Origin of the sequence: Paenibacillus chibensis (assembly GCF_004001045.1) — a bacterium.
GTDB classification, from domain to species: Bacteria; Bacillota; Bacilli; order Paenibacillales; family Paenibacillaceae; genus Paenibacillus_AQ; species Paenibacillus_AQ chibensis.
This window is the reverse complement of sequence record NZ_BIMK01000016.1, coordinates 1-57,671: the sequence shown is the minus strand read 5'-3', so window position 1 is coordinate 57,671 and position 57,671 is coordinate 1. Positions and strand designations below refer to the sequence as shown.

At 51.2% G+C, this 57,671-nt stretch carries 55 protein-coding genes (1 of these 55 running past the window's edge); 43 read left to right on the top strand and 12 right to left on the bottom strand.

Features of this window, described 5'->3' with window-relative positions:
* On the top strand, window positions 1–349 hold the end of the coding sequence (locus PCH05_RS13965; RefSeq protein ID WP_127603015.1) for a hypothetical protein. Its footprint begins 572 nt before the window's first position; 349 of the gene's 921 nt are visible here — the last part of the coding sequence; its start codon lies off the left edge, out of view; it ends in the stop codon at window positions 347–349.
* A gap of 50 nt (window positions 350–399) precedes the next feature.
* On the opposite strand, the gene PCH05_RS13960 is transcribed toward PCH05_RS13965, so the two are convergent.
* A complete protein-coding gene (locus tag PCH05_RS13960; RefSeq protein WP_127603014.1) occupies window positions 400–792 on the bottom strand; it encodes a YhjD family protein in 393 nt (130 codons plus the stop codon).
* Window positions 793–972: 180 nt separating this feature from the next.
* On the opposite strand from PCH05_RS13960, the gene PCH05_RS13955 reads away from it, so the two are divergent.
* The 6 genes from PCH05_RS13955 to PCH05_RS13930 all read left to right on the top strand — a co-directional run bounded on the left by PCH05_RS13955 (window position 973) and on the right by PCH05_RS13930 (window position 4,490).
* Window positions 973–1,470 carry a Crp/Fnr family transcriptional regulator gene (locus tag PCH05_RS13955; RefSeq protein WP_127603013.1) on the top strand — a complete coding sequence of 166 codons (498 nt, stop codon included), beginning with the start codon at window positions 973–975 and terminating at the stop codon, window positions 1,468–1,470.
* 2 nt (window positions 1,471–1,472) lie between these two features.
* Window positions 1,473–1,859, top strand: a complete 387-nt coding sequence (locus tag PCH05_RS13950) for a VOC family protein (protein WP_127603012.1) — start codon at window positions 1,473–1,475, stop codon at window positions 1,857–1,859.
* A 346-nt stretch (window positions 1,860–2,205) separates the two neighbouring features.
* Window positions 2,206–2,838 carry a 3-hexulose-6-phosphate synthase gene (hxlA, locus tag PCH05_RS13945; RefSeq protein ID WP_127603011.1) on the top strand — a complete coding sequence of 211 codons (633 nt, stop codon included), beginning with the start codon at window positions 2,206–2,208 and terminating at the stop codon, window positions 2,836–2,838.
* 7 nt (window positions 2,839–2,845) lie between these two features.
* On the top strand, window positions 2,846–3,403 hold the full coding sequence (gene hxlB, locus PCH05_RS13940; protein ID WP_127603010.1) for a 6-phospho-3-hexuloisomerase: 558 nt from the start codon (window positions 2,846–2,848) through the stop codon (window positions 3,401–3,403).
* Between the two features lie 100 nt (window positions 3,404–3,503).
* Window positions 3,504–3,890: a winged helix-turn-helix transcriptional regulator gene (locus PCH05_RS13935; RefSeq protein ID WP_127603009.1), complete on the top strand. Its 387-nt coding sequence runs from the start codon at window positions 3,504–3,506 to the stop codon at window positions 3,888–3,890.
* Between the two features lie 195 nt (window positions 3,891–4,085).
* Complete coding sequence (locus PCH05_RS13930) at window positions 4,086–4,490, top strand: YuzC family spore coat inner layer protein (RefSeq protein ID WP_127603008.1); 405 nt, start codon at window positions 4,086–4,088, stop codon at window positions 4,488–4,490.
* Window positions 4,491–4,573: 83 nt separating this feature from the next.
* On the opposite strand, the gene hmpA is transcribed toward PCH05_RS13930, so the two are convergent.
* Window positions 4,574–5,773, bottom strand: coding sequence for an NO-inducible flavohemoprotein (gene hmpA / locus PCH05_RS13925; protein ID WP_127603007.1), 1,200 nt, complete (start codon window positions 5,771–5,773; stop codon window positions 4,574–4,576).
* A 523-nt stretch (window positions 5,774–6,296) separates the two neighbouring features.
* On the opposite strand from hmpA, the gene PCH05_RS13920 reads away from it, so the two are divergent.
* On the top strand, window positions 6,297–6,989 hold the full coding sequence (locus PCH05_RS13920; protein WP_246049559.1) for a YitT family protein: 693 nt from the start codon (window positions 6,297–6,299) through the stop codon (window positions 6,987–6,989).
* Between the two features lie 63 nt (window positions 6,990–7,052).
* On the opposite strand, the gene PCH05_RS13915 is transcribed toward PCH05_RS13920, so the two are convergent.
* Window positions 7,053–7,529: a DUF2188 domain-containing protein gene (locus tag PCH05_RS13915; RefSeq protein WP_127603006.1), complete on the bottom strand. Its 477-nt coding sequence runs from the start codon at window positions 7,527–7,529 to the stop codon at window positions 7,053–7,055.
* Window positions 7,530–7,657: 128 nt separating this feature from the next.
* On the opposite strand from PCH05_RS13915, the gene PCH05_RS13910 reads away from it, so the two are divergent.
* The 3 genes from PCH05_RS13910 (at window position 7,658) to PCH05_RS13900 (ending at window position 10,721) form a co-directional block, all read left to right on the top strand.
* Complete coding sequence (locus PCH05_RS13910; RefSeq protein ID WP_127603005.1) at window positions 7,658–8,446, top strand: lipid II flippase Amj family protein; 789 nt, start codon at window positions 7,658–7,660, stop codon at window positions 8,444–8,446.
* Between the two features lie 125 nt (window positions 8,447–8,571).
* The gene (locus PCH05_RS13905) at window positions 8,572–8,994 is read left to right on the top strand and encodes a MarR family winged helix-turn-helix transcriptional regulator (RefSeq protein WP_164766647.1); all 423 of its coding nucleotides are present in this window, start codon (window positions 8,572–8,574) and stop codon (window positions 8,992–8,994) included.
* 104 nt (window positions 8,995–9,098) lie between these two features.
* Window positions 9,099–10,721, top strand: coding sequence for an MDR family MFS transporter (locus PCH05_RS13900; RefSeq protein WP_127603003.1), 1,623 nt, complete (start codon window positions 9,099–9,101; stop codon window positions 10,719–10,721).
* Window positions 10,722–10,795: 74 nt separating this feature from the next.
* Here the strand turns inward: PCH05_RS13900 and msrA are convergent, their stop codons facing one another.
* Both msrA and PCH05_RS13890 read right to left on the bottom strand, forming a co-directional pair.
* Window positions 10,796–11,764: a peptide-methionine (S)-S-oxide reductase MsrA gene (gene msrA / locus PCH05_RS13895; RefSeq protein WP_127603002.1), complete on the bottom strand. Its 969-nt coding sequence runs from the start codon at window positions 11,762–11,764 to the stop codon at window positions 10,796–10,798.
* Window positions 11,765–11,781: 17 nt separating this feature from the next.
* Entirely contained in the window at window positions 11,782–12,447 is a 666-nt protein-coding gene (locus PCH05_RS13890; RefSeq protein ID WP_127603001.1) for a TVP38/TMEM64 family protein, read from the bottom strand.
* Between the two features lie 372 nt (window positions 12,448–12,819).
* Between PCH05_RS13890 and PCH05_RS13885 the strand changes: the two genes are divergently transcribed.
* The 3 genes from PCH05_RS13885 (at window position 12,820) to yxiS (ending at window position 14,861) form a co-directional block, all read left to right on the top strand.
* Window positions 12,820–13,512: a TerC family protein gene (locus tag PCH05_RS13885; protein ID WP_127603000.1), complete on the top strand. Its 693-nt coding sequence runs from the start codon at window positions 12,820–12,822 to the stop codon at window positions 13,510–13,512.
* Between the two features lie 81 nt (window positions 13,513–13,593).
* Window positions 13,594–14,535 (top strand): Gfo/Idh/MocA family protein, encoded by a 942-nt coding sequence (locus tag PCH05_RS13880; RefSeq protein WP_127602999.1) that lies wholly within the window; start codon window positions 13,594–13,596, stop codon window positions 14,533–14,535.
* A gap of 14 nt (window positions 14,536–14,549) precedes the next feature.
* A complete protein-coding gene (gene yxiS / locus PCH05_RS13875) occupies window positions 14,550–14,861 on the top strand; it encodes a protein YxiS (protein ID WP_127602998.1) in 312 nt (103 codons plus the stop codon).
* Window positions 14,862–15,006: 145 nt separating this feature from the next.
* On the opposite strand, the gene PCH05_RS13870 is transcribed toward yxiS, so the two are convergent.
* The gene (locus PCH05_RS13870) at window positions 15,007–15,825 is read right to left on the bottom strand and encodes an AraC family transcriptional regulator (RefSeq protein ID WP_127602997.1); all 819 of its coding nucleotides are present in this window, start codon (window positions 15,823–15,825) and stop codon (window positions 15,007–15,009) included.
* 168 nt (window positions 15,826–15,993) lie between these two features.
* Here PCH05_RS13870 and PCH05_RS13865 point away from each other — a divergent pair, with 168 nt between their 5' ends.
* The 12 genes from PCH05_RS13865 to PCH05_RS13810 all read left to right on the top strand — a co-directional run bounded on the left by PCH05_RS13865 (window position 15,994) and on the right by PCH05_RS13810 (window position 28,382).
* The gene (locus tag PCH05_RS13865; protein WP_127602996.1) at window positions 15,994–17,088 is read left to right on the top strand and encodes a Gfo/Idh/MocA family protein; all 1,095 of its coding nucleotides are present in this window, start codon (window positions 15,994–15,996) and stop codon (window positions 17,086–17,088) included.
* A gap of 95 nt (window positions 17,089–17,183) precedes the next feature.
* Complete coding sequence (locus PCH05_RS13860; protein WP_127602995.1) at window positions 17,184–17,951, top strand: sugar phosphate isomerase/epimerase family protein; 768 nt, start codon at window positions 17,184–17,186, stop codon at window positions 17,949–17,951.
* Complete coding sequence (locus PCH05_RS13855) at window positions 17,944–19,035, top strand: Gfo/Idh/MocA family protein (protein ID WP_127602994.1); 1,092 nt, start codon at window positions 17,944–17,946, stop codon at window positions 19,033–19,035. The genes PCH05_RS13860 and PCH05_RS13855 overlap by 8 nt, the downstream gene beginning before the upstream one ends.
* Window positions 19,036–19,184: 149 nt before the next feature.
* Window positions 19,185–20,153: a sugar phosphate isomerase/epimerase family protein gene (locus tag PCH05_RS13850; RefSeq protein ID WP_127602993.1), complete on the top strand. Its 969-nt coding sequence runs from the start codon at window positions 19,185–19,187 to the stop codon at window positions 20,151–20,153.
* A gap of 12 nt (window positions 20,154–20,165) precedes the next feature.
* Entirely contained in the window at window positions 20,166–20,897 is a 732-nt protein-coding gene (locus tag PCH05_RS13845; RefSeq protein ID WP_127602992.1) for a ThuA domain-containing protein, read from the top strand.
* Between the two features lie 182 nt (window positions 20,898–21,079).
* Window positions 21,080–21,403 (top strand): winged helix-turn-helix transcriptional regulator, encoded by a 324-nt coding sequence (locus tag PCH05_RS13840; RefSeq protein WP_127602991.1) that lies wholly within the window; start codon window positions 21,080–21,082, stop codon window positions 21,401–21,403.
* 143 nt (window positions 21,404–21,546) lie between these two features.
* Window positions 21,547–22,428 carry a hypothetical protein gene (locus PCH05_RS13835; RefSeq protein WP_127602990.1) on the top strand — a complete coding sequence of 294 codons (882 nt, stop codon included), beginning with the start codon at window positions 21,547–21,549 and terminating at the stop codon, window positions 22,426–22,428.
* Between the two features lie 249 nt (window positions 22,429–22,677).
* On the top strand, window positions 22,678–23,385 hold the full coding sequence (locus PCH05_RS13830; protein WP_127602989.1) for a hypothetical protein: 708 nt from the start codon (window positions 22,678–22,680) through the stop codon (window positions 23,383–23,385).
* Window positions 23,386–23,608: 223 nt separating this feature from the next.
* Window positions 23,609–26,032 carry a nitrite reductase large subunit NirB gene (gene nirB, locus PCH05_RS13825; RefSeq protein WP_127602988.1) on the top strand — a complete coding sequence of 808 codons (2,424 nt, stop codon included), beginning with the start codon at window positions 23,609–23,611 and terminating at the stop codon, window positions 26,030–26,032.
* Window positions 26,033–26,098: 66 nt separating this feature from the next.
* A complete protein-coding gene (gene nirD / locus PCH05_RS13820; protein ID WP_127602987.1) occupies window positions 26,099–26,452 on the top strand; it encodes a nitrite reductase small subunit NirD in 354 nt (117 codons plus the stop codon).
* 297 nt (window positions 26,453–26,749) lie between these two features.
* The gene (gene infC, locus PCH05_RS13815; protein WP_127602986.1) at window positions 26,750–27,226 is read left to right on the top strand and encodes a translation initiation factor IF-3; all 477 of its coding nucleotides are present in this window, start codon (window positions 26,750–26,752) and stop codon (window positions 27,224–27,226) included.
* 124 nt (window positions 27,227–27,350) lie between these two features.
* Complete coding sequence (locus tag PCH05_RS13810; RefSeq protein WP_246049575.1) at window positions 27,351–28,382, top strand: SepM family pheromone-processing serine protease; 1,032 nt, start codon at window positions 27,351–27,353, stop codon at window positions 28,380–28,382.
* A gap of 56 nt (window positions 28,383–28,438) precedes the next feature.
* Here the strand turns inward: PCH05_RS13810 and PCH05_RS13805 are convergent, their stop codons facing one another.
* Window positions 28,439–29,323, bottom strand: a complete 885-nt coding sequence (locus PCH05_RS13805; protein WP_127602984.1) for a hypothetical protein — start codon at window positions 29,321–29,323, stop codon at window positions 28,439–28,441.
* A 465-nt stretch (window positions 29,324–29,788) separates the two neighbouring features.
* Window positions 29,789–30,505, bottom strand: coding sequence for a Crp/Fnr family transcriptional regulator (locus PCH05_RS13800; protein WP_127602983.1), 717 nt, complete (start codon window positions 30,503–30,505; stop codon window positions 29,789–29,791).
* 326 nt (window positions 30,506–30,831) lie between these two features.
* Here PCH05_RS13800 and adhE point away from each other — a divergent pair, with 326 nt between their 5' ends.
* From adhE to PCH05_RS13760, 8 genes are all read left to right on the top strand, one after another.
* Complete coding sequence (gene adhE / locus PCH05_RS13795) at window positions 30,832–33,450, top strand: bifunctional acetaldehyde-CoA/alcohol dehydrogenase (protein WP_127602982.1); 2,619 nt, start codon at window positions 30,832–30,834, stop codon at window positions 33,448–33,450.
* Between the two features lie 278 nt (window positions 33,451–33,728).
* Window positions 33,729–35,990 (top strand): formate C-acetyltransferase, encoded by a 2,262-nt coding sequence (gene pflB / locus PCH05_RS13790; RefSeq protein WP_127602981.1) that lies wholly within the window; start codon window positions 33,729–33,731, stop codon window positions 35,988–35,990.
* Between the two features lie 87 nt (window positions 35,991–36,077).
* Window positions 36,078–36,815 (top strand): pyruvate formate-lyase-activating protein, encoded by a 738-nt coding sequence (gene pflA / locus PCH05_RS13785; protein ID WP_127602980.1) that lies wholly within the window; start codon window positions 36,078–36,080, stop codon window positions 36,813–36,815.
* A gap of 217 nt (window positions 36,816–37,032) precedes the next feature.
* Window positions 37,033–38,424 carry an ABC transporter substrate-binding protein gene (locus PCH05_RS13780; protein ID WP_174806267.1) on the top strand — a complete coding sequence of 464 codons (1,392 nt, stop codon included), beginning with the start codon at window positions 37,033–37,035 and terminating at the stop codon, window positions 38,422–38,424.
* A gap of 66 nt (window positions 38,425–38,490) precedes the next feature.
* The gene (locus PCH05_RS13775; RefSeq protein WP_127602978.1) at window positions 38,491–40,320 is read left to right on the top strand and encodes a cache domain-containing sensor histidine kinase; all 1,830 of its coding nucleotides are present in this window, start codon (window positions 38,491–38,493) and stop codon (window positions 40,318–40,320) included.
* A complete protein-coding gene (locus tag PCH05_RS13770; RefSeq protein ID WP_307719539.1) occupies window positions 40,317–41,105 on the top strand; it encodes a response regulator transcription factor in 789 nt (262 codons plus the stop codon). Before PCH05_RS13775 ends, PCH05_RS13770 begins: the two co-directional genes overlap by 4 nt.
* Before the next feature lie 148 nt (window positions 41,106–41,253).
* Complete coding sequence (locus PCH05_RS13765; protein ID WP_127602977.1) at window positions 41,254–42,873, top strand: glycoside hydrolase family 3 protein; 1,620 nt, start codon at window positions 41,254–41,256, stop codon at window positions 42,871–42,873.
* A gap of 185 nt (window positions 42,874–43,058) precedes the next feature.
* The gene (locus PCH05_RS13760; protein ID WP_127602976.1) at window positions 43,059–45,395 is read left to right on the top strand and encodes a stalk domain-containing protein; all 2,337 of its coding nucleotides are present in this window, start codon (window positions 43,059–43,061) and stop codon (window positions 45,393–45,395) included.
* A 397-nt stretch (window positions 45,396–45,792) separates the two neighbouring features.
* Here PCH05_RS13760 and PCH05_RS13755 read toward each other — a convergent pair whose 3' ends face one another.
* Both PCH05_RS13755 and PCH05_RS13750 read right to left on the bottom strand, forming a co-directional pair.
* The gene (locus tag PCH05_RS13755; RefSeq protein ID WP_246049557.1) at window positions 45,793–46,758 is read right to left on the bottom strand and encodes a FecCD family ABC transporter permease; all 966 of its coding nucleotides are present in this window, start codon (window positions 46,756–46,758) and stop codon (window positions 45,793–45,795) included.
* Window positions 46,759–46,844: 86 nt separating this feature from the next.
* Window positions 46,845–47,858, bottom strand: coding sequence for a FecCD family ABC transporter permease (locus PCH05_RS13750; RefSeq protein WP_246049555.1), 1,014 nt, complete (start codon window positions 47,856–47,858; stop codon window positions 46,845–46,847).
* A gap of 237 nt (window positions 47,859–48,095) precedes the next feature.
* Between PCH05_RS13750 and PCH05_RS13745 the strand changes: the two genes are divergently transcribed.
* The 3 genes from PCH05_RS13745 to yidD all read left to right on the top strand — a co-directional run bounded on the left by PCH05_RS13745 (window position 48,096) and on the right by yidD (window position 49,985).
* Entirely contained in the window at window positions 48,096–49,070 is a 975-nt protein-coding gene (locus PCH05_RS13745) for an ABC transporter substrate-binding protein (protein WP_127602973.1), read from the top strand.
* A 179-nt stretch (window positions 49,071–49,249) separates the two neighbouring features.
* Entirely contained in the window at window positions 49,250–49,711 is a 462-nt protein-coding gene (locus tag PCH05_RS13740) for a Fur family transcriptional regulator (protein WP_127602972.1), read from the top strand.
* Between the two features lies 1 nt (window position 49,712).
* Window positions 49,713–49,985: a membrane protein insertion efficiency factor YidD gene (gene yidD / locus PCH05_RS13735; RefSeq protein WP_127602971.1), complete on the top strand. Its 273-nt coding sequence runs from the start codon at window positions 49,713–49,715 to the stop codon at window positions 49,983–49,985.
* 110 nt (window positions 49,986–50,095) lie between these two features.
* On the opposite strand, the gene PCH05_RS27285 is transcribed toward yidD, so the two are convergent.
* Window positions 50,096–50,275, bottom strand: coding sequence for a hypothetical protein (locus tag PCH05_RS27285; protein WP_164766646.1), 180 nt, complete (start codon window positions 50,273–50,275; stop codon window positions 50,096–50,098).
* 59 nt (window positions 50,276–50,334) lie between these two features.
* Here PCH05_RS27285 and metG point away from each other — a divergent pair, with 59 nt between their 5' ends.
* The 5 genes from metG to PCH05_RS13710 all read left to right on the top strand — a co-directional run bounded on the left by metG (window position 50,335) and on the right by PCH05_RS13710 (window position 55,886).
* The gene (gene metG, locus PCH05_RS13730) at window positions 50,335–52,338 is read left to right on the top strand and encodes a methionine--tRNA ligase (protein ID WP_281278767.1); all 2,004 of its coding nucleotides are present in this window, start codon (window positions 50,335–50,337) and stop codon (window positions 52,336–52,338) included.
* A 261-nt stretch (window positions 52,339–52,599) separates the two neighbouring features.
* A complete protein-coding gene (locus tag PCH05_RS13725) occupies window positions 52,600–53,511 on the top strand; it encodes a metal ABC transporter substrate-binding protein (protein ID WP_127603085.1) in 912 nt (303 codons plus the stop codon).
* 47 nt (window positions 53,512–53,558) lie between these two features.
* Window positions 53,559–54,311, top strand: a complete 753-nt coding sequence (locus PCH05_RS13720; protein WP_127602969.1) for a metal ABC transporter ATP-binding protein — start codon at window positions 53,559–53,561, stop codon at window positions 54,309–54,311.
* A gap of 48 nt (window positions 54,312–54,359) precedes the next feature.
* Window positions 54,360–55,154 carry a metal ABC transporter permease gene (locus tag PCH05_RS13715; RefSeq protein ID WP_371860545.1) on the top strand — a complete coding sequence of 265 codons (795 nt, stop codon included), beginning with the start codon at window positions 54,360–54,362 and terminating at the stop codon, window positions 55,152–55,154.
* An 18-nt stretch (window positions 55,155–55,172) separates the two neighbouring features.
* On the top strand, window positions 55,173–55,886 hold the full coding sequence (locus tag PCH05_RS13710; protein ID WP_127602968.1) for a cytochrome c biogenesis CcdA family protein: 714 nt from the start codon (window positions 55,173–55,175) through the stop codon (window positions 55,884–55,886).
* Here PCH05_RS13710 and splB read toward each other — a convergent pair.
* Window positions 55,883–56,953, bottom strand: a complete 1,071-nt coding sequence (splB, locus tag PCH05_RS13705; protein ID WP_127602967.1) for a spore photoproduct lyase — start codon at window positions 56,951–56,953, stop codon at window positions 55,883–55,885. The genes PCH05_RS13710 and splB overlap by 4 nt on opposite strands.
* A gap of 170 nt (window positions 56,954–57,123) precedes the next feature.
* On the opposite strand from splB, the gene mntR reads away from it, so the two are divergent.
* On the top strand, window positions 57,124–57,549 hold the full coding sequence (mntR, locus tag PCH05_RS13700; protein WP_127602966.1) for a transcriptional regulator MntR: 426 nt from the start codon (window positions 57,124–57,126) through the stop codon (window positions 57,547–57,549).
* Window positions 57,550–57,671 lie beyond the last annotated feature (122 nt).

Sequence of the window (57,671 nt, the reverse complement as noted above, 5' to 3'; positions counted from 1 at the left end):
CGGCAATTTAAGCCGCTGGATGCTCGGACAATTCGATGCCTTGGCCGTCATGTCCTATCGTGACAGCGGCCTGAAGATGGTCGACTTATCCAAGGAAATGCTGGCTGAAGCCGATCGGCAGGGAAAGTCGGTTTGGATCGGCATGGAGCTGGGGCACACCGAGGAAGGCGATCATCTCAGCTTTTTCGGCAAACCGCTAACCGTCATGAATGAAGAAATGAAGAAGGTGTACCGGCTTAGCGATGCTTACTCTTCCTTTGCCGGGCTGGCTGTCCATCATTACGAAGCATGGCAGGAAAAAATCGCTTCGGATGATCCGAAGCGCGAGCAAAGCAGCATGAGTAACTGACATCAGGACAATCAAAGGCGCATTCCCTAACTTTCAGGGAGTGCGCCTTTTTATTTGCCATCCTTCAGGATCAGGCTGATGCCCAGGTAGCCGCTGAGCTCGATAGCCGTCTCGGCCTTTACATAAGACCACAGCATGAAAAAGCGCCGCTGATATCCCCGGCACAGGTAGAGGGCTTCAATACCTTTGCCGCTGCGATTCTCCTCATAAACCCGGATGCCGCGCGTCCGCATATCCTTGCGAATGGAGGTCAGCCTGCCGATCGCTTTATGCTGGACTTCGGAAAGTCCGCGGATATACACGTCGGGCAGCTTAAGGTCAAGCGTACCCATCGTGCGGATATCCCGCTCGAGGACATCCAGCAGAATGACGTGCAGCACATAGGTTTTGACCAGAAGGGTATCTTCTTCGGCCGGGGCAGGGGGAAGGGATGATGCTTTCATGGGAGCACTTCCTTGAAAACAGATATAGGAACAAACGTTCTTATTATTTTATATACATGTTACGTTAAAAGTATGCCCTGTGGCAAGATCAAATCACTGGAAAAGATGCCCGTTCTTTTTGATATAATAAAAAGCATGGGCAGGCACGAGCCGCAATCCTTATAAAGGGGAAGATTGTTTATGATTTTGCATAAAGGGGAAATTTTATTCCACCAGGGTGACAGCGGGGAGTATTTATACCATATCAAGAGTGGACTGTTTAAAGTGACGCGTCTTCATGAAAACGGCAATATGGTACTGTTTAATATATTGTATGCCGGAGAAACGGTACCGCATCATTCGCTGATTACGCCGAAGGATGCTCATGGGACGGCCATTGCCTTGATGCGCAGCGAAGTAGAAAGAATACCGGCTGAGGAGTGGTACCGCGAGGTGCGCGAAAATCCGGGAAAAGCGCTTGAAATCGCGCTGCTGCTTCAGGAGAAGGTCCGCTTCATGCAGAAGCGGCTGGACCATCTGACGGTGGGCACGCCGGCCGAGCGGCTCGCGCTGCTGTCTGAGTGGCTGGACGATTATTCGCATGGCGTCCATTTCACCGAGCTGTTGACGCAGGAAGAAATCGGACAGCTGATCGGCGTACGCCGCGAAACGATCAATCGGTTGCTGAGGGGGCATTGAGGATGCTGCATCATGTGGAAATCAACGTATCGGATGTGAAGCGTAGCAGGGAGTTTTGGGAATGGTTTTTGACCGGGCTCGGGTATGCGCTTTACCAGGAATGGGAGCAGGGATTCAGCTTCAAGCAGGGAGGGACGTACATCGTTTTCGTGCAGACCGAAGATCGGTTCATGGACATGCCCTATCACCGGAAAGCCGCGGGGCTGAACCATCTGGCATTCCATGCCGATTCTCCCGCACACGTCGATGAAATGACCGCTTTGCTCCGGCAAAAAGGGATTCGGGTGTTATATGCGGACAAGCACCCTTATGCGGGCGGCCCGAACCATTACGCGGTGTTTTTCGAGGATCCCGACCGTATCAAGGTCGAGCTCGCCTGCGGCGTTTAGGATCCTAAGGCTTTTGAGCCGTGAACGCTGCGAATCGAACGAAGTTATGCAAATAGAAAAAAGGAATGCGAGGCTCCCGAAAGGGAGCTTTTTTCATATATCCGGAAAGTAGAGCTTTCGTAGCATGGACATCCTGAACCGAAAGAAACAGCCTTTGAAAAATTGCATGCTCCTTTGAAAATACGTCGGACGGCGTTCCCGCCGGCCCAAGGCGCGGCCTATTAGTATCCTCGGGGTAACTTTCTTACGAAATAGTGCCTACTTACGAAAAAAACCGTTTGTATTTAAAATGATGCTGTGGTCAAGGCCACGCCAATAAACGATGCAAAAGGAGAGAGATTACGATATGGAACTTCAATTGGCGCTAGATTTGGTGGATATTCCGGGAGCGAAGGAAATCGTAGGCGAAGTCGCCGAATATATAGATATCGTTGAAATAGGTACGCCGGTCGTCATTAACGAGGGACTCAGAGCTGTCAAAGAGCTGAAGGAAGCATTTCCATCCCTGCGTGTACTGGCGGATTTGAAGATTATGGATGCCGGTGGGTATGAAGTCATGAAAGCTTCGGAAGCCGGAGCCAGCATTATTACCGTACTCGGCGTCTCGGACGATACCACGATCCTGGGCGCGGTGGAGGAAGCCAAAAAACAAAACACGCAGGTCATGGTCGATATGATCAACGTGAAAAACATCGAGGAAAGAGCACAGGAAATCGACCGCATGGGCGTGGACTATATTTGCGTGCATTCCGGTTACGACCATCAGGCGGCAGGGATCAGCTCCTTCGAGGATCTGCTCGTTTTGAAGCGGGTAGTGAAGCAGGCCAAAACGGCCATTGCCGGCGGCATTAAGCTTGACACGCTGCGTCAAGTGATCGAAGCCGGCCCCGATCTGGTGATCGTTGGCGGGGGAATCACCGGCCAGGCGGACAAACGGGCCACTGCGTCGGAAATGAAGCAGCTGGTCAGCCGGGCGTAAGGTGCCGATGAATACGGTACAATACGCGGCCGAGATCGTAAAGGAGCTGCAGCGTTCCGTCGCCCTAATTTCGGAAGAGAAAGCCCAAGAGTTTGCGGATCGGATCCGGAATGCGCGCAAGGTGTTCGTGGCCGGCGCCGGGCGATCGGGTTTGATGGGCAAGGCGTTTGCCATGCGCCTGATGCACATGGGCATCGACGCCTATGTCATCGGTGAAACGATCACGCCCGGGATTGGTCCTGACGATCTGTTGATCGTCGGTTCCGGGTCCGGCGAAACGCAAAGCCTGGTGGCTATGGCCCGCAAAGCGAAGCAGCTTGGAGCGCTCGTCGGTGCGGTGTTCATCCGCCCGGAATCTTCGCTGGCAGGCTTGTCTGATTTTGGGGTTGAAGTGCCCGCAGCGACCAAGGATCAGACGCAGGACCAAGCTGTAACGATCCAGCCTATGGGGTCCTTGTTTGAGCAGACGCTCCTCATTTTATACGATGCCGTCATCCTGAAGCTGATGGAGCAGACGGATCAGGACTCGGGGCAAATGTTCGGCAACCATGCAAACCTGGAATAATCAGCCGTACACCGTTCGTTGCATATCCCTCACTCGCTAAGAGTGGGGGATATTGCATTGGATTTCAGGGGAATGTAGTATGGATGAGGGAGGTGGCATCATGGCGACAGAAATTAAAGACCGCATCAACCTAAAGGAAATCAATTGCGAGAAGGAACTGACGCTTGCCGTCATCGGCGGTAAATGGAAGCTGATCATATTGTGGCATCTTGGCTTGGACGGCACGAAACGATTCGGAGAGCTGAAAAAGCTGATTCCGCACATTACCCAGAAAATGCTGACCAATCAGCTGCGGGAACTGGAAGAAGACCAGCTGATCTCCAGGAAAGTGTATCCCGAAGTTCCGCCGAGAGTGGAATACACGCTGACGGAATACGGCCAGTCCCTGATGCCGGTGCTCCGGGCGATGTACGACTGGGGCAAGGCTTACGGAGAAAACGTCATTTGGAAGGAACAGCGGGCAGGCGAGCCTGTTGCTATAGAATAACGATGCGCGGCCTCCGGGCTATGTTTGCGCAAACGCAAAACGAATATCAGGACATGCAGGGCGGTGGTCTTCAGACGAAGGCAAGCCGCCTTTTGCGTTTCAATGGAAACAGGCAGGGGCGTCTGGGTATTTCACCATACCCTATGGGCATACATACAATGAGATATCCGTACTTCAAGAAAGGAGATAACTCGAATGAGTTACCCCCCATACTATGGATGGCATCCCTCTGCGAGTCCTTACCCTTATTATTACTACGAAGCTCCCCCATGGATCCGCGAATATCCCCAGGTCAAAACCGACATCTTAAACCAATCGATACAAAACTATTACAAGTTAATGGAAGAGGGCTATCGGGTTCTCGGCAAGTTATCGGAGCATTCGTTTGCCGTTCAGGTCATGACAGCGGCGCAGGCAGGCAATAAGCAGGAGGTTGACCGGTTAATGAAGTCGATCAGCAGCGATTCGGTGATCCGTTCCGAATATTCCCCCGACGGCATCGGGATCTCGATCGACCCGAAGGTCGAGGGGAATGAAACGGCCTGCTGCAAGCTTGCGATATTTTTGCGGTGGGGGAAGCCAGGGACGACTGGACGATAGGATTGAACAGCAAAAAAGGGATATCTGTCCATTAACTGGACGGATATCCCTTAGACGCGTTTGAGGCTCTCGACCGCTAGGACTTACAAGCTGTCCGCAGGTCCGAAAAACTCATAGTGGATTCGTTCGGCAGGTACGCCCCAGGTCTGAAGCGCCTGATTCACCGCACGCATGAACGGTACGGGGCCGCAGAAGTAAAAGTCCGACTCCTTATCGGTGATTTCCTGAAGCCAAGGAAGGTCGATGTACCCGATTTTATGACAGGCACCGGAATGAAGCGGTTTTTCGTAGCAGAGGTACGATTTCATCTGACTGTTCGCCGTATCCAACTCGCTCACGTGCTCGCGCATCGCATGGAAGTCTTCGTTAATCGCAGCATGGACAAAGGTGACGCTGCGCTGAGGCTGCTCCTTCAGTACGGTTTCCAGCATGCTGACCATTGGTGTCAGACCGACGCCGCCGCTGATCAGTACAAGCGGAATATCTTTAGTCATATCCAGGGTAAAGGAACCGGCCGGCGCGCTGATCTCAAGGACGTCTCCTTCCATGATGCGGTCATGAAGGTACGTGGATACGGTGCCCGCCGGCTTGCCGTCCGCGGCATCCTCGCGTTTGACAGAGATCCGGTAGCTGTCCTGGCCGGGAGCAGCGGACAAGCTGTAATGACGGATATGGGTATACTCCTCGTTTTCCGGCTTTACTTTAACCGTAATATATTGACCCGGCAAATAGCCGGAAATGGAGCCTCCATCCTGCGGCTTCAAATAGAAGGAAGTAATGACGCTGCTTTCGCGTACTTTGCGCTCCACTACGAACGGACGGAAGCCGCGCCAGCCGCCCGGAGCGTTCTCCGCTTCGCGGTACATCTCGGCTTCGACGCCGATAAAGGCATCCGCGATGACGCCGTAAGCCTTGCCCCAGGCTTCGATAATTTCCGGCGTAGCTGCATCGCCAAGGACCTGCTTGATCGCGGCGAGCAGATTTTCCCCGACGATCGGATAATGCTCGGGCAGGATGTTGAGCGCGCGGTGCTTTTGTCCGATCTGCTTGACGACCGGAATAATATCCTCCAAATGGTCGATATGAGCAGCGGCGGCATATACGGCGTTCGCGAGCGCCTGCGGCTGTTTGCCTTCGCGCTGGTTGGCGTGGTTGAATATGTTCAGCAGTTCGGGATGGTTCTCGAACAGCATGTGGTAAAACGCGGTTGTAATTTCTTTTCCGTGAACTTCAAGGACAGGAACTGTCGATTTAATGATGTCAATGGTTTCTTGTGTAAGCATACGATTTCCTCTTTCCCTTGGTATGATTCGTTGTTTTCTATTTCAGTATAGAAAATGAGCAAAGGAGTAATTGTGATTCCCGTCACATTAAAGTTAGACAATATGTGAACGCAAAACAAGGATGCAATGACGGGATTCACAACATACATGATGTTTTGCAGCCATTTCATGAGTTTTTTCCGGAAAATCATCGTATGCACCGTTATTTCCTGTAAGCCAGCTGTTTAGCACCTGCCGGGAATGTGTTATAATATAAGAAGAAACTATTCAAAAAAAGAAAGGATCAGGATACCATGTGTCCCCGAAGGAACAATCCCCAAAGGACGATTTGGAAACGTTATGATCTCTCTTACACTTAGCTCCCTTTCGTAGAGTACAGTCACCTAGACACTTAAAGGACGATAGACAAACTCTGCGAAAGAAGGAAGCTCAAGATGCGAAGGACACGGTCCTGCAGGTTTCTGCCTTTTCGCGGTGGTTTGTCACATCCTTGACTAACCTACTTCGATGAGAGGGAACCTGTATGAGGAAGAAAGACCATTTAATTTCTAAGCTTGCACCGATCGTAATTATGCTGTTTGGAACTTTTTTGCTGGCATTTGCGTATTATCACATCAATTTTCAAAATCATTTATCGGAGGGCGGGTTCGTAGGCCTGTCGCTGCTCGGCAAGTACGTGCTGGGCGTGAATCCTGCGCTGAGTATGCTCGTACTGGACATACCGGTCATCCTGATCGCCATGTTTTTGAAAGGCCGTACATTCGTGATGAACACACTGCTTGCAACGTTTTCGTTTTCTATCTTTTACGAATTGCTTGAACGCTACTCCGTGCTGGTCATCGACCTGCACAACAATCTGCTGCTGGCTGCGCTGTTGTCCGGACTGGTCACAGGGTTTGCCACAGGACTGGTTCTCCGATTTGGGGGAGCCACCGGCGGAGATGATATTATGTCGCTGCTCATTAGCCGCTGGAGCGGACTGAAGGTAGGCACCGTGTTTATTTTGATGGATGCCGTCGTACTGCTGCTGTCCCTGTTCTATTTGCCGCTGAAGGAAACCTTGTTTACGATTTTGGCGGTTGGCATCGCCGGGCAGACCATTACCTTTACATTGACATTCCGGAAGGGAAAAGCGAATGTTACTGCGATCCCCGAACCGGCTACATCACAGAAAGCCGCCTCCAAACCCGTTCATGCGGTGCGGAGTGCTCATTAACGGATAACCGCCTGATTCTTATTGGAATCAGGCGGTTTTTTGTCGTCCTAAGCGCGTGCGGGCTTAAGAGCTCATATTGGTCTGAATCCGTCCGTCCTCACCATGAATAATCGTGTTGACGCCGGATTTGGATGCTTGCTTCTTGGCTTCCGCGACCGCTTCCTTCTTGGTGTCGAACGTGGACAATGGCTTGTCCCGGCCTTCCTTCTTGAGCGCCCATCCATCCTCTGCGGCAACCACATGCATATTGGCATGGCTGGATCCGGCGGAGGATTCGGAGTCGCGATTCTTGGATGGATGGCTATGGGAGCGAGAATGCTCCGGTTGATGCGAATCGCTTTTGGCATGCGAATGATCCGCGTGCTTGTCTTGCGGATGATCTTGATCCCACTTTTCTGCCTGGGCGGTGGCGATCGCGATTGCTCGGCCTTCCTCATAGCCTTCGTCCAACAGCGCATTGGCGATGTCGACTGCCTTATTCCGGACTCTGGCACTCAGATTTTTCATGGAAACAGGGTAATCATTTTTATTCCAAGGCATATTGTATCCCTCCCGTTAGACTTTCGTTAACCGTATATTACCCTAGGCAGGAGGAATCAAACGGTAGAAATTTGTATGGTATGGTTTATAATGGAAAAATACTCAATGAATAAAGGAGTCTTTGACGGATGATTCAACTACTCATGATTCTGATGTTTACGATTGTGATTCATACGGTGGACAGCCTTTCGTATGCGCTGCGTTTAGGGGGACTGCGCAGCCGCAGAATTACGCTCGCACTGTCGCTTTCAGGCTTATTGGTACTCGTTTCGCGGACATCGAACCTAGCCCAAAGCCCAATGGTTGGCAATATGGTCGACAAAGCGCTGCAATCGGCAGCTTTTCATTTGGAGCCGAAGCTGCACGGCATTATCGCGGCGGCCACGGTCGGAACGCTTCTGGGCATGCTGCTGTTTCCCAGCGTTGTCAGATTATGCTCCAGAATGGTGGTTCATTTGGAGGCGGCCGGGTCGATACCAAAAATGGCGAAAAGCCTGATGTCGCTATCCAAATGGAAGAATGGGGCGACATATGTCAAGAAGCCCAGCTTCCGGATGCTTCGTGCATTATTCGACGGACCTTTGCCGAAAAGGCTAATGGCACTAAACATGGCGGTAACGGCAATCTACACGGTCGGCGTCCTTTCCTCTCTTTATGCCGCTTATTTATGGCCGGCGTTCCGTTTGACGGCCACCGCCTCTTCCGGCCTGATCAATGGACTGGCGACCATCCTGCTGACGATGCTCATCGATCCACGGATTGCCCTGCTTTCGGATAAAGCATTGCGTGGAGAGGCGAGCCTGACGGGGATGAACCGCGTATTCGGACTCATGATGGTCTCCCGGATGGCGGGAACCTTGCTGGCCCAGCTGCTGCTCATGCCTTGCGCGTATTGGATCGGCTGGATCATCGGATAAATCATTAACATGTAAAGAAAAAATTTACATATAACAGGGTTGACATAAGCCCTTAAAGATTTTAATATTTAAACCATTGAAATAATAGTATACCTTAGTAATTTGGACAGGAAAGGGGGATGGGAATGGATGTGCTTGCCAACCGGTTGTATGCTGCCGTGAAATCATTCTGGCGGAGTCTGGAAACGGAAATCTGCAAGGAAATGCAGGATTATTTGACGGGACCGCAGCTGTTTATGCTGCATTACATCCATGCAGAGCAAAAATGCAATCTGACGCAGGTCGCAGAAAGGCTTGAAGTGAAACCGAGCGCCGTTACGGTGATGGTCGATCGCCTGGAAAAGGCCGGTTATGTTGCGCGTTCCAATGATCCTGCAGACCGAAGAGTGATTTTGGTGGAGGTTACACCACAAGGTGAGCGGGTTCTGGCCCAAGCCATCCGGAAGAGGGATGAGTGCCTAAGGGAACATCTATCTCGTCTTGAACCTGACGAGGTGCGAATCGTCACCGAGCTGTGCGAAAAAATGGTTAGACTTAAGCAGGACTAAAAGTATCGCTTGCTGCTGCCGAAGCAGCGGGCATTCAGCTTAGAGAATACATAAAGCCATCCAGAAAAGGCAGACCATTCAGGTATACAAGGAGTGGAGTACATTTGGAGGATTTATCCCAAAAGAGAAAAGTGACGATTATGATTGCCATTATCGCGGCCATGTTTTTTTCGGCCATCAATCAGACGATCGTCAGTACGGCCATGCCGCGAATCATCGCGATTCTGGGCGGTATGGATTACTACACGTGGGTCATTACGATTTACATGCTGACGTCCACGATTGCAACGGTTCTCGTTGGTAAGCTGTCGGATATATACGGACGCAAGCCATTCATTTTGGCGGGTATCGTATTTTTTATCATCGGTGCATTTTTAAGCGGTTTTTCCAAAGATATTTTTCAGCTGATTACGTACCGGGGGATTCAGGGGATCGGTGCGGGGATTATTATGGCGTCTGCTTTTACCGCTGTCGGCGACCTGTTCTCCCCGCGTGAAAGAGGGAAGTGGACCGGCATCATGATGGCCGTCTTCGGTTTCTCCAGCGTACTCGGGCCGACGCTGGGCGGCTGGCTGGTCGATAACCTGCAGTGGAAATGGCTGTTCTGGATTTTCCTCCCGCTCGGCGTGGTTGCATTCGTGATGATTATGATGCTGTTTCCAAAAGTTCCTCGCAAAAAGTCGGAGAAAATCGACTATTTCGGCTCGTTATTCCTAACGCTGACGATTGTGCCTCTTTTGCTTGGATTCTCTTGGGCCGGCACCAAATATGACTGGGGATCATGGCAAATTCTAGGCCTGTTCGGCGTGGCGATCGTCTTCTTGATCATGTTCATTCTCGTAGAAAGAGTGGTCAAGAGTCCCGTACTTCCATTGTCGCTGTTCCGCAACGATATCGTCACCATTTCGAACGTGATCGGCTTTATTATGAACGCGGGAATGATGGGAGCTCTTATCTATCTGCCGTTCTTCGTGCAGGGCGTTGAAGGGATTTCACCGACATACTCCGGTTATGTCACGATGCCAATGTCCATTTCCATGGTCATCGTAAGTACCATTATCGGCAGAATGATTACCAAAACGGGAAAATATAAGCGATTCGCGCTTGCGGGCATCCCGATTATGATCGCCGGCATGCTGATTATGGCATTCATGAACAGCGTATGGTTGGCCGTTGTGGCTATGATCGTATTCGGCCTGGGTCTTGGTATCGGCATGCCGGTATTCTCGCTCACCGTGCAAAATGCGGTCAAACCGGATCAGCTTGGCGTTGCCACGGCTTCCTCGCAGCTATTCCGGAACTTAGGTGGTACGATCGGTATTGCGGTCATGGGTACCATTATGACGTCAAGCCTCACCAGCCACATGAAGGACGCGATGACTTCGGGGAAAGGCGTGAATCTCCAGAAGCTTGATCCCGAGCTTGCCAAGCAGCTGGCACCGTTCCAGAATCCGGAAATGCTGCTGGATCAGCCGAAGCTTCATAAGCTGCAGGAAACGATGCCTCAGGATGTGCAATCCGTGCTTACGCAAATGATCGACATGCTGAAGGATGCGCTCCGTTCCTCTTTAACGACCGTGTTTTTGTCGGGAGCGGCTCTCGTTGTGGTTGCACTGGTGCTGACCTTCTTCCTGCGGGAGATCCCGCTGCGGACCTCGAATAAAATGCCGGATGCCCAAAAGCAGGGCCAGCCTGATAAGGCGGCACCCGCTTCAAGCTCCGTATAAGTACAAAAAAAGCCTGGGGGATATCCCCGGGCTTTTTTTGCTTGATTATCGTACCATTTCCGTCCAATTGTTTTTTATTGAAAAAGCACTTTATATTCGCCGTAGCCCTGCTGATCGAGTTCTTCCTTCGGAACGAAGCGGAGAGCGGCGGAATTGATGCAGTAGCGCAGACCTTCCGGGCCGGGACCGTCATCAAACACATGGCCCAAATGCGAATCGGAGCCCTTACTGCGGACCTCGGTGCGAACCATCATATGGCTGAGGTCCATTTTTTCCTTGATGCTGTAATCGCGGATGGGACGCGTAAAGCTTGGCCAGCCGCAGCCGGAGTCATATTTGTCCCGCGAGCTGAAGAGAGGCTCTCCGGAAACGATATCCACGTAAATGCCCTCGCCGTGATGATCCCAGAATTCGTTCTGGAAAGGCGGCTCGGTGGCATTGTTTTGGGTCACTTCGTATTGGATCGGGCTCAAACGCTGCTTAAGCTCGGATTTGTCTTTTGCGGGAGCCCAGGTTTTTTCCAAAAAGTCATCCCGGCCGGAGCCTTTGCGGTAGCGCTTATAATGCCCCGGATTTTTCTTGTGGTAATCCTGGTGATATTCCTCGGCGGCATAGAAAGGCTTCGCCGGCAGGATTGGCGTTACGATCGGCTTATCGAAGCGTCCGCTATTTGCAAGCTCGGCTTTGGAAGCCTCGGCCAGCGCCCGCTGCTGCTCTGTATGATAAAAAACAGCGGTCTGATACGAATGGCCGCGGTCATAGAATTGTCCGCCTTCATCCGTAGGATCGATTTGCTGCCAGAAAAGCTCCAGCAGCTTTTCATAAGGAAAGATTTCCGGGTTGAATGTAATTTGCACGGCTTCGACATGTCCTGTCGTATCGGAGCAGACTTCCTCATAGGTAGGGTTCTCGGTATGTCCGCCCGTATAGCCGGATTCCACTTTGATGATGCCGGGCAGCTCTTCAAACGGGGCTACCATGCACCAAAAGCATCCTCCTGCAAAAGTCGCTTTTTCCTGATGAACTGCTTGTAAATCGCTCATGATATCACTCCGTTTCATTATTTCTCATCCTTATTATAATCGAAACGCATGCCAGAACCAAGAAAACGGCTTTGACGTCGAGTCCGTCCGTGCTTCCGGTAAATAAGCAGCATGGCACCCAGCATCAGCACGTACCCCGCCGTAATCAAGATGGATGCAACCGGATGGCGCCCGCCCTGCCCGCCAAGAAAAGCATAAAGAAAAATGCCGGGGAGCTTGCCGATGCCGGAAGCGGCTGTATACGTCCAAAAGGGGATGGAGGCAACGCCTGCAAATACATTCACGGCCATTTGCGGAATCACGGGAATCAATCGTCCGGCGGCAATGCTGAGAAACGGACTGGATTCTACCCATGAGATGAACGTCTGCATCACCTTGAATTTCGCGAGATAACGGCGTCCTTGCTCCCGGAAAACCGTTCTTACAAGCGCGTAGATCAGCGTTGCCGCAATCATTGTGCCGAGCCAGCTGATCGCGGCCGCCCACACGGTTCCGAAGGAATAACCGAGTGCAGCGATCACGAGCTTGTAGGGAACGATCGGAAAAAGCGCGACCAGGGTCGCAATCCCGACCAGAACCGGAAAGGAGCCGTGCTGATGCATATAATCGACGATCTCATTCCGGTAAATGAAAGCCATTATTAACATAGCCGCGTATAAAGCGGCGAGCAGCCATTTATTCATGTTGTTTCCTCGCTTTTACCAGTCGCTCTTTCTGATGCCATCATACCAGAGATGGAACCTAAAAATAAAACCATGGAAATTACCGAAAGGGTTTGCTATAATGATTCCATTAAGTGAATAGTTCCCAAAGGGGAGTAGCTCATGCAATAAAGTCGTCATTACGGGACCGTCGTCCCCGGCTTTATTGGCAACGTAAACGTTGTTTTGCGAGACCTTTGCCTGATTTTCATTAGGTAAAGGTCTTTTTTGGTGGGATAAAAGCGCCATTACCTAATGAAGGTAAGGGGCGCTTTTTTTCATGCGGCGGACTAATCATAGCACACATCTTAATCCGGGATAAACCTCCCAAACAGAAGAAAGGTGGAATGAAAAATGGAATTGTTAACCATGGCATTTTGGACAGCCTTGCTGTCCATCGTCGTCATCGACCTGGTATTGGCAGGAGACAATGCCATCGTCATCGGTCTCGCCGCACGCAACGTCAGAAAAGAGGATCAGAAGAAGGTTATTATTTGGGGGACTGTCGGAGCCGTCGTCATCCGCGTCATTGCGACACTGCTTGTCGTGAAGCTGCTGATGATTCCGGGGCTGCGCTTGATTGGAGGAATCGCCCTCGTCTGGATCGCTTACAAGCTGTTGATAGACGAGAAAAAGCATGATATTTCCGCCGGCAATCAAATTTGGGCAGCGATCCGCACCATCATTATCGCAGATGCCATGATGGGTCTCGATAACGTGCTTGCTGTAGCAGGTGCGGCGCATGGCGATTTTCTGCTCGTGGTCATCGGTCTCGCGATTTCGGTACCGATCATGGTTTGGGGAAGTACGATGATCGTCAAATTGACCGAGCGGTTCCCGGCTATCATCACGTTCGGTTCGGCCGTGCTTGCCTGGACCGCTTCCAAAATGCTGGTGGAAGAGCCCATGATTCACGGAATGTTCGCCAATGTATTCGTGAAATACGCGTTTGAGCTGGTGGTCGTGGCGGCGGTTGTGCTGATTGGCCTTCGCTCGAAGAAAAAGAAAGCCGAGGCTGCCAAAGGCCAAGCGGTAGGGATGCACTAGATAAGTCTGTATTCCGACGATTAAAGAAGGTATAATGTGTATCGATCCTTGCGTACGACGGTGAAAGGTGGATTGTGCACGATGAATAACAGCAGCAAACGGAAGGTTGCCATGGTCGGTATCGGGGATATTGCGCAAAAGGTATACCTGCCGCTGCTGGCTCATCATGAGCACGCCGAGGTTACCGGCGTGATGAGCCGGTCGGAGGAAACGGTGCAGCGTACGGCGGACCGCTTCCGTTTGGAACATGGAACGACAGATTTAAATGAATTATTGTCCTGGAATGTGGATGCCGTATTTGTCCATAGTCCGACTTCCTCCCATTACGGCATCGTCAAAGCCTGCTTGCAGCAGGGTCTGCCGGTGTACGTGGATAAACCGCTTAGCGGGGATTTGACCGAATGCAGGGAGCTTGCTTCGCTCGCTGAATCCAAAGGCATTCTTCTTGGCGTGGGCTTTAACCGGAGATTCGCTCCGCTCTATCTGGAGGCCAAGGCATGGATGGAGGCATCGGGCGGCTTCGATCAGGCGACAGCGCTGAAGCATCGCACCCGGAAGCAGTCCGGCAGTGCCGAAGAGACAGTGTTTGACGATTTGATTCATATGCTTGATCTCCTGTTGTGGCTTGGCGGAGACGACTTCAAGATCGATTCGCGGCAGCTTGCGCTTGATTCGGAAGGCCGGATGCATCATGCGTCGGGCGTACTGAACTTTGACCGTGCGCGCTTTGGCAGTTACAGCATGATCCGGCAGGCAGGTATGGATGTGGAGAAGCTGGAGATGCATGGCGGTGGCCGATCCGTTGAAGTGATAAACCTCGAGCAGGCTCAACTGTATGAAAAAGGGGAGCTCCCCGCCACGAAAACCTTTGGCAGCTGGGAACCGATTCTGGAGCGCAGAGGCTTCGCCGGAGCGGTCAATCATTTTCTGGAATGCATCGACCATCCTGAACGCTGCAGCATCCGGGCCGATCGGGTCTTAAAAAGCCATGAGCTGGCCGCAAGGATCGCGGACAACCGTTAAAGGGGGGAATGGACATGGATGAATACCGCAAATCCGTGGAAGAAGGCATCGTAGAGAGCTACCGCCAGGACGAGGATATGATGATTCTCGTATTCGCCCAGTGGTGCGTCAATGAAGGACTGAGCCCGGAAGAATTGTACATGCAGGCCTATCCGCAGCAGCAGAGCAATGAACGTCTGCAGCGCGTACTGGAGCTGACGGTGCCGAAAGAAGAAGCGGGGCCGATTCCGGATGATACGGTGCTTGGCGTATTATCAATGTTCGGCAACGAGGATCTGGCTTTTGTCGTATCCGATGCGATTGCGAACAGACCCGGCAAGAAGTAAGCCATCATTTGTAAACGATCAAACGGCAGGCGCTTTCGTGAGCGCCTGCCGTTTTTTAATTTATGCGATTATTTGAGGGCAAGGGGCAGGACTCGTCTGAGTCCTGCCTCTTTTCTTATGAAACATCCCGTAGAGCCTTAGATCGTTAGATCTGCTCCCTGTTCGCAATCCGGAATTCCTTAGGGGACTTCCCGAAGCGGGAACGAAAGACGCGGTGAAAATACGTATAGTTCGCAAAGCCCGAGGTTTCGGCGATGTTCTCCAGAGACATCGGACTGAATATAATGCGCTCGCGCGCCATCTCGAGCCGGACCTCAAGCGTGTATTGCATGATGCTAGTGCCGAAGGCTTCTTTAAACAGATGAACCGCCCGTGATACGCTGATTCCGACATGGGCGGCCACATCCTCCAGCTTAAAGGATACGGACGCATGCTCCTCAATGTAATGCTTGATCTGGTAGGCCAGGTAGGTTTTCGGCGTGGTGGACGGATGCTCGCGCAGCAGACGGTCGGTTTCCAGGCATAAAATCCGCATGTAATATCCGGAGATCTCCGGAAACGGGTTGGACATTTTACGCTGCTCCAGCACGATTTGCCTGAACAGGCTCAGGATCGTTTCATTCAAGGGCACCTTGATGCGGGTCGGGCGTTTCTGCCTGGACCACCATTCATCAATCCACTCTCCCCCGAAGAAGATATGGTAGTCGCCGCTTTCGACCATAAGCTCGTCCTGGGCGTTAGGCTCTTCCTCGATTCTCAGCTCATAAGGCTCGTCCGGCGAGAATATGAGCAAATCTCCGGCTTCGATGCGCACCATTTCCCCGTTGACTCGCGCCTTGCAGCGGCCATCGGTCTGCAGCCGCATGAGATAGTTGTTGACTCCGTTCATTTCCGTCATGTAAAAGGGTTTATGATGAAATGAAAATCCTGCTGTATAAATGTGTACGGTTTCTTGCGTGGTCATGAAAGGGCTCCTTCTAGCATGTTGAATGCAGTAAAAAACGGATCATCAAAAAATAATGACCAGATTGTTCATGTTTTAATCATATTCTTCATTTTAATATAAATAAATTCGGAATACCATGGGTACTAGATTGTTGAATTCACCTTCAACAACGCGGGGAGTGACTGCATGAACAACAAAATGAAGGCTGGAATAATCGGCTGCGGAAATATCAGTGCGATTTATCTGGAAAACTTACGAAAAAGCAATGCCGTTGAAGTGGTGGCTTGTGCGGATCTCGTACAGGAACGTGCCGCGGCGAGGGCGAAGGAATTTGGGATTGCAAACGCATTCAGCGTGGACGAACTGCTGGCATGTCCGGAGATTGAGCTGGTCATCAACCTGACCATACCCGGCAGCCATGCAGCCATTGATATAGCGGCGCTTGAAGCCGGAAAACATGTGTATGCCGAGAAGCCGCTGGCCATTTCAGCTGCGGACGGAAAACGTATTCTGGAGACGGCAGCCCGCAAAGGGCTTCGTGTGGGCAGCGCGCCGGATACGTTCCTGGGTTCAGGAATCCAAACGGCGAAGGCCGCCATCGAAGCCGGATTGATCGGCAAGCCGGTTGCAGCAACCGCATTTATGATGGGTGGCGGACCGGAGGGCTGGCATCCCGATCCGGAATTTTTCTATGCGCCGGGCGGCGGGCCGATGTTCGACATGGGTCCGTATTATTTGACCGCGCTGGTAGAGCTGCTTGGCCCGATCGAACGGATCAGCGCCTCGGCCGGTGTTCAGATTCCGGGGCGGTTCATCGGATCCGGACCTAAAGCGGGCCAGCAGATTCCAGTGCAGACGCCGACGCATCTGGCCGGGACGCTCGATTTTGCACAGGGAGCCATTGCGACCATGATTATGAGCTTTGACATTAAGGCTGGCGCAGGTCTGCCGTGGATCGAAATTTACGGCACAGCGGGCACGCTGATCCTGCCTGATCCGAATTTTTTCAACGGAGACGTCAAGCTCCGGCGAAGCGGGTCAGATGAGATCGAATGGCTCACGCCCGTGTTCGAATGCGGGCAGAATGAACGGGGAATCGGCGTGAACGACATGGCCGAATCCATCCGGGCCGGACACGCACACAGGGCCGATGGGGCTTTGGCTTACCACGTGCTGGAAGCCATGCATGCCTTTCACATCTCCTCCCTGGAGGGAAAACATGTGGTTTTGGAGAGTAAATACGAATATGACAAGCAAATGACGTCAGGAAAGCTCGTATAACACTCCATCCTATATAAGGATTTGTTTCAAATCCGAGGCTTGACCAAAACACATAACAGATCTTCATCAATCCAAAAAACAGGAGTGAGGCAAACATGTTGAAGTTGGGTTTGCAATTGTACACCGTTCGCGACCAGATGGAGCAGGATTTTGAAGGTACATTGAAGAAAGTAGCAGAACTTGGATATCAGGGCGTAGAATTTCATACATTTTTTGGACGTCCTGCCTCTGAGGTGAAAGCATTGCTCGATCAGTACGGTCTTGTCGCCCTCGGCACGCATACATCATATGACCGTTTGCTCAGCGCGCTCGATGAGGAAATTGCTTACAATAAAGAAATCGGCAATACGAATCTGATCGTTCCTTATTTGGGTGAAGAACAGCGCCAATGGGAAGAAGTGTTCGCGAATCTCAGGGCGCTGGGCGAACGCTGCAAAGCGCAGAACGCAACGCTGCTGTACCACAACCATGATTTTGAATTCACCGAAAAAATCGGCGGCAAAACGGTATTTGACGCCATGTATGATACCGTTCCTGCAGACCTGCTTCAGGTAGAGCTGGACACTTGCTGGGCGCATTTTGCAGGCTACAGTCCAGCCGAGTACATTGAGGCATATGCCGGACGCCTACCGATCGTACACTGGAAAGATGTGCGCAGGCAGGAGGACGGCTCGCCGCTGACGGTGGAGCTCGGTCAGGGTGAGGTGGATTTGAAGGCCGTTGCTGAGGCAGCGGACAAAGCAGGCGTGGAGTGGATTGTGGTCGAACAGGATTTCTGCCAGAATCCGCCGCTGGAGAGCATTGCAAAAAGCATGGAATGGATTAAAAATTACGCCCAAAACGGAGGACCTGTATATGTCTAATACGAACCAAACCTTGAGAATCGGAATCATCGGCTGTGGCGGCATCGCAAACGGCAAGCATATGCCAAGCCTGGCCAAGCAGCCTCAAGCCCAAATGGTGGCTTTCTGCGACATCGTGAAGGAGCGCGCGGAAAAAGCGGCTGCCGATTTCGGCGTGGAAGGCGCTAAAGTATATACGGATTTCCGCGAGCTGCTGCAAGACGAGAGCATTGACGTGATCCATGTATGTACCCCTAACGATTCCCACTCGGAAATTTCCGTGGCTTCACTTGAAGCAGGCAAGCATGTCATGTGCGAGAAGCCGATGGCCAAAACCACGGCTCAAGCCAAAGAAATGGTGGAAGCTGCCAAACGTACGGGCAAAAAACTGACGATCGGCTATCAAAACCGCTACCGTAATGACAGCTTATACCTGAAAGAGCTTTGCGAAGCCGGAGAGCTTGGCGATATCTATCTGGGCAAAGCTTTGGCGATTCGCCGCCGCGCGGTTCCGACATGGGGCGTATTCCTGGATGAAGAAAAACAAGGCGGAGGCCCGCTGATCGATATCGGTACGCATGCACTCGATTTGACGCTGTGGCTGATGGACAACTATAAGCCGAAGAGCGTGCTCGGCTCTACCTTCCATAAGCTTGGACACCGCGAAAATGCGGCCAATGCATTCGGCCCGTGGGATCCGGAGCAATTCAAGGTGGAAGACTCCGCATTCGGATTCATTACGATGGAAAACGGCGCCACGATTATCCTGGAATCCAGCTGGGCGCTGAACGTTGTGGAAACCGGCGAAGCTAAAACGATTCTTGCGGGAACGGAAGGCGGCGCCGACATGAAGGACGGGCTGCGCATCAACGGCGAGAAGCTGAGCCGCTTGTATGACACCAAAGTCGACCTGAACGCCGGCGGCGTGGCATTCTATTCCGGCGAGGCGGAGAACGATGCGGACCGCGAGCAAAGATTGTGGCTGGAAGCGATCCTTGAAGACAAGGAGCTTGTCGTTAAACCGGAGCAGGCATTCGTGGTTACACAAATCCTTGAGGCGATTTACGAATCGGCCAAGACAGGTAAAGCTGTATACTTTGATTAATCTTTCCGAATAAAAGATATAGGGATTACAATCCATTATTCCCCATGCAGCGCTGCTGTATGGGGATTCGGATTTGGTGGCACTCTGTGGATTTAATGAATCAATGTTTGGAATCCATGAACAATGATGAAAGCTAAGGGGGAATTTTCGTGAAACTCGGCGTATTTATGGTATTGTTTGGTAACCGCAAGCTGGAAGAGGCACTGGACTATGTGGCTTCCAAGGGGCTTAAGGCAGTGGAAATCGGAACCGGCGGCAATCCCGGCAAAGCCCACTGCAATCCTGCAGAACTGCTGGAGAACGAAACAAAACTGAAAGAATTCAAGCACGCGGTAGAGTCGCGCGGATTAATGATCAGCGCTCTCAGCTGCCACGGCAACCCGCTGCATCCGCAGAAGCATCTGGCGCAGGCCGATCATGAGGATTTCGTGAACTCCGTGAAGCTGGCGGAGAAGCTGGGCGTCGAAGTGGTCAATACGTTCTCCGGCTGCCCTGGCGATCATGAAAACGCGAAATACCCTAACTGGCCGGTTGCTCCATGGCCGAACGATTACCAGGAGATTCTGGCGTGGCAGTGGGAGAACAAAGTGATTCCTTACTGGACGGAGCAGGCTAAGTTTGCCAGTGATCATCATGTGAAAATCGGCCTTGAGCTGCACGGCGGCTTCTCGGTGCATACGCCGGCAACGCTGCTGCGTCTGCGCGAAGCGGCGGGCGAAACGATCGGAGCCAACCTGGATCCGAGCCATATGTGGTGGCAGGGCATCGATCCGGTGCAGGCGATTCACATCCTGGGCCGTGCCGGCGCGATTCATCATTTCCATGCCAAGGATACCGTGATCGATCCGATCAACGTGAACCGTCACGGTCTGACGGATATGCAGCCTTACACGAACATGCTGGACCGTGCATGGCAGTTCCGCAGCGTAGGCTACGGACATGACGTGAAGACTTGGGCCGATATTATCAGCGCGCTGCGCCTGGTAGGTTATGATTATGTTGTCAGCATCGAGCATGAAGACGGTTTGATGTCCATTGAAGAAGGCTTCTCGAAAGCCGTATCCAACTTACAGCAGGTACTCATCGAAGAGTCGCTTGGCGACATGTGGTGGGTCTAGGGGGAAACCATAGTGATTAACGTAACGATCTGGAATGAATTTGTCCATGAAAACATCCATGATGAAGTGAAAGCCGTATATCCCGAAGGCATTCATACCGCCTTGGCCGAGGGTCTTCAAGACCCCGAATTTGCCGTGACGACCGCAACGCTTGAACAGCCGGAGCATGGCCTGACCGAGGATGTGCTGAATTCGACGGATGTCCTGATCTGGTGGGGACACATGGCTCATGACCGCGTGAGTGACGAAATTACGGCACGGGTCGTGAAACGCGTTCAGGCAGGGATGGGCCTCATCGTCCTTCACTCCGGACATTTTTCCAAGCCCTTCAAAGCATTGATGGGGACGTCATGCGATTTGAAGTGGCGCGAGGCCGGAGAGCAGGAAATTTTGTGGAACGTCAATCCTTCGCATCCGATTGCGGAAGGAGTCGACGTGAAAATCATTCTGGAGCATGAAGAGATGTACGGCGAATATTTCGATATTCCGACGCCGGATGAGCTGGTATTCATCAGCAATTTCGAAGGCGGAGAGGTATTCAGAAGCGGCTGCACCTTCCGCCGCGGCCGGGGGAAAATTTTCTATTTCCGCCCAGGACATGAGACGTATCCGACGTATTATCAGCCTGAGATTCTCAAGGTTATCGCCAATAGCATCAAATGGGCGAAGCCGGCAGAAGGAAGCGCGCTTCAATTTGGCAATATGCAGCCGGTCAGAGCACTGGGTAAGGTTGAAACGGTATAGCATTTGCAAGTCAAACCAGCAAGGCGGAGGCAGTCATGCTTCCGCTTTTTTCCTTTCTCTCTGATTTGCCGCCATTTTGTTTTCTTTTGAATAAAATTGTGGTAAAATGAAACAAACTAACTTAATGTAAGCTTTCATGAGACGTAACTGTTTACATGGATCCTGTAAAGAGGTGAAAGATCATGAACAGTCAGGATTTCAGTATGTGCCCGCGGTTTGAAACTGCTTTTTCCGTTCTAGGCAAACGTTGGAACGGTTTGATTATTTACTCGTTGATGAACGGACCGAAACGGTTCAAGGACATTTCCCATATCATACCTTCGATGAGCGACAAAATGCTGTCCGAGCGTATGAAGGATTTGGAGAACGAAGGCATTTTAGTGCGCCATGTTTATCCTGAAACACCGGTCCGGATTGAATACGAATTGACGGAAAAAGGCAAAGCGCTGCAGCCCGTCATGGACCAGGTTCAAAACTGGGCGGAGCATTGGTGTGATATTGAGTAATCAACTGAAAAACCAGCTGTAGAACAGACCTTCCTTGTGTTTGCAAGGAGGGTTTTTGTTTAATATATAGAAAGATTAAAATTCGGAGTAAGCTAATCTGATCTCGCAAGACAAAGAATATCGCGGTCTGCCTTCGAAAGTACGTGATCAATGTTCTGCTACTTTATCAAATCATTCCTATCGCCTGCAAAAGGATGTATGGACTTGTAGTTTTTGCTAATTTTAGGCAAAGACTTGCACCTTACCGCAGGTTGTGTAGTATAATTGGTAAAAAACTGCCTTTTCGGCGCTTAAGGAGGCGGATGACGATGAGAAAAAGAGTACTTTCCCAAGAAATCAGATATGGCAAAAAAGATGTTACTGAACTTGAAAGCGCTTCTATTAAAGTACGCAATATCTATGACAAAGCGATAGAAATGCTGATGCGTAATGTGCCGGAGTCGATGTGGAAGCCTTGGGCGATTCAAAAGCCCGCTCAGGAGTCGCCTTCTGCAGCGGGTGAGAACAGCAGTCCTGTTTTTCAAAAATGGATTCAAAGCCCGTCAGGCTGGAAATGCATCGGTTGCGAGCGTCACTTTGTTGAGAGCCTTACACCCGCAGGTGAAAAGGAAGAGCCCGACAAGCGGGAATATATATTCCACAGCGGCCGATTTCAAAGCATGCTTCTGCAGGTCTTGATCTGGTCGCAGTATGAAGAAATTTCGCTATTCCACCCCTTTCTGGGCGACACCCCCTTTTATGATGAAGAAGAGATGGAAGTCATCTCTACCTACTTCGTTCCTACCTATGTCAGCGCACACCCTTTTCAGCAGTCAGGCAAACCCTTCAAGAAGCATGAAATGCGCATTCCCGTTTATCAGGAATTTATATCCGCTCCGCCGCTTCTCGTCCATCTGGATGGCGAGGTTCTCGAAGGCACCTGGATGACAGGGGTGTATGTGGATCAAGGCAATTTTTTGGGGCTGGGACCTTACCTTAAAAACACCGACGGCAGCCGGAATTTCATGCAGGCGTTAATTAATTGATATTTTTCGCCATATAGCGTCCGATTCTGTCGAAATACTTGGTTTGCATATGGTAAAATAGAGTTCTCAGGACGAGAGCTCTTATTTTTTTAGTATGAGAAGCTAACCATGTGCACAGGGCCAGAGATGGTCTTTTCAATGACGGAAAACTTCAGCTAAAGTCGGTCTGTCCGCAATCAGGCGGATGCCGCAAGGCATTTTCTTTGCCGGGCAGAATGCATGCAATGAATAACTGAAGGTGGTGTTAGGGTGGGGAAAGGATTACAAAAAGCATTTGCTTTGTTTATAGCTGTTTCGTTCCTGCTCGCAGGCTGCAACGGCAGCAAGTCCCAGGAGGCTTCGGCGCAGGTGTTTGCAGGCGATGTTCCTTCCATTTGGATATCTGAAAAGGATGATTTCTTCTCTCCCGATATTATCCGCGATCTGGAGAAATACCTGCAGCAGGGCGAAACGATCCGGGAAGGCCTGAAAAAAAGCGGCATTGTGTCTTTTGCCGATGACGGCTCCATCCATTCGATCAGCCAGGTATCGCTCTCGCCCGCATTCGTGTGGGGGCTGGAGCTCAATAAGAAGAAGCTTGGAAAGGACAAGCTTGATACGGTGCTCAAGGATAACGACGAAATCGGAATTTCAATTGAGCCGACCCACGCGAAAAAACAGGATAACAACCTGCAATATACGGTACTGAAGCTGAACGGGGGCACCATCCAACCGGGGCTTTCGCATACGTATATTCTTCCCTTCAACGAAAATGAAAGCGTGCGGGATATTTTGGTGAGCACAGATTTCATCGAATTGACTCTGAACAAACGGTTTATCGCGCTGGTCAAAGGTTATAGTCCGAAGTCGATTGAAAAATGGGTTCTGAAGGTGAACGGCAAAGAGCTGGTCGAGAATGGGCTCGATATGAAGCTTGCACCTCAGGATGAAGTGGAGATCAGGCTGGAGAGATCCTAGCGCATTAAATAACCAAGTTGGCGGCCGTTAAAAAATAGCTGTTAGGAGATTACATATATTTTCAACAATTTAAGTGAATAAATTCACATTTAATGTGAATCAAATCACATTTCAAATTTTAAACATTCGCTATAATGGAGCCATCCAATCAGCAGCAGGCGGGCAAATAAAACGTTGGATGACGTTCGTTTTGCCGCCAAACCTTGGAAGGAGGCTTTCTGCGATGAAAGCGGATCGAGAGAAATTGGTCGTCATCGGGAACGGGATGGCTGGTATCAGTACGGTGGAACAGATTTTAAAGCTTAGCGGCTCTTATGATATTACGGTGTTTGGCAGTGAACCCCATCCCAACTACAACCGGATCATGCTTTCTTATGTGCTGGATGGCAGCAAAACGATAGAGGACATTATTTTGAATGACCTGACCTGGTACGAAGAGCATGGAATCAAGCTTTACACCGATACCACGGTGGCGCGGATTGATAGCATGGCCAAGCAGGTCATTACAGAGGACGGGGCTTCGGTTCCATACGATAAGGTCATTATTGCAACCGGTTCTAATCCGCTGATGCTGCCTGTTCCAGGCTGCGACAAGCAGGGCGTCGTGGGGTTTCGGAAAATTGAAGACTGCAGCAACATGATGGAGGCGGCGAAAAGATACGGCAAGGCAGCCGTCATCGGCGGCGGACTGCTCGGGCTGGAAGCCGCCAAAGGTCTGGTGAGTCTTGGTATGGATGTCACGGTGGTTCACTTAATGGAGGATTTGATGGAGCGGCAGCTGGATCATCAAGCGGCTTCGATGCTGAAGGCCGAGCTGGAACGTCAGGGAATCCGTTTTGCCATGGGCAAACAAACAGAGGAGCTGCTGGGACAAGAGCGCGTGGAAGGGCTGCGCTTCACGGACGGTACGGAGCTGAGCTGCGACTTTGTCGTGATGGCCGCGGGGATCAAGCCGAATATTGGCGTCGCAAAAGCCAGCGGAATTGCCGTGCATAAAGGAATCATCGTGGATGACTATATGAGGACCTCGATGCATCATGTGTACGCCGTAGGGGAATGTACGGAACATCGCGGCGTATGCTATGGCCTGGTTGCCCCTTTGTTCGAACAGGGGAATGTTCTGGCTAAGCATGTATGCGGCGTGCATACGCAGCCTTATGAAGGCTCGGTCGTTTCGACGAAGCTGAAAATTTCCGGGGTGGATGTGTTTTCGGCTGGTGAGTTCATCGAGGGCCCAGCGCATACCGTGATCGCATCTCAGAACGACTGGAAACGGACCTATAAGAAAATACTGCTCCGGGACGGTAAAATAACGGGGGCGGTCTTATTCGGCGATGTGAGCGAAGCCGCTCCGCTGCAAAAGATGGTCAAAGAGCATACCGAAATGACGGATGAAATATACGGGGAAGTGATGGGCGGTGGTCACTGCGGAAGCGGCGGCGCAGCCCGGAAAGTCCTTTCCGTTGAATCGATGGCTGGCGAGGAAATCGTATGCGGCTGCAATGGGGTAACCAAGCAGATGATTGTAGATGCCATCACGGAGCAGGGGCTGAAGACCGTGGATGAAATCAAAGCCAGCACGGGGGCAACCCGTTCCTGCGGAGGCTGCAAGCCCGTCGTTGAGCAGATCCTCCAGTATGTTCTCGGTGATGAATTTCAGACAGCGGCCAAGCAAGGAATCTGCGGCTGCACTTCACTGAGCCGCGACGAAATTGTTGCCGAGATTCGCGCAAAAGGCTTGAAAACAACCCGGGAGGTCATGCATGTCCTGGGGTGGAGTCAGCCTGAAGGGTGTTCGAAATGCCGTCCCGCACTGAATTATTATCTAGGCATGATTGATCCCGCAGAGCATGAAGATGAAAAAGCGTCTCGTTTCGTGAACGAGCGGCTCCATGCCAACATTCAAAAGGACGGAACCTATACCGTGGTTCCCCGGATGTACGGAGGCGTTACGACGCCCGAGGATTTGAAGCGGATTGCCGACGTGTCGCTGAAATACGATGTGAAGGTCGTCAAGGTCACGGGCGGACAGCGGCTGGATTTGATCGGTGTCAAAAAAGAAGATCTCCCTAAAATATGGGAGGAGCTGGATATGCCCTCGGGCTACGCTTACGCCAAGTCGCTCCGCACGGTCAAAACCTGCGTCGGCTCGCAATTTTGCCGGTTTGGAACGCAGGATTCGATGGCGATGGGAGCGCTGCTGGAACGGAAGTTCGAGCGGCTGGATTTTCCGGCCAAATTCAAAATGGCGGTCAACGGCTGTCCCCGCAACTGCGCGGAGTCGTGCACGAAAGATATCGGGATCGTGGGCAATGACGGGGGCTGGGAAATATTCATCGGAGGAAATGGAGGCATCAAACCGCGGATAGCGGACTCGTTCTGTAAGATCAAGACGGACCTGGAGCTGATCGACATCTGCAGTGCGCTGATCCAGTTCTACCGTGAAACCGGCAAGTATCTGGAAAGAACGTCGGAGTGGGTCGAGCGGATGGGGCTTGAAACCATTCGGTCCGCTGTACTGGACAACGAGACGCAGCGTAAGGAGCTGATCGAACGCGTCGAATTTGCGCTTTTACAGGTGGAAGATCCGTGGAAAAAGGTGCTGGAACAACCTGGAACGCGCCGCATGCTGTATGAGCAGGTGTAGGGCGGCAGCCTCGCGGTGCTACGTTTCCAACGAATCGTTATTTCATGGTAGGAGGAATAAGGGATCATGGAGAATGTATTAAGCTATTATCCGGCGGGCACTCTTGAAGATTACGGTGCACAGATGGGGCGCGTCGTCCATATCGGAGAACTGGAGCTCGCGGTATTTCACACCAGTACAGGAGAAATGTACGCGTTGGATAACAGGAGTCCGCATCCGAAAGGCGGGCCGCTCGCTGAGGGCATCATATCCGGACATTTCGTTTACGATCCGTTGTATGACTGGAAAATTGATCTGAAGGAAGGCCAGGTGCAGTCGCCGGATCATGGGCAAGTCCGGACGTATCCGGTGCTTGTGGAAGACGGAACGGTAAAGATCGGCATCCCGAGTGAATCCGTACACACAGGCGGCAGCCGCTGACCATGCGCGACTCGTAAAAATAAAAGAATGGCGGTATGGGATTCGTTTCCTATACCGTCATTCTTTTATTTCGTTCGTCCAGTCCGAAGCCAAGCAACCGAAGAGCCTGGGATTCATGAGCTGCCAATTTGATTTCTTTTAGTCCAATGGAAATTATAAATCGGAAATAAGTGAGTGCGTTTTTATTGTCCGGAATCCGTGTGCCTGTCTAAAGGCTGCGGTATGTAGTACGGGGAATCAGCTATGTTCATTTCCTCCCTATCCGTGTAAAATATGGATGGACAGGAGTGTATGGAAATGATCATGAATGAGAAAATCAAAGCAAAAGAAATTGAGCTGACCGGACTGAATGGCGAGGATTTGGGCATAATGCCGACGTCCGAGGCGCTTGCCATGGCGAAGAAGCTGAAGGTGGATTTGGTGTGTACTTCCCTCATGAGCAGCCCGCCGCCATGCAGGCTGATCGGGGCGGCTGACGCGAAGCGGGAGCAGCAGCAAGCCAAGGCTTCCGAACGTCCCATGAAAGTGAAAGAAATCCGGCTGACGCCGCACATCGAGGATCATGACTACGAAACCAAGCTGCGGCAAGCTGAAAAGCTCTTGGAGTCCGGTGATGCCGTTCTGCTCGTGGTGCGTATCAAGGGCAAGGAAGGAGCGCTGGCCAAAGAGCTTCTGGAGCGCCTGATCAAGGATTTGAGCCATGTGGGCAGCAAAACGACAGGGATCCAGCTGAGCGGCAAGCAGGCTGCGGTGCAGCTAAATAAATTGAACTAAAGAAGATGGGCAGCTGCTAGTCCAGCAAGATCATGCATCAAGGAGCGGTAGAATGGTCCGCCGATCTGGGAGACGGCAGCTTATTGGGTATCCTTATCATAGTCCAGGAAGGATTCGTTTGAACGTGAGCGTAACCAAGAAAACGAAAAGATTAACGTGGACGACGGGAATCATCCTGGCATTGCTGGTGGTTTTGATGATCCCGGCTCCCTACTATTTGTATCAGCCGGGAGATGTTGAGCCGCTAGCCCCGGTCATTACCGTGGAAAACGGTCATAAGTCCGAGAAGGGGAATTTTTATCTGACGACGGTATCCACGATCAAAACCTCGCATCTCTACTATCTGATTTACGGATGGTTCGCGCCGAATACGCAAATCCGCAAGGAAAAAAGCGTAAGCGGGAATCTGACGGAAGACGAATATGATTTTCTGCTCAAGCATATGATGACGACCTCTCAGCAGAATGCGGTCACGGCGGGCCTACGGATGGCGGGTGAAGTGGTTCCCGTCCAGAATAAGGGCATTTTCGTCACCAATGTGCTGCCCGCTTCCACAGCGAAAGGCAAAATTGCCGTGGGGGATATCATCACGGAAATCGACGGCAAACCGATGAAAAAATCGGAGGAGGTCATCGCCTATTTAAGCGCCAAGAGGGCGGGGGATCAGGTAGACATCGTCTTTTTCCATGAGGGGAACCGGAAGCAGATGACCTTCGGGCTGTCGGTGATCAATGATCAAGGAAAAGTAGGCCTGGGTATACAGCCGGAGGATGAATACGTGATTTATCCGCCGCGTCAGGTGAAAATCGATACGAGGGAAATTGGCGGACCATCGGCTGGGCTGATGTTTTCACTGGAAATATTGAATCAGATGGTACCGGAGGATTTGACCAAGGGTTACCAGATTGCGGGCACGGGAACGATCGACCAGGACGGGAATGTCGGCCAAATTGGAGGCATTCGGGATAAAATCGTGGCGGCACACGAAGGGAAGGTGGACATTTTCTTCTGTCCTGCCGACGTGCAGCCAAACGATGACAATACGAAGGATATTATGGACGAAGCGAAAAAGCGAAACTACAAGATTAAAATCGTTCCCGTCCGCAACATGAAGGATGCATTGGATTATTTGAACACGCTTCCTCCGAAAACGTAACAAAAAGGGGAGTCCTTTGGTCGCAAGACCGACAGGGCTCCCCTTTTTAAAATCGTTTACTTCAAACTCTTCCAGCCGTCAAAATCGTGGATTGCAATGCCTGTGTATGACGGATTCACTTTCGCCAGTTCATGCAGCAAGACGAGCTGTTCATTCATATAATCAGCGCCTTCTTCGTAAAACGTAAGGAAATCGCCTTCGTTGCTCGGCTTCGTTTCCACCGCGGCAAACGCCTTCTTGCCGAGAGCGGTAGCGTCTTCGAGCTCCTTCTTGGCGATGCTGTAGATAGCCGCTGCGGTATCGCGGTAAGACATGATCGTCACGGAATCATATTGGCCGATCATGAACCGGCTTAATGTGGCTTTACCGTCTGCCGTATAGTAATTGCCCAGCCAGAAGGGAATGTCGGCAGAAAGCGAAAGATTGAGCTTAGCGGCCTCTTGTCCCAGATAAATGACATTGCTTTGCCACTGACGAATGACGCCGGTTTGGTCGGTCTTCCATTGGGGCAGGACATGCGGCTCAATATCTACATGAAGACCGCTGAATTTTTCTGCGGCGGCGGCTCCGTTCTGATACGCTTGTACCCAGCTTAAAAAGTTAGTGATGCGGTAGCGTTCAGTTTCGAGTCCCCATTGCGGCGCGCCATCGAGCGCTTCAACGTGTATGCCGCGTGCGCCGGACTCCTTGATGAAGCTTCGGTAGTAGGAAACCGGAATATCGATGTTCACCTGCAAATAGACGAGATTAACCTGGTTCTGGGTCAGGAAGGACAATACATCCTGCGGATTGCTCCGGATCCGTTCCGTATTCCACAGCCAGGTTGCCTTTTGATAATAACCTTGTGCTTTTGCTTCATTGGGCGAATGAACAGCCACTCCTGAAAAAACGATGCAAAAAACGATGATCAAGCATAAACGATTTATCCACTTTGTTGCCATAGGGTTCCACTCCTTAATTGATCTCTGCAATGATGATTCCTCGTACCCTTTTTCAAGGGGATAAACAGACTTCAGACCTTGGATGTCGGTAGCATATTGAATGTGATGTAGTTCTCTTCGGGCAGAAGCCTAACCTCCTCGTTCATGGGCAGTTTCCAGCTGCGAAATATATAAATTAGGAATAACTGCGCAAATTAATGAGTCTTTGGAATTGGTACTAACAATTGTTTCGGTTCTTTTATCCGTATCATTTATAGTACTAAAGTCCTTAATTCAATCGTTTCAGAACATTTTTATGACATTTATAGGACGAATCAGGGGCAAAAGGAGGAAAAACATAAAAAACATTCAGATCAGGAAGGGAATGGGTATTTTTGCGCATAAAAAAGCTCCCGGAGCAGGAGGAATGTTCCGGGAGCTGGAATAGTGGTGAAGCAAAGGGAAAACCGCTTCGGTGCATTGCGGTTAGATACGGCAAATTTCGTTCGGACACAGCTCACAGTGACAAATATCCTGGAGCATTTCGAGATTCTTGATGACAATCATGCCATTTTCGTATTCCACCGCATCCTTTTTGCGCAGATCGCTGAGCATGCGGTTCACGCTTTCGCGGGTAGCCCCGATCATGTTCGAGAGGTCGGTGTGGGTAATTTTTTTATGAATAAGAATGGTATCTCCATGCTTTTCTCCATAAGTATTGCTGAGTCGGATCAGGGTCGAGCAGAGCGCGCCGGGCTTGCCGTACATCATCAGGTCGCGGAATTTGGTCTGGGTCAGGCGATGGTGAATGCCCATCCATTTCATGAAGTCGATCGCAAAATCGCAGTGCTGACAGATCAGCACCTCCAGATCCTTTTGATCGATCACCCCAATTTCGCTTTCCTCCAGCACTTCCGCCGTAAAGCTGTGCTTGCTGCTGAAGAAAGGATCGGCCTGGCCAACCATGTCTCCCGTTTGGTACATATACAAAATCAGCTCTTTACCTTCATCCGTCGATTTGGTCAGCTTGATGCGGCCGCGTTTGACGTAAAACAGTTTGTCAGATACGTCGCCCTCCCAGAACAGATGGGAGCCTTCAGGCACGATGCGGTCCTTCATGATGACCATCAGGCGATCCAGGTTTTGGTCAGAAAAGCAGCTTGTATTTCCACGGGCTTCGATAACATTCAGTTGGTTGCTCATACTCGTTATCCCCTTTGTATCTTCAATTTTCAATAAATTTTAAACTAATTATAACCTGAAATAAGCCATTTTTGGGGGGAGAAAAGCCCATAAAAGTGTCGAAATTCCGACATTGTGATAATTTTCACTTTTGCGAGCGTTGAGGTTATTCATATTCATACATATAAGTTTCGGAGAGATGGAATTGGAAATGTAAGCGTTTTGAAAACGGAAAATGAAAACATTCAAATTTTGTGAAAGTTTTCACTTTAAATCTTTTCATGATTGTGTTATGATCGAGTCGAGAGAGAGAGTTAAACCAAAATATACCTGAGAGGATGAAAGAGATGGCTGTAAAAAATGAAGTTGTTACCGATAAAAAACAGCAGTCAGCCGAAGCGTACATCCAGACCCTCATCGACAAAGCGAACAAGGCACAGGAAAAATTCATGGGCATGACCCAGGAGCAGATCGACGACATCGTTCAGGCGATGGCATTGGCGGGACTCGACAAGCACATGCATCTGGCGAAGCTCGCGGTGGAGGAAACGGGTAGAGGCATCTATGAAGACAAAATCACGAAAAACATGTTCTCGACCGAGTATATTTATCACAGCATCAAGTATGAAAAAACCGTCGGCGTCATTGAGGATAACCCTTATGAAAGCTACCAGAAAATCGCAGAACCTGTAGGTATCATCATGGGGATTACGCCCGTAACGAATCCGACGTCCACGACGATGTTTAAGGCACTTATTTCTATTAAAACACGTAACCCTATTATTTTTGGATTCCACCCTTCTGCGCAGCAATGCAGCAGAGAGGCAGCCAAGACATTGATGGAAGCTGCCGTCAAGCACGGAGCTCCAGCAGATTGCATCCAGTGGATCGAAGAGCCGACCATGGAGAAAACCAATGCCCTGATGAATCACCCGGATGTGGCGCTCATTCTCGCGACCGGCGGATCGGGCATGGTGCGGGCGGCGTACAGCTGCGGCAAACCGGCGCTTGGCGTGGGTCCCGGCAACGTTCCTTGCTTCATCGAAAAAACGGCGGACATTGATCAGGCGGTCACCGACCTCATCCTGTCCAAGTCGTTTGACAATGGTATGATTTGCGCATCCGAGCAGGCTGTGATCATCGAGGAACCGATTTTTGATCAAGTGCGGAAAAAAATGATCGCAAATGGCTGTTACTTCGTGAACAAGGACGAAGCGGCGAAGCTGACGGCGGGAGCCATCAATCCGGAAAAATGCGCGGTGAATCCGGCGATCGTCGGTCAATCCGCTGTGAAAATCGCCGAAATGTGCGGCTTCAGCGTGCCGGCTGGCACCAAAATATTGGTCGCCGAAATCGAAGGCGTAGGCATGAAGTACCCGCTGTCGGCGGAAAAGCTGAGTCCGGTACTCGCCTGCTATAAAGTGAAAACGGCAGCGGAAGGAATCGAACGGGCAGCGGAAGTCGTCGCATTCGGCGGGATGGGCCACTCGTCGGTTATCCATTCGCATGACGAGGAAGTCATCTCGAAATTCGCGGACCGGCTGCAGACGGGACGGATCATCGTCAATTCGCCTTCGACGCACGGGGCGATCGGAGACATTTACAACACGAACTTGCCGTCGCTGACCCTGGGATGCGGATCGTATGGACGCAACTCGACATCGTCGAACGTCACCGCGGTCAATCTCATCAACGTGAAAAGGGTGGCTCGCCGTACCGTGAATATGCAATGGTTTAAAGTGCCGGACAAAATTTACTTTGAAAAGGGTTCGACGCAGTATTTGGCTAAAATGCCGGATATCAGCCGCGTGGCCATCGTAACCGACGCCATGATGGTCAAACTGGGCTACGTGGAGAGAGTAGAGCATTATCTCCGTCAACGCCAGACGCCGGTTGTCATTGAGGTATTCTCGGATGTTGAACCGGATCCGTCGACGACAACGGTGGACAAAGGCACAGAAATGATGAACCGGTTCCAGCCGGACTGCATTATCGCCCTTGGCGGCGGTTCGCCAATGGATGCCGCGAAAGCCATGTGGCTGTTCTATGAATATCCGGATACCGATTTCGAGAATCTGAAGCAAAAATTCATGGATATCCGCAAACGGATCTATAAATATCCGCGCCTGGGGCAAAAAGCGAAGTTTGTGGCGATTCCGACGACGTCGGGTACAGGCTCGGAAGTGACTTCGTTCGCTGTTATTACGGATAAAAATCAGGGTAATACCAAGTATCCGCTTGCGGATTACGAATTAACGCCGGATGTGGCGATTGTGGATCCGGAATTCGTCTACACGCTGCCGAAGACTGCGGTAGCCGATACCGGCATGGACGTGCTGACGCATGCGATTGAAGCGTATGTATCGGTCATGGCAAGCGATTATACGGACGGCCTCGCGATCAAGGCGATCCAGCTCGTATTCCAGTATCTGGAGCAGTCGGCGCTGACCGCCGATCCGTTTGCCCGCGAGAAAATGCATAATGCATCGACGCTGGCCGGCATGGCCTTCGCCAACGCGTTCCTCGGCATCAACCACAGCTTGGCGCACAAATGGGGCGGACAATACCATACGGCGCACGGCCGCACCAACGCGATCCTGATGCCGCATGTCATCCGCTACAACGCGAAGAAGCCGACGAAATTCGCTTCGTTCCCGAAATACTCGCATTTCATCGCTGATGAGCGTTACGCGGAAATCGCGCGCATTCTGGGTCTGCCGGCCCGCACGACGGAAGAAGGGGTAGACAGCCTGATTCTGGCAATCCGCAAGCTGAACAAAGCATTGGGCATCGAGGAATCGTTCCAGGAGCTCGGCTTTGACGCGAAGGATTTTGAGGCTCGCGTTGACTACTTGGCGGATCGTGCTTTCGAAGACCAGTGCACGACGGCCAATCCGAAGCTGCCGCTGGTGACAGAGCTGGCTGAGGTATACCGGAATGCATTCTACGGACGTTTCGATAAATAACAACGAATGAAAATGATGGATACTGTGACAAATATCACCCGAAAAGTGATATTTGTCACAGTGATTTTCAGAAAAAACCTGTAAACTGAACTTGTAATAAGGACACCGCATAGAAAGCAAGGCTGCATGAATGTGCAGACGATCAGGCTAAATCAATCCGGAGTTGTGAAAAAAGTCACAAAACTTTCGACCTAACTTCGTATTTATGCGGGTTCCAGAGACATGGGATTTCCTTCAAGCCCATGGTCTCCATTAAATAAATAGATGGAGGGATTCAGATGTCGGTGCTTGAAAAAGACGTACAAAACATGCAGTCTGGCTGGAAAGGTTTCAAGAAAGGGAAATGGGCAAGAAAGGTTGATGTCAATAACTTCATCGAGAGCAACATCAACCCGTACCTGGGAAATGAGGATTTCCTGGCCGGTCCTACGGCCAATACGACTGAACTGTGGAAGATCGTATCGGAGCTGACCCGGAAAGAAAGGGAAAACGGGGGCGTCCTGGATGTCGATGTGAACACGCCTTCGACCATTACTTCCCATGCGCCGGGTTATTTGGACAAAGAGAAGGAACAGATTGTCGGTGTGCAGACCGACGCTCCTTTCAAACGCTCCATCCAGCCTTTCGGCGGCATCCGCATGATGATTGACGCATGCAAGGCGTATGGCTTTGAGCTTCCCGAGGAACTGATCCAAATATTTACGGATATCCGCAAAACGCATAACCAAGGCGTATTCGATGCATATACAACAGACATGCGCGCTGCTCGAAAAGCAGGCATCATCACGGGGCTTCCCGATGCTTATGGCCGCGGCCGCATCATTGGCGACTATCGCCGCGTCGCACTATACGGCATCGACTTTCTCGTACAGGACAAGAAGCAGGAATTGATGGAGCTTGAAGTCGACGTCATTGATGAAGATGTGATCCGCTTGCGCGAGGAGCTGTCGGAGCAAATCCGTGCTCTTGGCGAGCTAAAGCAAATGGCGGCTATGCACGGCTATGACATATCCAAGCCGGCGCAAAACGCCAAAGAAGCATTCCAGTGGCTGTACTTTGGTTACCTGGCGGCGATTAAGGAGCAAAACGGCGCCGCGATGTCGCTCGGACGCGTATCCTCGTTCCTGGATATTTATATGGAACGTGATTTGGCGGAAGGCACATTGACCGAAGAGCAGGCACAGGAACTCGTGGACCATTTTGTCATGAAGCTTCGGATCGTAAAATTCCTGCGCACGCCCGACTATAATGAGCTTTTCAGCGGCGATCCGACTTGGGTTACGGAATCGATCGGGGGCATGTCCTCGAACGGGCAGACCCGCGTAACGAAAAACAGCTTCCGCTTCCTGCACACCTTGTATAACCTGGGACCTGCACCGGAACCGAACCTGACCGTACTCTGGTCGGAGAAACTGCCGGAAGCCTTCAAGAAATACTGCGCTAAAGTATCGATCGAAACCAGCTCGATTCAATATGAGAATGACGATCTGATGCGTCCGATCTATGGGGATGATTACGGCATTGCCTGCTGCGTATCGGCGATGAGAATCGGCAAACAAATGCAATTCTTCGGTGCCCGCGCGAACCTGGCCAAATGCTTGCTCTATGCCATTAACGGGGGAATCGACGAGAAGTCCGGAGCACAGGTGGGACCTGAATATCCTGCCATTACGGCGGATGTACTCGACTTTGATGAGGTAATCAAACGCTTCAAGCCGATGATGGAATGGCTGGCCAAACTGTACATGAACTCGCTGAACGTCATCCATTACATGCATGATAAGTACAGTTACGAACGTATCGAAATGGCTCTTCATGACCGCGACATCCTGCGCACGATGGCCTGCGGCATCGCCGGCCTGTCGGTTGCGACGGACTCGCTGAGCGCGATTAAATACGCCAAGGTCAAACCGATCCGCAATGAAAAGGGCATCGCGGTCGATTTCGAAATCGAAGGCGAATTCCCTTGCTACGGCAATAACGATGACCGCGTAGACAGCATCGCCATTGAACTGGTGGAATCTTTCATGAGCATGATCCGCAAGCATAAGGCTTACCGGAATGCCATGCCGACCCAATCGATTCTGACGATTACTTCGAACGTGGTATACGGTAAGAAAACGGGCACGACGCCGGATGGACGCAAAGCGGGAGAACCGTTCGCTCCAGGCGCCAACCCGATGCACGGACGCGACAAGAAAGGTGCGCTCGCTTCCCTCAGCTCGGTAGCCAAACTTCCTTATGAGGACAGTCTGGACGGCATTTCGAACACGTTCTCGATCGTGCCGAAAGCGCTCGGCAAAGAGTCCGAAGTACGTAAAACCAATCTGGTTGCCATGCTGGACGGATATTTTGGAAGCAACGCCCATCACCTGAACGTGAACGTGTTTGACCGTGAACAGCTGATCGACGCAATGGATCATCCGGAAAACTATCCGCAGCTGACGATCCGCGTCTCGGGTTATGCCGTAAACTTCGTGAAGCTGACCCGCGAACAGCAGCTGGATGTCATCAATCGTACATTCCACGGTTCGATGTAAGAGGCTTCGGGTAAATATTGCGACTGGAAAATGATTGGATTGATTCATGTATTCAAGAAAAAGCGGATGCGGAAAGGGTGACTTCAAATGATCAAGGGACATATCCATTCCATGGAAACCTTTGGGACCGTAGACGGACCGGGCATCCGCTTTGTCCTTTTTATGCAAGGCTGCTTGCTGAAGTGCCAGTACTGCCATAACCCCGATACGTGGGCACTGAATGAGGGCAAAGAGATGACGGTCGAGGAAGTATTAGCCGAAATTGAGCCTTATTTGAACTATTACCGTTCCTCGGGCGGGGGACTGACGGTTTCGGGAGGGGAGCCTACGCTGCAATCCCACTTCGTTGCCGAGCTGTTCAAGGAAGCGAAGAACCACTGGAACCTGCATACGACGCTGGACAGCAACGGCTTTAATGAAGCGGAACGGATCCATCAGCTGCTGGAAGTGACCGATCTGGTGCTGCTTGACATCAAGCATATCGATGATGAGAAGCATATCAAGCTGACGGGCAAATCCAATGAGCGGACGCTTCGCACGGCGGAGTGGCTGTCCGAGCATGGGCGCAGCATGTGGATTCGTCATGTGTATGTGCCTGGCATTCATGACCAGGAAGAAGATCTGATCAATCTTGGCAGATTTATCGGAACCCTGCGCGGTGTAGAGAAATTCGAAATCCTTCCGTACCACCAGATGGGCATCTATAAATGGGAGGCGCTGGGGAAGGATTATCCGCTGGAGGGCGTGCCAAGTCCGACGGAAGAAGAAGTCCAGCGGGCATACCGCTTGATCGAAGAAGGACGCCGGCAAACCGCCGCCGTGTAATGCTTTTATACAAGAGCTCTTTTCCCATGCCGGAAGAGGGCTCTTTTTTTTCGCGTTTTTTGACCGGATCCGATTCTCTCGAATTTCACTGATCGGATTTTTTGAAAAATAGTAGAGAATTTTATCCCCCTTTTAGCAGATTATTGCTCTAACGATGGTGTATACTCATTCTTATAATGAGAAATGTAAGATGTTTCGAGGGGGATCAACATTGAAGATAAAGAGAAGTTTGATTCTTTTGATGTCGTTTTGTTTAGTATCTTCACTTTTGTTGTCAGCCTGTGAAAACTCGCAAATCAATGTAAACGCCTCCAACAGCTCCAAAACCAAAGGGCAGGAGACCCCGAAGGCAGAGCCCTTTGAATTGACCCTTCGCCATACCCAGATCGGCAAAGATAAGGAAAAACGCTTTGCAATTTTAAACGATGTGGTGAAAAAGGTGGAAAGCGAGGTGGATGGCTTAACCTTCAGGCTCGATGGCGTGGAATCCGACGTGAACCGCAAAGAGAAACTGCGTGGGGAAATGGCCGCAGGCAATCCTCCGGATATTTTCGATCTGTTCGGAAGCCCGGATTCCACCATCTATGCCAAGGAAGGCAAATTGCTGGATTTGACACCCATTATTGAAGAGCTAGGCATCAAGGATAAATTCTCCTCTCTGGAACCATTTACGTACAAAGGCAGGGTGTATGGTCTGCCGATCGGAGGATCGGCCGAAGGCTTCTTTTATAATAAGGAATATTTCGAAAAAAGAGGCTGGAAGCCGCCGGCCACCTTTGCTGAATTTGAGAACATGCTGGCCGAGATCAAGGCGGATGGTAAAGTGCCGATTGCTGCTGCCTCCAAAGACGGCTGGGTGCCTCTGATGCTCACCAATCATCTGTGGTCGCGGTATGCGGGTCCGGACATTACCGGCAAATTCGCTACGGGAGAAGCGAAGTGGACCGATCCGAACGTCATCAAGGCTTTCGCCAAGCATCAGGAATGGGAGAACAAGGGCTATTTTAAAAAGGGAGAGCTTGGTTATGAATACCCGGAGTATACGACCCAATTTACTTCGGGCACAGCCATCCTGATGTATGACGGGACCTGGAAATCCTCCGTTTTCAAGAAAGGAGAGTCCGGGGCGAGCATGGTTGGCAAAGTAGGCTTTTTCAACCTTCCTCCCATTCCAGGCGGGGTGGGCGACCAGACATCGTTAATGTTCAATGTGAACAACGGCTATGGCTTCTCGGCTGCGGTGGCCAAAGATCCGCGCAAGATGGAAGCGGTTAAATCTTTCATCAAAAATATGTTTAACGAAGACATGCAAATTCGCGGTCTTGTCGAAGACGGCGTGCTGCCGGCGATGAAGATGGATGTATCCGTGCTTGCTTCAAGCCTGAACGATACCTTGATGAAGGAGATCGTGGATGCGCTCGAAAATTCCGAAACGAAGTTTGCCGCTTTTGACTCGCTGGTGCAGACGGATGTGACCTCCACAATAAGCAATGTTCAAATCCAGAAGCTTATCAGCAATCAGACGACTCCGAAAAAAATGGCAGAAGCCCTGCAGAAGGTGCAGGACGAAGCCAATGCGCAAGACAAGGCCAACGCGACCGAAGATTAACGGACGATATGAAGCATTGAATATGCCGCAGATGGCGTTACAGGAAAAAAGATTGGAAGAGTGCCAATGAATTTACGGAACAAATTATTTACGGCATTTGTGGTATTGATCATTGTTCCTCTTTGCGTATTAGGGGTCGTCACTTTTATGGTCTCGTCGTATTCCATCGAGGAAAAATACAGCCGCCAGACGGAATACTCGCTGAAGGCGATCAGCTACAGCATTAGCACCGTTCTCAAGCAGATGGACAACGTAACCGATAACGGAATCGCGACCTCCGTCTTTCATATGGCCCTGGCAGCCAAGGATCCCACGAAACAGGATTTGAACGCAGAGCAGCTCAGCCTAAACAACAGCCAGCGCAACTTTCGAAGCCTGCTCTACAATCATCCAGCCATCAGCTATGCGTTCCTCTACAACTTGAGTGGGTCGGGCAAATCAAGCATCGTATCCATTTTCACCAAAGAAAATTTCAAAACCATGCCTTTCGTGGATTTCAAAAAGCAGCCTTTATACAAAGAGGTTATGGATCTGAATGGAGTGCCCAAATGGATTGCGCCGCATGAATATCCCGAGCTGACAGGGACCGAGCCGGTATTTACACAGATCCGGTTGATCAAAGAGCTGAGCTATTTTAAAAACATCGGGATTCTGGTCGTCCAAATCAACAACTGGGACATCGAATCGATCTTTCACAACCTGTCCCCTTCCCAAAGCATGCAGTCCACCGAATTCATGCTCGTTAACGATGATGGTCTAATCCTCTATGACCCGAATAAAACATTGGAAGGGAAGCAGCTCGGTTCGGTGATGAAAAAGCAGGTCAAGTTCGGCAGCGGATATCAGAGCTTCAAGACCGATTTCAATGATGAGAATAGCATTGTGTCGATTTATCATCTGCAGGATTATTCCTGGAACCTGGTGTCCGTCACCTCATGGAAATCCCTGTCAAAGGAAACGCTTGTTTTTGCCCAGTGGTTCATCGGGATTACGCTCTTGTGCCTGCTCGCGGCGATTACCTTCAACATGGTGTTCATGAGACGAATTACCGGCTCAATCGCGGTCATTGTCCGTTTCATGAGGAAAGTGGAAGGCGGAGATTTCAACGTCCGGGTTGAAGACCGCGGGAAAGACGAGCTGCATATTTTGGCCAAGGGATTCAATGATCTGGTGGATCAGATCAACAGCTTGTTCAAGCAGGTAAATACGAAGCAGAAGCAGAAGACCCAGGCGGAGCTTCGGGTGCTGCAGGCGCAGATTAAGCCTCATTTCTTGTTCAACACCCTGGAGTCCATCAATGTGCTGGCCGTTCAAAATGAGGGCGTTAAGGTCAGCGAAATGGTGCACCGTCTTGGAAGCATTTTGCGAATCAGCATTCAGGATAAGGAAGAAATTCCGCTCGAACAGGAAATTGAGCACTTGCAGAGCTACCTGGAGATTCAAAAATTCCGGTTCGACGACCTGTTTGACTATGAAATCGACGTGCCTCCGGATTTGAGAAGAAGAAGCGTGCTGAAGCTGACACTGCAGCCGCTTGTCGAGAACTGCATCCAGCACGGCTTCGAAGGCATCGAAGACAAGGGGCATATCCATATCTCGTGCTGGTCGGATCGGGGCCGCATTTTCCTGCAGGTTCAGGATAACGGGATCGGCATGGATCCGGAGCAGCTGCTGAAATTCCAGTACATGAAGACGGATAAGGAAGACGAAGAGGAACGGAAAGATCAGGTGAGGCATTTGTACGAAGAACGGCGGGGACTCGGCCTGCGCAGCGTGGCGGATCGAATCCGGATCCACTACGGGGAGTATTATGGACTGTTCATCTGTTCTTCGCGCCTGACCGGAACGATAATTCAATGTGTCATTCCTGACGCAGAGTGGAGGGAAATGGAATGATTCTCAAAGTGATGCTGGTTGACGATGAGGCTCCGATTCTGAATAACCTGAAAAGCATCATTCCATGGAAGGAGATGAACATGCAGGTGCTGACGGCCCGGAGCGGGCAGGAGGCATTGAGTTTATTCGATATCCACAACCCCGACATCATTTTATGCGATATACGGATGCCTGTCATGGACGGCTTGACGCTGGTGAGCGAGCTGCGAAGCAGAGGATCTGCGGCTGAAATTATTTTGCTGACAGGGTATCAGGAATTCGAATATGCGCGGGCCGGAATTAAATATAAGGTCCGTGATTATATATGCAAGCCGATTCACTACAAAGAGCTGGAGAACAACATCCGTGCCATATGCGAGCAAATTGTGCAGAACCGCTTGAAGGATCCGTTCCAGCAAACGGTATCACGCATTCAGGAGCATGAAGGAGATCAGACGGTCAGGAAAAATCCGCAGCAGCTCATGGCTGAGGCCGTGGGCTATATCGCCGACAAGCTCGATAAGGATTTGGGGATCGAAGAGCTGGCGGGACATCTCGGCATCAGCTGCAGCTATTTCAGTCTGCTTTTCAAGAACCATCTGGGAATGACCTTTGTGGAATATGTCACCGCCAAACGGATTGAAGCCGCCAAATATTTGCTCGCGCACAGCGAAAAAAGCATCACCCAGATCGGGGCCGGCATCGGTTATCACGAGAGAAGGTATTTCACCAAGGTGTTCCAGAGGCACACGGGCATGACGCCTTCCGAATTTCGCGATCAGGCCAGAAACATTCCGGCGATGTAACAAAAGCCTGCAGGGGTTCCGCTTCCGGAATGAATGGCCCCTGCGTCCGTTTTATCTTTGGTTTTACGGGAGGATTTTTGCTGGTACAAAGGCGATCGGTCTTCAGAAGCAAAATCCCGAACTTATATATAAAGGATGTGCAGAGAAATTGAATATTTCGAATCTCACGCTGGTGCAAAAAATCGGTCAAATGTTTATTTGCGGATTTCATTCGCTGGTGCCCGATGACCAGATCCGCACGCTGATTCAGCAGTATCATTTGGGAGGAGTCATTTATTTCCGCCGCAATATCGACGAGCTGGAGCTGGTTGCCGGTCTCTCCAAGTCGCTACAGGATTTGGCTGCGGCTAACGGGAGCTTGCCGCTATGGATTGCCATTGACCAGGAAGGCGGCATGGTGGCTCGCATTGATCATAAGAAAATGAGCCGAATCCCGGGCAATATGGCGCTTGGCGCAACGGACAACCCGAAATACAGCTATGAGGTTTCCGTAATCAGTGCACAGGAAATGACTCAGCTCGGCATTAATATGAACTTTGCCCCCTGCGTGGACGTCAACAACAATCCCCTTAATCCGGTGATCGGGGTCCGTTCTTTCGGGGAACAAGCGGACAAGGTAGCGGAGCACGGAGCGGCGGTCATTCGCTCATTTCAGGAAAACGGCATATCCGCCGCGGCCAAGCATTTTCCGGGACATGGCGATACTAGCGTGGACAGCCATATGGGGCTGGCGACGGTGGAGCATGACGTGGAGCGCTTGCAGCAGGTCGAATTGAAGCCGTTTATCCGGGCGATTCAGGAACGAGTGGATGTCATTATGACGGCCCATGTCATTTTTCCGGCGATCGAGCCCGAACCGATTCCTGCGACCTTGTCCCGATCCGTATTGACGGGATTGCTGCGCGAGGATTTATCTTATCAAGGGATCATCGTTACGGACTGTCTTGAAATGCATGCGATTGCGAAGTTTTTCGGTGTAGGCGAGGGGGCAGTCCAAGCGATTGAAGCCGGAGCGGATATCGTCCTGGTGAGCCATACGCTCAGCGACCAGATTGAAGCGATCGAGGCTGTAAAACAAGCCGTCTTGAGTGGCCGAATCCATGAGAAGACGATTGATACGGCGGTGGAACGCATTCTTGCCCTCAAGCAGCAGCGTATTGCCGATGTGCCGGAATCGGAGGCCGCGCCCGTCTTTCTTGAAAGACATGAAAAGCCGGAAGTGGATCGTTTGCTCCAGGAAGTGGCACGGAAAAGCATCACGCTTGTCAAGGATCAAGGGCAGCTTCCTTTGGACACCCAGTCTTCCGTCCTGGTCGTATGGCCAGAAGTACGTTCCGAAACTCAGGTGGATGAGCCATGGACCGAAGTGGTAACTCTTGGCGATGCTCTTGCTGCATATATCGGTCAAGTGAAGGAAATTCGGATCAGCGCCGAGCCGGATGAACAAGAAATCGAGCTGGTTCTGAGAGAAGCAGCTTCCTGTTCCCAGGTGGTGGTGGCAACGTATACGGCGGGCAGCGCCCTTCCCGAAGGCCAGCGCGAACTGGTGGAAGGGCTGCAGCAGCAGAAGCTCGGTAAACTGATCGTGGCTTCCACACGGAATCCGTATGATCTGAACGATATTCCGGGCGTACCGGCGTATCTGTGCTGCTATGAAAATACACCTTATTTTATGGAAGCCTTGGCGGCCATACTTGCAGGACACAGCAAAGCGGAAGGCCAGCTACCGGTCCGTCTTGATGACCCGAATGCCGTAGGGGTAAACTAGCAAGATTCCTCGGTATTCGCCATCATTCAGCAAGGATTGGAATGGAGGAAGATTCCTTGTCATGGGGAAATCTTCCTTTTTTGATATTGTCTGAAGTCATAGAGCAACTTTTTAGCAAATTTTGCGTCTAATACTATGTTCTATGAGAGCGAGATATAAAAATGGGAGCATAAAGGAGTCTGTACATGAATTTCAGAAAATTAACAATGATTGCTGTGTTTGCTGCAGCTCAAACTGCGCTCGTGATTCCTGCCGGCGCGGAAGGTGCAGTTCAGCCTGAAACCGTTCAGGGAATTAGCGTGAATGCTAACAGCAGCGCCGACAGCACGGCGAACGCGCAAACGGGTGGCACAGCAGGAGTTGCTGGTCAATCTACCACTGGAAATACGGGGGACGGCCAGAACAGCACAGGGGGAGCAGGCGGAGACAAAGGAACAACCAGTACGGACAACACAGGTACAGGGGATCAAACACCATCCACGAATGCCAACGGAGATGACGGTGCCGCGAGCGATGGCAGCCCGGCCGATGGAAGCAGCGGTCAAACCGGAACCACGCCTGGAACGGGGGCCGAAACTACACCGGGCACAACGACTGAAACAGCTGGATCGGGTGCAGCAACCGGCATTTCGGCACAAGCAGGTTCCAATCAACTGATTCTGATGATGAACAGCAATCAGATGTACCAGAACGGCAAGCTTTATCTTGCAGGACAGCCGATGGCTGTGAAAAACGGGGTCTCCTATGTAGCCATCCGCGCAATGGTGGAACGGGTGGGCCTTAAGCTTTCGTACGACAGCAAAACGAAGGAAACCATTATTATCAAGGACGGTAAAGAACTGCGGTTCAAAACCAATAGCAGCGTTTACCGCGTAAACGGCGAATCCAAGCCGATGAAGGGACCTTCTTACCAGCAAAATAACGTGTTTATGGTTCCGTTGACTTCGATTACTCAAGCGCTGAATATTCCGTATACGGTGGATCAGCCCGGCAAGAGAGTCATTCTATCGCTCTCGACCAAGCCGGTAGCCGCCTTTACGGTACAGCCTTCGGAAATATTTGCAGGTGAAACGAATGTGACATACTCAACCCAGTCCAAAACGTCGAACGGTTTGCAAATCGTCGATGAACGCTGGGAAGGCAAAGAGGATGTTTTTCAAACGGCCGGAACTTATACGATTACTCATTATGTTCAGGATTCCAGCGGGCAATGGAGCGATCCGTATACCGTAACCGTGAATGTGCTCAAACCAAACGAACCGCCGGTGGCCAACTTCACGACCGATAAAGACGAGTACAAGATGGGTGAATTGATCACAATCACGGATCACAGTACCGATGACGAGAATGCGATTGTCGACCGTCAATGGCTCAATGACCATAAGGCATTTTTCCAGCCTGGTCCTGTCACGATCCGCTTGAAGGTGACAGACAAACATGGAGCGGTCGGCGAATTCCAGAAAACGATCACGATCACGAACGAGACGCTCTATACCGAAGATGAATTCAACAGACTGTTTACGCAGGTAGGCGAAAAGTATACGTTTGACGGCACCAAGGTACCGACATGGAATAATCTGGACTTTACCTTTACATCCGAGCCCGCCACGCTGATTCGCAGCAACAGCCCTGAAACCGTCTATTCGGAGGGGGTGCTGTACAAGGAAACGGCGCTTGGCAGCACGCGTTTCATGCTGCACCATGTTAACGCCACGGGTAAAAACACGAAGCTCTACGTCATCGCAACCAATACCTATACGGACAGACCGGCACAGATAACTCTGCAAAACTTCGGAATCGGCGGTCCGAACCCGTATCCGGAATTGACGGGCAAGACTTCTCTGGAGCGTTACTTCCAATCCATGCGGGATTCATCTGCTTATCAATTGATTAATCTGGCTGCAGGCGAAAGCAAAGTGATTATGACGGATGTCAACAAAATCAAAATGAAGCCGGGCGATACGATTTCCGCGCTTGCTGATGCATTCAGCGATTATCCGATCCAGTATACCGTCATAATGATCGATGAGAACAAGGATCCGCTGCAAAGCCTGCCTTATCTCTCGAACCTGGACCGTGATGTTCATAACCGCGGCACGTATCCGGATTCCGTTCGCGTAATCAATTATGATCAGCAGGTAGGCAGCACGCCTTCGCGTCTCGTTCTTGGAGACAATAAAGCAGATCCGAATCTGAAAGGCCTGGACGGCATCTATGGGACTGAAGCTTCAAATGCCGGAAACTTCGGCGTCTTGTACAAAATCAAGTTCAGCCGCGTTGCACCGAATACCTTGATTACCTTGAACCCTCGGGGCGGCAACTATAACGGAATCGTTACGGTGAATGGCCAAGTCGTGCAAGTCGCGAACAAGGCATCCGTCAGCGCGCCGAATGAGAACAGCGTACTCTATCGTACTGGCAAGTATGAGGAGAGCGTAGAGATTATGTATACGCCGTCGCCGGGAAGCAATCTGCCGATCAATCTGCTGCTCATGCCTATGCCGCAGGAGAAGCAGTCCTGATCAATCCGTGAGCACACTTGTAATTCATTCACAGCAAAGAGCTGCCTCAAGCATCCATGATGCCGGGCAGCTTTTTTTGATGTTTAGCGCTTAATAGGTGTACCGTATCGCATGGCAGCAAGTTAAGTGATATAGAGCGACTTTGATGTTGATTGTGAATGGCTTAGGAAATCCTCAGAACCTGCAGCCCCGCGTTAGGTGAAATCGTCATCAGCCGCGAATCAGGGAATTCCAGGGCAAAATCCATGGCAATGTATGCGTGGGTCACAGAAGGGTATAAGAGCGAAAAGTTGCAGCAGTAGTGAAAGCCCTCGTGTTGATGTTATACTGAGACAGGTAGAAAGTAAAAAGGCGTCTCGGCAGTCCGACGTGGACCGATGAGACGCCTTTTTATTTTTTACGTGCTCCGGTTTCTCCACAACAAGTAGATGAAGAATGGCGCGCCGACGGCGGAGGTAAATACGCCCACCGGAATATCGAGCGGTGTAAACAAGTTCCTTGCCAGGACATCCGCGAGTACGACGATAAAGGCTCCGCAAAGTCCGCTTGCCGGAAGCAAGGATCCATAAGAGGAGCCGATGAGCTTTCTGGCGATATGGGGGGAGAGCAGCGCTATGAAGCCGATCGCGCCTCCGACGGAAATGCCCGCACCGGCGAGTCCGACGGCGGTAAAAATGAGCAGGGTGCGGTCTCTTTCCACGCTGCTGCCCGCTCCGGCAGCAAGATCGTCGCCGAGCTGCAGCATATTGATGCGGCGGGCAAAAACAAGGCTCAAGCATCCGAGTACGGCAAACCATGGGAGGATCATGTTCACATGCTTCCAGGAGCTTCCGTACACGCTGCCGAGCAGCCAGTTAAACGCCTTTTGCGCGACATCCGTAGGCCCAGTCACAAGCAGCATTGTAGAAATGGACGAGGCTACAGACCCGATGCCCACGCCGACCAGGACGAGCATTAACGGATTGACGCCTTTTTTCCAGGAAAGCAAATATATGAGCAGCGTCGTTAACGCCGCGCCGATGAACGCTGCCGGCGGCAGCCAGAATACGCTGGCTGAGGGTATCAGCGTAATGATGGCGGTGGCTGCCAGCGAAGCGCCGCTGGTTACCCCCATGACATCCGGGGAAGCCAGCGGATTGCGGATAAGCCCCTGGGTAATCGCACCGGACATAGCCAGGCAGGCACCGACCATGGCGCCAACGATTACGCGGGGCAAGCGGAGCTTTTGCACCACGACGACATCAAGCGAGTCGCCTTGACCGAAAATGCCTTGTACAACGGCCCAGGGATTCACGTACTTCGTTCCGAAACCGACGCTTACGATCATGGCGAGGATCAGGAGAAGCGCTAAGCCAACAAGCACAGTTATTTGTCTCCTGCTTGTCAATAAAGAAATCCGCTCTCCGCTGATTCGAATAGCGATGGGCTCTTTGGGATTTTTTGCGCGGCTCATTTTTTTAACAGCCCCTTTCTGGCAGCGTGAATGAAGAAAGGAACGCCAATAATGGCAGTCATCACGCCAATAGGGATTTCGCGCGGCATGGCAATGAAACGGGCGGCAATATCGGCGAGCAGCAGCAAAATGCCGCCGAGCACCGCACTGTAGGGGACAAGCCACCGGATATCCTTGCCTGCGACCGTCCGGGTAATATGCGGGATGACCAGTCCGAGAAACCCAATCGGACCTGCAACGGCCACGGAGCTGCCCGCCAGCACAACGATAAGCGCTCCCATCGTAAGCTTGAGCAGCAGTGTTCGCTGCCCCAGGCTCTTGGCGACATCGTCCCCCAGCATCAAGGTGTTGATCGAGGAACTGATTAGCATGGCGATCAGCCAAGCGGCCAGCATGTAAGGGAGCAGACTCAACAGAATATTCAGGCTTCTGCCCTCGACCGATCCTGACATCCAGAAAAGTACTTCCTCCATAGCTCGTCCGCTAATAATGAGCATGCCATTGGTCATCGAGCTGCAGAAAGCGGTAATGGCTGCGCCCGCCAAGGTGATTTTCAGTGGCGTAAGGCCCTGCCTGCCCGCAGAACCAAGGATAAATACGAATAGGCAGCTGACCCCAGCGCCTAGGAATGCGATCCATGTAAATGAAGCAAGTGAGCTCACGCCGAAAAGGACGAACGAAGCGACGACAAACAACGACGCGCCGGCGTTGATTCCGAAAATGCCTGAATCGGCAAGCGGATTTTTGGTCAGCGACTGCAGCAGCACACCGCAAATGCCAAGGCTGCCTCCGACGAAAGCCGCGATCAGCGCTCTCGGCACCCGGACTTCGCGGACGATGATATGCTCCGTGCTTCCATTGTAGGAGGTGAATGCCTCCAGAACCTGGCGCCAGCCCGTGCTGTGTACGCCGAACAAAATGCTGGCGGCCATGCTTAATAGCAGAATAACGATCCCGGCAATCAGGCCGATCCATTTGTATGTAGTTTTATGCAGCCAAACAGTCTGCACCGAATATCCCTCATTCCTACCCAGGAAAATAAATAACATATAAAAGTTTAAGGGGAGGGGGGACTAAAGTCAATGAATATCATTCTCAGTGAGAAAAGAGAAGCTAAATAGAAAGCCCATTCGAAAAACGGGCTAATTTTCCTAATTTGTTGACAAGTGAAAGCTGTTTCAATTAGGATTAGTATTGCTACTGATAATCATTATCATAGAGATAATAAAAGGGGAGAACACATACTTATGAAGAAATGGAACGGCATGATACTTATGCTGCTTGCAGCCGTACTCGTGCTTTCGGCCTGCGGCAATGACAGTGGCAGCTCATCGGGAACGACCGGGAACGATAACAAGGAAGCGGCTCAAGGATCGGAAGATGCTGAGCGCACGATTGATACGATTATGGGCAAGGTGAAGGTGCCTGCTCATCCGCAGCGCGTCGTCGTTCTGACTAACGAAGGCACCGAAGCTCTATTATCGATAGGAGTCAAGCCTGTCGGCGCCGTAAAATCCTGGACGGGAGATCCTTGGTATCCTCATATTAAAGATCAAATGCAGGGCGTAGAAAGCCTTGGCGAAGAAGGCCAGCCGAATATAGAGGCGATCGCCGCCCTGAAGCCGGATCTGATTTTGGGTACGAAAATGCGTCAGGAGAAAATCTATGACCAACTGACTGCAATCGCACCGACTGTTTTCTCTGAAACGCTGCGCGGTGAGTGGAAGGAAAATTTCAAGCTGTGGGCGAACGCCGTTAACCAAGAGGAGAAAGGCACTGAAGTGCTTGCGGCCTATGACAAGCATGTGGCTGACCTCAAAGCCGAGCTTGGCGACAAGCTGAACATGAAGGTTTCGATGGTTCGCTTTATGGCAGGCAAGGCTCGCATGTACTATAAAGACACGTTCTCTGGCCTTATTTTGAGCGAGCTAGGCTTTGCACGTCCGAAATCCCAGGATAACGAAGGGTTTTTCGATGACGTCGGCAAAGAGCGCATTCCGGAGATGGACGGGGACATCCTGTTCTATTTCACTTATGAAACCGGAAACGGCAAAGGCAATGAAATGGAAAAGGAATGGACGAACGACAAGCTTTGGAAAAACCTTGATGTCGTGAAAAAGGGCAATGCCCACAAGGTTGATGACGTGATCTGGAACACGGCCGGCGGCGTGCTGGCGGCAAACCTGATGCTCGACGACCTGAAAACGTATTTCATCAAGTAAAAATCATTCATTCCTAAGAGGGAACCCGTTACCCGGGTTCCCTCTTGCTGAATTGACTGGCCGGAGCTTTTGAGGCATTATTAGAAGTAGTAAAACGGCTGCGAAATTCGATAATTTTTATTGAAATATGACAGTTACAGGAATGCTTTACCTTGATACAAACGGGAGGATTGAGCGTTATGCTTTCGACAGACCAGATCATTCACGCCATGTCGGAACAGGGACTGCGCATTACCGACCAGCGGAAGACGCTCGCCAGATTATTCGGCGAACATTCGGCATATTTGTCGGCCAAGGATGTTTATGAATATATGTGCAAGAAATACAGCGGTCTCAGCTTTGACACGGTATACCGGAACCTTCGCGTCATGCAGGAGCTAGGCGTTCTCGAGCAGGTGGTATTTGAGGAAGGAATGAAATTCAAGGCGAGCTGCAACGAAGATCACCATCACCACCATATGATCTGCCTGCAGTGCCAGCGAACCTATCCGATCCATTTTTGCCCGGTCGATCTGGCGGATGCGCCGGAAGACTTCCAGGTTGTGACGCATAAATTCGAAGTATTCGGTTATTGTAAGGACTGCCAGCAGTCCGGCTCGGATGAGGAACAAGGTTCTTCCAAAGCTGACAGGGTGCAGTAATATGGGAGTGAGCCGCAAAATCGCTCAGGGTCCCATCGTATTCTACCGGAAGGTGATTTCGCCGCTTAAGCCGCCTACATGCCGGTTTTATCCGACCTGCTCCGCCTATGCCATGGAAGCGATAGAAGTGCATGGAGCGTTGAAGGGCAGCTGGCTGGCGGCCAAGCGGATTGCTAAATGCCAGCCGTTTCACCCGGGCGGAGTGGACCTGGTTCCGCCGCGCAAGGAGAAAAAGGGCGTGCATCGGCAACAGGATCGTGACCAACAGACTTGACTTCAGATGTGATGGTTCAGTATATTAAGAAATATAGGTAATTTCCAAAGAACGGATGAGTAGGAGAACATAAGCTTAGCTCAGAGAGCCGGTAACTGCTGCGAGCCGGTCTAAGCGGGTTCACCGAAGATGGTCCCGGAGGAACTGCTTTCGAGCGGCAGCGGATACGCAATGATCCGGCTGCGTAAGGGGGCGGCGTGTTCCAGCGTTAATGGACGGTATCCGGTCGTATTCCGGAAACCGGTGGAGCCTGTCTTCCGGAAGGAAGCGGGGAAATTGGGTGGTAACACGTGAGAGAACTCTCGTCCCATAGCGGGGCGGGATTTTTTTGTGTTCAAAGAAGAAAATTATTGCATTCCAGGAGGATGAGCTTCGAATGTCCGAGAAAAAGACGTTTTACCTGACAACACCGATTTATTATCCAAGTGACAAGCTGCATATTGGCCATGCATACACCACGGTTGCCGGCGACGCCATGGTCCGCTACAAAAAACTCCGCGGCTATGACGTCCGCTATTTGACGGGAACCGACGAGCACGGTCAAAAGATCGAACGCAAGGCTGCCGAAGCCGGCAAAACGCCGCAGCAGTTTGTCGACGATATCGTAGCCGGCATCAAGGATCTGTGGAACAAGCTTGATATTTCCAACAGCGATTTTATCCGGACGACCGAGCCACGCCATACGAAGGTTGTGCAGGAAGTGTTCGAACGCCTGCTTGCGCAGGGCGATATCTACAAAGGGGAATATGAAGGCTGGTATTGCACGCCGGATGAATCCTTCTTCCTGGAAAGACAGCTTGTGGACGGCAAATGTCCGGATTGCGGTCGTCCCGTCGAACGCGTCAAGGAGGAAAGCTATTTCTTCCGCATGAGTAAATACGTGGACCGTTTGCTGCAGTATTACGAGGAGCATCCGGATTTCATCCAGCCGGTATCCCGTAAAAATGAAATGATTAACAACTTCATTAAGCCGGGCCTGGAGGATCTCGCGGTTTCCCGTACGACCTACGAGTGGGGCGTGAAGGTCAAAAGCGATCCGAAGCATGTCGTTTATGTATGGATTGACGCGCTGCTCAACTATATCACCGCACTCGGATACGGCTCGGATGATACGACGCTGTTTGAAAAATATTGGCCTGCAGACGTTCACCTGATGAGTAAGGAGATTGTCCGTTTCCATACGATTTACTGGCCGATCATTCTGATGGCGCTCGACCTGCCGCTTCCGAAGAAGGTATTCGCGCATGGCTGGCTGCTCATGAAGGACGGGAAAATGTCCAAGTCCAAAGGCAACGTCGTCGATCCTGTGACTCTGATCGACCGTTATGGTTTGGATACCTTGCGTTATTACCTGCTCCGTGAAGTGCCATTCGGAGCGGACGGAACCTTTACGCCGGAGAGCTTCGTAGAACGCGTGAATTCCGATCTTGCCAATGACCTCGGCAACCTTCTCAATCGTACGGTGGCGATGGTCGACAAATACTTTGACGGACTTGTCCCGGCATACCAATCCGCGGTAACCGCATTTGACGGCGAACTGGAGGAGGCGGCAAAAGCCGTATACATCAAGGTTGAAGAGGCCATGGAAAATATGGAGTTCTCGGTTGCTTTGACGGCCATCAGCCAGTTTATCAGCCGCAGCAACAAATACATTGACGAAACGCAGCCATGGACGCTGGCTAAAGACGAAGCGAAGCGTGACGAGCTCGCTTCCGTTATGACGCATTTGGTGGAAAGCCTGCGGATCGCTTCCATCCTGCTGCAGCCGTTCCTGACCCGGGCTCCGCATAAAATCTGGGAGCAGCTTGGGATTGAAGAAGGCGAGCTGACAGCTTGGGACAGCGGCAAAACCTTTGGCCGGATTCCTGCCGGCACCAAGCTGGTAAAAGGCAACCCGATTTTCCCGCGCCTTGAGGTCGAGCCTGAAGTTGCTTACATCAAGGAAGCGATGACCGGAGGTGCTCCGGCGGCCAAGGAAGAAGAAGCGAAGCTGGCTGAAGCGACTGCAGAGGAATTGCCGGAGCTGAAAGAAGAAATCGGCATCGAGGATTTTGCCAAGGTGGAGCTGCGCGTGGCGCAGGTCATTTCCGCTGAGCCCGTGAAAAAAGCCGACAAGCTGCTGAAGCTGCAGCTGGATCTCGGATTCGAGCAGCGTCAGGTGGTTTCGGGCATTGCCAAATTTTATACGCCGGAAGACCTGGTGGGCCGTAAAGTCATCTGCGTCACGAATCTGAAGCCGGTCAAGCTGCGCGGCGAATTGTCTCAAGGCATGATTCTTGCCGCATCGCAGGGTGATCAGCTGACGCTGGCAACGGTGCCTGACAGCATGCCGAACGGGGCTGTCGTGAAGTAATTGCTTAAGAAGTCTATCGAATCCGGTCTGAACCGGAGTGAATAGAGGAATAATAAGACGGAGTACCTTTAGGAATAAAGGTGTTCCGTCTTTTTTTTAGATTCAGGATTGATGGAAATCATCTCCGGATCCATAATACGGTTGACAAATTTTCAACACCCATTCTATAATTTATTAGTAAAATTTACGATTAAGGAAGGTTCTAATCCATTGAAAAAGACAGTACGCCTGAAGGCGGCTGCGGCATGGAGCTTGGTTTTGATGCTGATCGTAATAGCATCCGGCTGCGGCCCGCAGAGCCAGGGGAAAATCGTTGAAGGAAAGGTCAACGTCGTGACCACCTTTTACCCCATATATGAATTTGCCAAAGCGATCGGCGGCGAAGATGCGAACGTCATCAACCTCCTGCCGGCCGGCGTGGAGCCCCATGACTGGACGCCGCGCAGCCAGGATATTGTCAATACCTCCAAAGCGCAGCTCTTTTTCTATAACGGTGCCGGATTGGAGGGCTGGGTACCTCAGTTTCTGAAAGGCTTGAACCGGAATTCGAAGGTTAAGGCCTACGAGGTGAGCAGCGGAGTGAAGCTGATTGAATCGGACGAAGACGAGGAGCATCAGCACGAGGGCGAGGGCCATAATCATCTGCAGCACGTTGACCCTCATACGTGGGTGAGCCCGAAGTCAGCCATGATCATGGCTGAGAACATGCTGAACAGCTATATCGAAGCGGATCCTTCCCATAAGGATGCATATACGAGCAGATACCTGGTACTGAAGAAGAAGCTCGAGGATCTGGATCAACAATTCGTAAACCAGTTGAAAGATATGCCCCGTAAGGAAATCGTCGTATCGCATGAGGCTTTCGGATACTTGGCTCGGGATTACGGGCTGACGCAGCATGCCATTATGGGCTTGTCCCCCGATGCCGAGCCGCGGGCTCGTGATCTGCTGAATTTGTCTAGGCTGGTGAAGGAAAAAGGCATTCATTATATCTTTTTTGAAGAGCTGGTATCGGATCGCCTGGCCAAAACGTTGGCTTCCGAGACGGGCGCCGAGGTGCTCGTGCTGAATCCCGTGGAAGGGCTGACCGAAGAGCAGCTGAAACGCGGCGATGATTATTTCAGTCTGATGCGCAACAATTTAACCAATTTGATGTTGGCATTGCAGGGGTAATTATACGAGAAAAAAAGAAGGATTTCACATAGAAAGGTAGATGTCACATGTATACGCCGATCATTGATGATTGCCATGAGCCTGTGGTGGAGCTGGAGCATATCTCCTTTTCCTACCGGGAACAGCAGGTCATCTCGGATTTGAGCTTTACCGTTAAGGAGAGAGACTTTGTGGGCATCATCGGTTCCAACGGCGCCGGAAAATCCACGCTCATGCGGATGATCGTGGGTCTACTGCCTGCAGGTAGTGGCCAAATCAAGCTGTTCGGGCAGCCGATCCGGAGGTTCAAGGACTGGGAGCGGATCGGATATGTGCCGCAAAAGAACTCTTTTAATCCCTTGTTTCCGGCAACGGTCCGTGAAGTGGTCCTGTCTGGCCTCTACAATAACAAAAACCTGTTTAAGAGAGTCAGCAAAAGCCATCAGCAAAAATGCGACGACGCGCTTGAGGTCATGGGAATCCAGGATATTGCGGGAAAGAGAATTGGACAACTGTCGGGAGGGCAGCAGCAGCGCGCTTTTCTGGCAAGAGCCATGATCAATCGGCCCGATTTGCTTATATTGGATGAGCCTACCGTCGGCATTGACGCAGAAACGCAGGCGGATTTCTTTGAACTGATCACGCATATGCATGAGCATCATCATATGACGTTCCTTATGGTGTCCCATGATATGGGGATGGTGGAAAGCTATCTTGGAAAAAATCCCAAGCAGCAAAACGGAAAGATCAACTTTTATGTCCGGCATTCTCATGAAATTCAAAATTGCGAGGAGCGGGATCTGCAGCATTCGCTGACGTGATCATGGAAACATCCGCAGAAGGAGTCGTTATAATTGGCTATTGATATTATGCTTAGTGATTTTTTTCAGCGTGCGCTCGCCGGCGGCATTCTGATCGGCATTACCGCGCCGCTGATTGGGATTTTTCTGGTCCTGCGCCGGTTGTCCATGATCGGGGATACCTTGGCGCATGTCACCATTGCAGGGGTTGCTTTAGGCTTTTTAATCGAGGTATACCCGCTGGGTGCAGGCTTGGTGTTCGCCGTGCTGGCCTCGTTTGCGATCGAAAAGCTCCGGAAAGCGTATAAAAGCTATGCCGAGCTGTCCATTGCCATCATTATGTCCGGCGGAGTCGCGCTGGCTTCTTTGTTTTTTACGCTCGGTATGGGTTACAATACAGATGTGATGAGTTATTTGTTCGGAAGCATCTATACGCTGGATACACAGGATTTGTACGTGGTTGGCGCCGTAACGCTGGTCGTGGCCGTGGTTGTGGCTCTCTTTTTCAAAGAGTTCTTTCTGCTCAGCTTTGAGGAGGATGCCGCAAGCGTGAACGGGCTGCCCGTGCGCATACTGAATATGCTGATTACGATTCTGACTGCGCTGGTGATCAGTACGGCGATCAAAATTGTGGGGGCGCTGCTGGTGTCTGCGCTTCTGACCATCCCGGTTGCCATTAGCTTGCTCATAGCGCGCAGCTTCAAATCTTCCGTGATTTTATCCGTGGTCATTTCCGAAATTGCCGTGATTATCGGGCTCGTCATTGCCGGTATTTGGAACTTGGCGCCAGGAGCAACCATTGTTCTTCTCTTGATCGCATTTCTGATTTTGACGATGGCCGGCAAAAAGGGATTTTCGAATTAGATTATAGGGGGTACGGCATTGTCGAACTTGAATGTCTGGATCGCGTTTCTTGCCGGACTGGCTTCCTTTATCTCTCCCTGCTGTCTTCCTTTGTATCCTTCATACTTATCCTATATTACAGGGATGTCGGTTCAGCAGCTGAAAACGGAGCAGAACAAAAAAGAAGTCCGTTTCCGGACCATGACGCATACGCTTGCGTTTATCTTGGGCTTTTCCGCGGTGTTTTACACATTAGGTGTGGGGGCCGGATTGTTCGGTAATTTTTTTAACAACAACCGGGACCTCATTCGCCAGCTTTCCGCCATTTTGATTATATTGATGGGGCTGTTTCTCGTGGGTATTTTTCAGCCCAAGTTTTTGATGAGAGATTTCAAAATGGACTTTAAATTCAAACCTGCGGGTTACATAGGCTCCTTTATTTTCGGCATCGGCTTTTCCGCAGGCTGGTCGCCTTGCGTAGGGCCGATTCTCGCAGCGATTATTGCGCTTGCGGCAACGGAGCCCGGTGCATGGTTCCCGCTTATTACCGCTTATACGCTCGGGTTCGCCATTCCGTTCTTCGTGCTCGCCTTCTTCATTGGTTCCACGAAATGGATCGTGAAATATTCGGGCATCATGATGAAGATTGGCGGTGCCTTGATGCTCCTGATGGGCATCCTGCTGTTCACGAACCAAATGACGAAAATTACAATCTGGCTGCAGGCCATTACACCGGACTGGTTGAAATTCTAGGTGAAATAATCAATGTTGGCTGAAGGGAAATGCTCAAAAATCCGCTCTGTGATAAATTCGCGCAGGGCGGTTTGCTGTTCATCGGGGTATACGTACTTGGATTGTCCCCAGCGACCCCACTTCTTTTTGCGTTTTTCGATGTCCATTTCGAGCTTGGTTTTGGGATAGCGCTGCTCGATAACGGATTTTGCCGTTTTGGTAAAACGGTGCTGGATCAGCTCAAAGGTCAAATCGCTTGTGGCATCCTTGGGAAGCGTCTTCTCCAGACGCGCCAGAAGGTCCGCATAGCCTTCTTCCCAGCCGTCGTACCAAATGATCGGAGCAATGATGAAACCGAGCGGATAGCCGGCGTGAGCCACTTTACCGGCAGCCTCGATCCGTTCCTCGAAGTGGGATGTGGAAGGCTCGAACTGGCGGATCACGTAATCGGAGTTCACGCTGAAACGGATGCGGGTGTGACCGTTGTGCTTTAGCTTAAGCAGCGGGTCCACATGATGGAATTTGGTGACGAATCGCAGCCTCCCGAATTCCTCGTCCGCCATGAAGGTAATGAGATCGGCAAGCGAGCCGGTAATATGCTCAATGCCGACGGGGTCCGAGGTACAGGCGGCCTCAAACCGGGTAATCTCCGGCTTACGCTCTTCGATATAGCGTTTGGCCGAAGCCAGAATATCCTCCGTGTTCACGTATACACGGACATAAGGCTTGGCGCCAAGTGTCGTTTGCAGGTAGCAGTAGTGGCAGTGGCCCATGCAGCCGGTGGAAATCGGAATCGCATATTCGGCGGAAGGCTTGGATTGATCAAATTCCAACGTCTTTCGGACGCCGACCACCAGGGTGCGTTTGGCGTTTTTGTATTTTTCAAGATCCGTGTCGCCGGGCAGATTCGTAATGCGGTTGTGTGAAGTGGTCATCCGGAGCGGGATGTTGTTTTGCTTGACCCACTCCATGATTTTTACGCCCTTGGAATAGTTCAGCGCATCCGGCTCAAAATAAACAAGGTCCGGAATGAACGGTTTGGTGGGCCGCAGCGTTCGCTTGGGTCTTTCCGTGACACCTGTTCCCATCATGTCAGCTCCTTTCCGGTTTATTATGTGTGCGGCCTCTGGTAGGCAGTCGTGGGAAAAGCGGCGTTTCCCGGCAGGACTTGCCAAGTCCTCTCGGAAACATGTATCATTACAAGAGCAGGTATTAGGGTTCCAGGATTCATGCTTAAAAAGAGAAAAGAGGGAAGAAGATGCCAACGCCCAGCATGGAGGATTATTTGGAGCGCATCTACAAGCTGATTGACGAAAAGGGATATGCTCGCGTCTCGGACATTGCCGAAGGCTTGGAGGTTCATCCTTCATCGGTTACCAAAATGATTCAGAAGCTCGACAAGGATGAGTATCTCATATACGAGAAGTACCGCGGACTCGTTTTAACCAGCAAAGGCAAGAAGATGGGCAAACGTCTGGTGGACCGCCACAAGCTGCTGGAGGAATTTTTAGCGATGATCGGCGTGTCTGATGAGCATATTTATACCGATGTGGAAGGAATCGAGCATCACTTGAGCTGGGATTCCATCACACATATTGAAACGCTTGTAGAGTTTTTCCGCCGGGATGAGCAGCGTCTTCAGGACTTGCGAAATATTCACAATGAGCTAGTGGGCGATTCGTAAACAAGGCATCTGTCCCTGACAAGAGACGGATGCCTCTTCGTTTCTAACCGGACAAAAGGCCCCTCTGCAGCGTCAGCCACCTGATCGGCTGCGGCTTTTTCAAGATTACAGAATTTATAAAG

Bases quoted from the DNA above. Each gene is read 5' to 3' on its own strand.
- hxlB (WP_127603010.1), top strand. From the start codon at position 2,846: ATGAATACGGTACAATACGCGGCCGAGATCGTAAAGGAGCTGCAGCGT.
- PCH05_RS13885 (WP_127603000.1), top strand. From the start codon at position 12,820: ATGGAATTGTTAACCATGGCATTTTGGACAGCCTTGCTGTCCATCGTC.
- PCH05_RS13760 (WP_127602976.1), top strand. From the start codon at position 43,059: ATGAATTTCAGAAAATTAACAATGATTGCTGTGTTTGCTGCAGCTCAA.
- PCH05_RS13800 (WP_127602983.1), bottom strand. From the start codon at position 30,505: ATGAGCAACCAACTGAATGTTATCGAAGCCCGTGGAAATACAAGCTGC.
- splB (WP_127602967.1), bottom strand. From the start codon at position 56,953: ATGGGAACAGGTGTCACGGAAAGACCCAAGCGAACGCTGCGGCCCACC.
- PCH05_RS13920 (WP_246049559.1), top strand. From the start codon at position 6,297: ATGAGGAAGAAAGACCATTTAATTTCTAAGCTTGCACCGATCGTAATT.
- PCH05_RS13880 (WP_127602999.1), top strand. From the start codon at position 13,594: ATGAATAACAGCAGCAAACGGAAGGTTGCCATGGTCGGTATCGGGGAT.
- PCH05_RS13890 (WP_127603001.1), bottom strand. From the start codon at position 12,447: ATGAATAAATGGCTGCTCGCCGCTTTATACGCGGCTATGTTAATAATG.
- PCH05_RS13910 (WP_127603005.1), top strand. From the start codon at position 7,658: ATGATTCAACTACTCATGATTCTGATGTTTACGATTGTGATTCATACG.
- nirB (WP_127602988.1), top strand. From the start codon at position 23,609: ATGAAAGCGGATCGAGAGAAATTGGTCGTCATCGGGAACGGGATGGCT.
- PCH05_RS13930 (WP_127603008.1), top strand. From the start codon at position 4,086: ATGAGTTACCCCCCATACTATGGATGGCATCCCTCTGCGAGTCCTTAC.
- infC (WP_127602986.1), top strand. From the start codon at position 26,750: ATGATCATGAATGAGAAAATCAAAGCAAAAGAAATTGAGCTGACCGGA.
- PCH05_RS13855 (WP_127602994.1), top strand. From the start codon at position 17,944: ATGTCTAATACGAACCAAACCTTGAGAATCGGAATCATCGGCTGTGGC.
- PCH05_RS13740 (WP_127602972.1), top strand. From the start codon at position 49,250: ATGCTTTCGACAGACCAGATCATTCACGCCATGTCGGAACAGGGACTG.
- pflB (WP_127602981.1), top strand. From the start codon at position 33,729: ATGTCGGTGCTTGAAAAAGACGTACAAAACATGCAGTCTGGCTGGAAA.
- msrA (WP_127603002.1), bottom strand. From the start codon at position 11,764: ATGAGCGATTTACAAGCAGTTCATCAGGAAAAAGCGACTTTTGCAGGA.
- PCH05_RS13865 (WP_127602996.1), top strand. From the start codon at position 15,994: ATGAACAACAAAATGAAGGCTGGAATAATCGGCTGCGGAAATATCAGT.
- PCH05_RS13725 (WP_127603085.1), top strand. From the start codon at position 52,600: ATGCTGATCGTAATAGCATCCGGCTGCGGCCCGCAGAGCCAGGGGAAA.
- hxlA (WP_127603011.1), top strand. From the start codon at position 2,206: ATGGAACTTCAATTGGCGCTAGATTTGGTGGATATTCCGGGAGCGAAG.
- yidD (WP_127602971.1), top strand. From the start codon at position 49,713: ATGGGAGTGAGCCGCAAAATCGCTCAGGGTCCCATCGTATTCTACCGG.
- PCH05_RS13950 (WP_127603012.1), top strand. From the start codon at position 1,473: ATGCTGCATCATGTGGAAATCAACGTATCGGATGTGAAGCGTAGCAGG.
- PCH05_RS13860 (WP_127602995.1), top strand. From the start codon at position 17,184: ATGTTGAAGTTGGGTTTGCAATTGTACACCGTTCGCGACCAGATGGAG.
- PCH05_RS13715 (WP_371860545.1), top strand. From the start codon at position 54,360: ATGCTTAGTGATTTTTTTCAGCGTGCGCTCGCCGGCGGCATTCTGATC.
- PCH05_RS13960 (WP_127603014.1), bottom strand. From the start codon at position 792: ATGAAAGCATCATCCCTTCCCCCTGCCCCGGCCGAAGAAGATACCCTT.
- nirD (WP_127602987.1), top strand. From the start codon at position 26,099: ATGGAGAATGTATTAAGCTATTATCCGGCGGGCACTCTTGAAGATTAC.
- PCH05_RS13840 (WP_127602991.1), top strand. From the start codon at position 21,080: ATGAACAGTCAGGATTTCAGTATGTGCCCGCGGTTTGAAACTGCTTTT.
- PCH05_RS13745 (WP_127602973.1), top strand. From the start codon at position 48,096: ATGAAGAAATGGAACGGCATGATACTTATGCTGCTTGCAGCCGTACTC.
- PCH05_RS13720 (WP_127602969.1), top strand. From the start codon at position 53,559: ATGTATACGCCGATCATTGATGATTGCCATGAGCCTGTGGTGGAGCTG.
- PCH05_RS13905 (WP_164766647.1), top strand. From the start codon at position 8,572: ATGGATGTGCTTGCCAACCGGTTGTATGCTGCCGTGAAATCATTCTGG.
- hmpA (WP_127603007.1), bottom strand. From the start codon at position 5,773: ATGCTTACACAAGAAACCATTGACATCATTAAATCGACAGTTCCTGTC.
- PCH05_RS13935 (WP_127603009.1), top strand. From the start codon at position 3,504: ATGGCGACAGAAATTAAAGACCGCATCAACCTAAAGGAAATCAATTGC.
- mntR (WP_127602966.1), top strand. From the start codon at position 57,124: ATGCCAACGCCCAGCATGGAGGATTATTTGGAGCGCATCTACAAGCTG.
- PCH05_RS13805 (WP_127602984.1), bottom strand. From the start codon at position 29,323: ATGGCAACAAAGTGGATAAATCGTTTATGCTTGATCATCGTTTTTTGC.
- PCH05_RS13870 (WP_127602997.1), bottom strand. From the start codon at position 15,825: ATGACCACGCAAGAAACCGTACACATTTATACAGCAGGATTTTCATTT.
- PCH05_RS13770 (WP_307719539.1), top strand. From the start codon at position 40,317: ATGATTCTCAAAGTGATGCTGGTTGACGATGAGGCTCCGATTCTGAAT.
- PCH05_RS13955 (WP_127603013.1), top strand. From the start codon at position 973: ATGATTTTGCATAAAGGGGAAATTTTATTCCACCAGGGTGACAGCGGG.
- adhE (WP_127602982.1), top strand. From the start codon at position 30,832: ATGGCTGTAAAAAATGAAGTTGTTACCGATAAAAAACAGCAGTCAGCC.
- pflA (WP_127602980.1), top strand. From the start codon at position 36,078: ATGATCAAGGGACATATCCATTCCATGGAAACCTTTGGGACCGTAGAC.
- PCH05_RS13915 (WP_127603006.1), bottom strand. From the start codon at position 7,529: ATGCCTTGGAATAAAAATGATTACCCTGTTTCCATGAAAAATCTGAGT.
- yxiS (WP_127602998.1), top strand. From the start codon at position 14,550: ATGGATGAATACCGCAAATCCGTGGAAGAAGGCATCGTAGAGAGCTAC.
- PCH05_RS13775 (WP_127602978.1), top strand. From the start codon at position 38,491: ATGAATTTACGGAACAAATTATTTACGGCATTTGTGGTATTGATCATT.